Genomic DNA, 52180 nt, shown 5'->3' with positions numbered 1-52180 from the left:
CGAGCCGGTTGTCACCGAGCCGGTTGTCACCGAGCCGGTTGTCACCGAGCCGGTTGTCACCGAGCCGGTTGTCACCGAGCCGGTTGTCACCGAGCCGGTTGTCACCGAGCCCGTTGTCACCGAGCCCGTTGTGGCTGAGCCGGTGGCCTCGGGAGCGCCTGACGTCGTGGTAACCGAACCGGTCGCGGAAGCGGTGGTTCGTGAGGCCGACGCACCACCGGCCGTCGACGCTGCAGCCGAGCCGGTGCGGGCGACCCGGAAGTCGCGGCGTCCACCGGCGGGTTCGCTGGTCGCCGGATACGACGCACTGCTGTTGGACCTCGACGGTACGGTCTTCGCCGGGCACAGTCCGGTGCCGAATGCCGCCGCGACCCTCGAGCGGCTGGACCTGCCGACGTTCTTCGTCACCAACAACGCGAGCCGCCGGCCCGATGCCGTCGCCGACCACCTCACCGAAATGGGCTTCACCGCCACACCCGAGCAGGTCGTCACCAGTGCGCAGAGCGGGGCCCGGTTGCTCGCCGAACACCTCGAACCCGGTTCGCGCGCATTGGTTCTCGGTTCTGAGGGTCTGGTCCAGGAAGTCCGCGAGGTGGGGATCGCGGTGACCCGCAGCGCCGACGACCGTCCCGCCGCGGTGATCCAGGGGTATTCCCCGGATACCGGATGGGCCGAATTGTCGGAGGCCGCTCTCGCCATCCGAGCAGGGGCGTTGTGGATCGCCACCAATGTCGACGCCACCCTCCCGTCGGAGCGCGGTCTGCTCGTCGGCAACGGTTCGCTGGTCGCCGCGGTCGCCAATGCGACCGGGCAGGAACCGTTGGTCGCAGGCAAGCCCGCCGCACCACTGATGGCCGATGCGATCGCCCGCAGCGGTGCCGACGCCCCGCTCGTGATCGGTGATCGCCTCGACACCGACATCCAGGGTGCGCATTCGGTGGGCCTCGACAGCCTCCTGGTGCTCACCGGGGTCAGCACGGCCTCGGATCTGCTCAACGCCCCGCCCGAGCAACGACCCACATTCGTGACCGCCGATCTGGCCGGGTTGCTGACTCCTGCCGAGTCCGCGCGGATCGCGCCGAACGCCGACTGGGCGGTTCGCGCCGAGAAGAACACCATCACCGTCGAAGCCGCCGGACCGAAGGCCGACCCGACGTCGATGCTGCCCGCCCTCGCCGCCGGGGTGTGGGCGCTCGCCGACGCCCGTGCGGTGGATCTGACCGAGCTGGTCGTCGTCGGAGCAGACGAGTCGACCGGCGCCGCGCTGCACGCGCTCGGCGTGGTGTCCGAACGCTGACGTCAGGGAGGACCGCATGACCACTCCGCACCGTCCGAGCCCGCAGATGATGCCGGGCTCACGGCCGACCGGTCCGGGTGTGCACCAGATCGACCCCGAGCTGGCCACCACGGTGACCGCCCGGGTGCGGGAATTGCTCGACCAGGTCGACCGGATCCGAACGGAACAGGACGAGTCGGGGTCCGGTGAGGGCTTCGACCTCGTCGCCCTGGCGCGACAGACCACCCTTCTCGAGGAGGCCCACGAGGTGCTGACCTCGACCCTGTCCGAACTGGACCGTCGATGAGGAGTATCTGAGTGGCGGCGCGAGCCCGGCTGGACGCCGAACTGGTCCGACGCGGACTGGCGCGCTCTCGCGAACAGGCACGCGAACTGGTCGACGGCGGCATGGTCAAGGTCAACGGGGTGGTGGCGGCCAAACCCGCGACCAACGTCGGCAAGGACACCCCGATCGTCCTGATCGACGACGCGGCAAAGGACGACTGGGCATCTCGGGGTGCCCACAAGTTGCTCGGTGCGCTCGAGGCGTTCGAACCACAGGGGCTGACCGTCGGCGGCCGACGCTGCCTCGACGCCGGCGCATCCACCGGTGGGTTCACCGACGTCCTGCTGCGCCGCGATGCACGCGAAGTGGTCGCGGTCGACGTCGGATACGGCCAGCTGATCTGGCGGCTGCAGAACGACCCTCGTGTCGACGTGCACGATCGCACCAACGTCCGGCACCTGAACGCCGCCGACATCGGCGGTCCGGTCGATCTGGTGGTCGCCGACCTGTCGTTCATCTCGCTGTCGTTGGTGCTTCCCGCCTTCGTCGCCTGCGTGCGGCCCGGCGCCGACCTCGTGCCCATGGTCAAGCCGCAGTTCGAGGTCGGCAAGGATCGCGTCGGTGCCGGCGGGGTGGTGCGCGACCCGCAACTGCGGGTCGCCGCGGTCGCCAAGGTCGTGGCCGAGGCGCAACGACTCGACCTGCAGCTGCGGGGAGTCACCGCCAGCCCGCTGCCGGGACCGTCGGGCAATGTGGAGTACTTCCTCTGGTTGCGACGGCCGGACGGCGAACTGTCGGAATCGGGGACTATCGTCAGTACCGATCTCGGGGACGGCGACGGCGATCAGCTCGATCCGGATGCGCCCGACACCGCTCGGATCGACACGGCGGTGGATGCGGAGACGGTGGATTCGGAGACACTTGCGATGATCCGGCAGGCCGTCGCCGATGGCCCCGCCTGACCCGGGGACGATCGCCTACGACGAAGGGAAGTCTGTGGACAACGCATCGGTAGCGGAGGCCCGATCGGCATCCGGCACCGACCACCGGGAGTTTCTCGTGGTTGCCCACACCGGTCGGGAAGTCGTGACCGAGACCATCGCGTCCATTGCCCGGCACTGCGCCACGGCGGGGGTGACCCTGCGGGTGGTCGACCACGACATCCAGTCCGATCCCGATCCGGAGAGCGAGGCCCGTGCGTATCCGCAGTCCGCGGGACTGTCGGGGGCGCCCGTGCGGCAGACCCGCAACCCGGTCGACCCGGATCAGCTGCGCCGGATCGGCGTCGACGTCGAGGTCACCGAAGGTGACGCCGAGTCGGCCGAGGGCTGCGAGATCGTCATCGTGCTCGGCGGCGACGGCACATTCCTGCGTGCCGCCGAACTCGCCTATCCGGCCGGGGTGCCGGTCCTCGGGATCAATCTCGGCCACATCGGCTTCCTGGCCGAGGCCGAGGCATACCGTGTCGACGAGGTGATGCGCCGGCTGATCGATCGCGACTACCGCGTCGAGCACCGGATGACCCTCGATGTCACCGTCATCGATCCCGCCTGTCCCGGGCGTGAGCAACTGCGCAGTTGGGCGCTCAACGAGGTCGCCGTCCTCAACCGCACCAACACGGGCGTGCTCGAATTGGTCACCGAGGTGGACGGGCGCCCCGTATCGGCCTTCGGCGCCGACGGCGTGCTGGTGTCCACCCCGACCGGATCGACCGCGTACGCGTTCTCCGCGGGAGGCCCGGTGATGTGGCCCGATCTCGAGGCCATCCTGGTGGTGCCGAGCAATGCCCACGCCTTGTTCGCCCGCCCGATGGTGACCAGCCCCCGATCCCGCATCGCCGTCGAGGTGGACAAACTCGGGCGTGCGGCGGTGGCGCTGTGTGACGGTCGTCGACGACTCGACGTCCCGGCCGGGGCACGGGTCGAGGTGGTCCGCAGCGACCGCTCGGTGCAGTGGGTGCGGATCGATTCCGATCCGTTCGCCGATCGTCTGGTACGCAAATTCGATCTGCCGGTGACCGGCTGGCGGGGGAGGCAGACCTAGCGTGCTCGAAGAACTGTCGATCGCTGGACTCGGCGTCATCGACTCCGCGTCCGCGTCGTTCCCGACCGGGTTCACCGCGCTGACCGGTGAGACCGGTGCAGGCAAGACGATGATCGTGACCAGCCTGCGGCTGCTCTCGGGTGGGCGTGCCGACGCCGGCCGGGTGCGGTCGGGCAGTCCCAAGGCAACCGTCGAAGGACGCTTCCGGGTGGTCGGCGCCGACGGCGAGTTGTCGGCCGACATCGCCGAACTCGTCGAATCCAGCGGTGCCGAGCTCGACGAGGACGGAACGATCATCGCGATCCGCACGGTGGGGGCCGACGGTCGATCCCGAGCCCATCTGGGTGGACGGTCGGTGCCCGTCGGCGTGCTGGGCAAGCTGGTCAGCTCGGTGCTCACCGTCCACGGGCAGAACGACCAGCTGCGCCTGCTGCGTCCGGAACGTCAGCGCGCCGCCCTCGACACCTTTGCCGGCAGTCGCGCCCAGAACGCGCTGACCGCCTATCGCAAGGCCCGCGAACAGTGGGTGACCATCCTCGACGAGCTCGACGCCCTGCGCGCCAACTCGCGCGATCTCGCACAGGAAGCCGACCGGCTACGGTTCGGCATCGACGAGATCAACGCCGTGAACCCGCAGCAGGGGGAGGACGAGGAACTCGCCGACACCATCCGGCGGCTGAGCGACCTCGAATCGATCCGGTCCGCCGCGGCCGGCTCGCAGGACGTCATCGCCGGCGACTCCGGATCGGTGATCGAGGGACTCGGTCAGGTGCGTTCCCTGCTGGACGGTGCCACCGACGCCGAACTACAGCGGCTGGCCGGTCGCGTCGGCGAGGCACTGACCGTCGTCACCGACATCGGCGCCGAGCTCACCGACTTCCTGTCCGGGCTTCCGGGCGACGCCGACGCACTCGACCAGCTGTTGAGCAGGCAGGGCGAACTCAAGTCGCTGGTGCGCAAGTACGCCCCCGACATCGACGGCGTGATCGCCTGGCGTGACGAGTCCACCGAGCGGCTGGCGCAGATCGACGACCCGCAGGCGAGTATCGACGAGCTCGAGCGCAGGTCGGGGATCGCGCGCACCGCCGTCGCCGAGGCCGCAGGCAAGCTCCACTCCGTCCGGGCCAAGGCGGCGTCGTCGATGGCATCCAAGGTGTCCAAGGAGCTGGCCGGCCTGGCGATGGGGGATGCGGCCCTCGCCGTCGACGTCTCCCTCGAGGCGCCGGGCGCCGACGACCGGTTGGCGATCACCGTGGGTGACAAGCCCGCGCATGCGGGCGCCGACGGCGCCGACCGGATCGAGTTCGCCCTGGTCCCGCACAAGGGCGCCCGGTCGCTGCCGATCGCCACCTCGGCCTCCGGCGGTGAGCTCTCCCGCGTGATGCTGGCGTTGGAAGTGGTTCTGGCCGAACCGACTTCGGGCTCGGCGATGGTCTTCGACGAGGTCGACGCGGGTGTCGGCGGTCGCGCGGCGGTCGAGATCGGACGACGCCTGGCCCGGCTGGCCCGTGCCCACCAGGTGATCGTGGTGACGCACCTGCCGCAGGTGGCGGCCTTCGCCGACAACCATCTCGTGATCGGCAAACACTCCGGCAAGGGTGCAGCGCAGACCAGTACGGTGCGCGCGCTCGACCGCGATGAACGGATCGCCGAGTTGGCCCGGATGCTCGCCGGCCTGGGCGAATCAGACACCGGCAAGGCCCACGCCGAAGAACTGCTGAGCACCGCTGAGGGAGAAAAGGACTCCTGAGACTGGAGTTCCCTATGGGATCTCTGTGACAAAAGTTGCGGATGGTACGGCGCGCCTCCTGGGTTTGCCGTCGTGATGCGCTGATCATTGCGGGCATGAAGATGCCTGCATTGCTCGCGCGGAACACCGAAGAACTGCCTGGCGTCATCGGAGTCGCCAGAATCGACAAGAACACCAAACGTCTGCTCGAACGGGTCGGACCCGGGGACATCGCGATCCTCGACGAGGTCGACCTCGACCGGGTGACCGCCGACGCGCTGGTGGAGTCCAACGTGGTCGCCGTGGTCAACGTGTCGTCGTCGATCAGCGGGCGCTACCCCAACCTCGGCCCGGAGGTGCTGGTGGCGTCGGGCATCGTGCTGCTCGACGAGGTCGGGCCCGAGGTGTTCAAACGCGTCAAGGACGGTGCCAAGGTCCGTCTGCACGACGACCGCATCTTCGTCGGCGAGCGGCGCCTGGCCAAGGGCATCACCCTCGACGAACCCGATATCGCGAGCATGATGATCGACGCCAAGACCGGCCTCGTCGATCACTTGGAGGCGTTCTCCGGCAACACGATCGAGTTCATCCGTAGCGAATCGCCGCTGCTGGTCGACGGTGTCGGCGTCCCCGACATCGACGTCTCGCTCGTCGGCAAGCATGTCGTGGTGGTCGCCGACGGACCCGATCATGCCGCCGACCTCAAGTCGCTCAAGCCGTTCATCAAGGAGTACGCACCGGTGCTCGTGGGCGTCGGCGCCGGTGCGGACACCCTGGTCAAGGCCGGCTACAAGCCCGCGGTGATCGTCGGCGACCCCGACGACATGAAGGCCGCGACCCTCAAGTGCGGGGCGCAGGTGGTGCTGCCGGCCGACACCGACGGCCACGCCCCCGGCCTCGAGCGCATCCAGGATCTCGGTATCGGCGCCACCACCTTCCCGGCCGCCGGCTCGGCCGGTGACCTCGCGCTGTTGCTCGCCGACTTCCACGGCGCCGATCTGATCGTGTCCGTCGGCTACGGCGGCAGTCTCGACGACTTCTTCGACCGGTCCCGGCGGGAGAGTGCGCCGTCGACCTTCCTCACCCGACTCAAGGTCGGCCCCAAACTGGTGGATGCGAAGGCCGTGGCGACGCTGTACCGCAGCCGGGTCTCCGGCGCGGCGATCGCCTGTGTCGTGCTGGCCGCACTGGTCGCCGTGATCGCCGCGGTGATGTTGTCGAGTGCGGGTGCCGATGTCGCCGATTGGGTTGTCGCGCAATGGAACCAGCTCGTCGAGTGGGTTCGGGGAGTCTGGAACAGGTAACGCATGATCACGATTCGCCAGCACGTCATCTCACTGGTGGCGGTGTTCCTGGCACTGGCCCTGGGGCTGTTCCTGGGGTCGGGTTTCGTCGGTGACCGGATGAACTCCCTGACCGGGACCAGTCGTGACCGGATCGGGGACCTCGAGCGCGAGCGCGACGCCCTCAACGATCAGGTCAATGCCGCGGGCAGCTTCGACGCCGCGATCGCCCCCCGGGTGATGGCGGGTCAGCTGCGTGGCCAGACGGTCCTGGTGGTCACCACGCCGAACGCCGCCGACTCCGACATCACCGCGGTCAAGGAGTCGATCTCGACCGCCGGTGGGGCCTTCGGTGGGCAGATCGGTCTGACCGACGCCCTGGTCCGCGACGAGAAATCCGAACAGTTGCGTACCATCGTCGACCAGACCATCCCGGCCGGCGCCACGCTGCGCACCGAACTCGTGGACTCCGGTGGTCGGGTCGGTGATCTGCTCGGGACGGTGCTGCTGCACCGTGCGGGCCAACCGGCGGCCGTGCCGACCGACCGCTCCACCGCGCTGCAGACCCTGCGCGAGGGCGGATTCATCAGCTACGTCGACAACGCGATCAAGCCGGCCGATCTGGTGGTGTTCGTCTCGGGCGACGCGCTCCCGAGCGACTCCGGCGCCCAGGGGCAGGTGACGGCCCGGCTCGCCGCGGCGATGACCGCCCGCGCCCAGGGCGGGGCCGTCGTCGGACGGACTGGCTCGGCGGGCGGCGGCTCACCGATCGCGGTGATCCGTGCCGACCCCGCGTTGCGTAATGCGGTGTCGACCGTCGACGATGTCGATCAGCAGACCGGACTGATCACCACGGTGCTGGTGCTGAACCAGGAAAGCGACGGCAAGAGTGGGGCGTACGGCACCGGGGCCGGTGCCACCGCGATCACCGTCGGAGCCTGATCGGCCTCACCCGCCGACCCGGAGAGTGGCGCACCCCACGTAACCGATGACGCCGATCTCGGTGTGGTGGCAAGGGAACCGGGTCGGTGGTGTTAGGCTGGAGTCCCGTAGGTGAGCAGGCTTTCAGGACCTGATCCGGCCGACGGGAGACTTTCTTTTGCGACCTCTTCGCCATGTCAACACTGACACGAAGCACATTTTCGTCACGGGCGGTGTGGCCTCGTCACTGGGCAAGGGGCTGACCGCCTCCAGCCTGGGGCAGCTACTGACCGCACGTGGCCTCCGCGTGACGATGCAGAAACTCGATCCGTATCTGAACGTCGATCCCGGGACGATGAATCCGTTCCAGCACGGCGAGGTGTTCGTCACCGAGGACGGTGCCGAGACCGACCTCGACGTCGGACACTATGAGCGGTTCCTCGACCGCAACCTGTCGCAGTCGGCGAATGTGACCACCGGACAGGTGTATTCGACCGTCATCGCGAAGGAGCGTCGCGGCGAGTACCTCGGTGAGACCGTGCAGGTGATCCCGCACATCACCGACGAACTCAAGTCGCGGGTCCTCGCGATGCGCGAGCCCGATGCCGACGGCCACGCCCCGGACGTGGTGATCACCGAGATCGGTGGCACCGTCGGTGACATCGAGTCGCTGCCGTTCATCGAGGCCGCCCGCCAGATCCGGCATGACGTCGGCCGCGACAACATCTTCTTCCTGCACGTGTCGCTGGTGCCCTACCTCGCGCCGTCGGGGGAGCTGAAGACCAAACCCACCCAGCACTCGGTGGCCGCGCTGCGCAACGTCGGCATCCAGCCCGACGCGCTGATCCTGCGGTGTGACCGCGACGTGCCGGAGGGGTTGAAGAAGAAGATCGCGCTGATGTGCGACGTCGACGTCGAGGGCGTGATCTCCACCCCGGACGCGCCGTCGATCTACGACATCCCCAAGGTGCTGCACAGCGAGCAGCTCGACGCCTACGTCGTGCGCAAGCTGGGTCTGCCGTTCCGCGACGTCGACTGGACCGAGTGGGGTGAGTTGCTCCACCGCGTGCACGATCCGCGGGAGACGGTGCGGATCGCGCTCGTCGGCAAGTACGTCGACCTGCCCGACGCGTACCTGTCGGTGACCGAGGCGATTCGTGCCGGCGGGTTCGCCTGGCGTGCGCGTGCCGAGATCAAGTGGGTCCCGTCCGACGAGTGTGCCACCGAGGCGGGCGCGCAGGCCGCACTGTCCGACGTGGACGGCATCCTGGTGCCGGGCGGTTTCGGTATCCGTGGCATCGAGGGCAAGCTCGGGGCCATCTCTTACGCCCGCCGCCGCGGCATCCCGTTGCTGGGGCTGTGCCTGGGACTGCAGTGCATCGTGATCGAGGCGGCGCGATCGGTGGGTCTCACCGATGCGAGCTCCGACGAGTTCGACCCGGACACCCCGCATCCGGTGATCTCGACCATGGCCGATCAGCAGGATGCCGTCTCCGGTGAGGCCGATCTCGGTGGCACCATGCGACTGGGCGCCTACCCGGCGAAGCTCGCCGAGGGATCGCTGGTGGCCAAGGCCTACGGCACCACCGACGTCTCCGAGCGCCACCGCCACCGCTACGAGGTCAACAACGCCTACCGCGACAAGATCGCCGAGTCGGGTCTGCAGTTCTCCGGCACCTCGCCGGACGGACATCTGGTGGAGTTCGTCGAGTACCCCACCTCGGTGCATCCGTTCCTGGTGGGCACGCAGGCCCATCCGGAGCTCAAGAGCCGGCCCACCCGCCCGCACCCACTGTTCCGTGACTTCATCGACGCGTCGCTGAAATACAAGGCAGCCGAGCGTCTTCCGGTCGACCTCGGTGAGTTCGATCCGTCGGATGCCACTTCCGCTGCCGACGTCGAGGTGGCTGCGGTGGTCGCCGCCGAGGAGGGCGAACAGGGTTGACCGACGCACCGTCCGGCCCCGGCACGCACGGGTTCGAGGTCCACGGCTCGCGCACGGTGTACACCGGCGCGATCCTCGCGCTGCGCATCGACGACGTCGAGATGCCCGGCGGCCGGGTCGCCGAGCGGGAAGTGGTCGAACACTATGGTGCGGTGGCCGTCGTCGCTCGTGACGCGCAGGGACGGATCGCGATGGTCCGTCAGTACCGCCACCCGGTGGGGCGTCGTCTGCTGGAGCTGCCCGCCGGACTGCTCGACCAGTCCGGCGGCGAGTCGCCGGTGGATGCGGCCCGCCGCGAACTGGCCGAAGAGACCGATCTCGAAGCCGGGGAGTGGCAGGTGCTGGTGGACCTGGCACTCTCACCCGGATTCACCGACGAGGCGCTGCGCCTGTACCTCGCGACCGATCTGACGTCGCTGGCCGCCGCCGAACGCACCGACGAAGAGGCCGACATGGCCGTGGAGTGGGTGCACCTCGACGACGCGGTGGCCAAGGTGTTCGCCGGAGAGATCGTCAACGCGACGGCCGTCGCCGGGGTGCTGGCGGCCGCGGCCGCCGAGCGTGACGCCGTACCGCTGCGCGAGGTCGCCGCACCCTGGCCGGACGAGCCGAGCGCGCTGCGGGCCAGAAAGGCTCGCGAGGGCTCGGAACCGACCGGCAGGTGAGGGGAGTGTCCACGGGTGCGCGCGTGAGCATCGACGATGCCCTCGCGCGCTATCTGGACCATCTCACCGTCGAACGGGGCGTCGCCGCGAACACCCTGGCGTCCTACGGGCGCGACCTCGAACGGTACCGGGGCTACCTCGCCGACCGTCGGATCGACGGGCTCGACGAGGTGTCCGAGGCCGATGTCCGCGGGTTTCTCGTGGCCTTGCGTCGCGGCGACCCGGACGCCGGTCACGATCCCCTCGCCGACAGTTCGGTGGCGCGAACATTGGTGGCCACCAGGGGTTTTCACAAGTTCGCCGCCGCCGAGGGGATCGTCGTCGACGATGTCGCGCACGGTGTGCGGCCCCCGGTGCCGGCCCGACGCCTGCCCAAGGCGTTGACGGTGGCCGATGTCGTCCGCATCCTGGAGACCGCCGGTGCCGGGGATCATCCACGCGCGCTGCGGGATCGGGCACTGCTCGAACTGCTCTACAGCAGCGGCGCGCGGATCTCCGAGGCCACGGGACTCGACGTCGACGACATCGACACCGAGCTGCGTGCGGTCCGATTGCGCGGCAAGGGCGGCAAGGAACGGCTGGTCCCGATCGGCGGTCCGGCGGTGGACGCACTCGACGCCTACCTGGTGCGGGGGCGGCCCACGCTGATCTCCCGCTCGACGCCCGCGATGTTCCTCAATGCCCGCGGTGGCCGGCTCACCCGGCAGGGTGCCTGGCAGGTGCTCGCCGGTGCGGCCGAGCGCGCCGGACTCGAACAGAGCGTCTCCCCGCACACCCTGCGGCACAGCTTCGCCACCCACCTGCTCGACGGCGGCGCCGATGTCCGGGTGGTGCAGGAACTGCTCGGGCACGCATCGGTGACCACCACGCAGGTTTACACCCTGGTCACCGTCAACACCATGCGTGAGGTCTATGCCACTGCCCATCCCCGTGCGCGGTGAACGGCGATGCTCCGCCGGTTCCCGGCACCAACGCACTAGGCTGACACAAGGGTTCGAGACGAGTCGTCGACAACCGGCAGAGAAAGGGGCGTCGCACCTGTGAGCATTCCGACCACACGGCAGGACGGCGTCTCCGGCGACGATCAGTACCGTCTCGATGATCAGTATCGCCTGGAGGTGCCCACGAACACCGGTGTCGACGAGACCGAAAACGCTGGTCAGGCAACCCCGAAGGCCGAGATCGGGCCGACCGGGCGGCCGTACCGGCCGGTGCCGGTGCCCGCGCCCCTCGAGCGGCACGGCCCCGCCACCGTGATCGCGGTGTGCAACCAGAAAGGCGGCGTCGGCAAGACGACGTCGACGATCAACCTCGGCGCAGCGCTCGCCGAGTACGGCCGCCGCGTGCTGCTGGTCGACCTCGATCCGCAGGGCGCGCTGTCGGCAGGACTGGGTGTTCCGCATCACGAGCTGGACGAGACCGTCTACAACCTGCTGGTGCCGCCCCATGCGGCCACCGACGACGTGCTCATGCGGACCCGGGTGGACGGGCTCGACCTGCTGCCGAGCAACATCGACCTGTCGGCGGCGGAGATCCAGCTGGTCACCGAGGTGGGCCGCGAGCAGGCCCTCGGGCGGGCCTTGCATCCGGTACTCGACCGTTATGACGTGGTGCTGATCGACTGCCAACCCTCGCTGGGGTTGCTCACCGTCAACGCCCTGGCCTGCTCGGACACCGTGCTGATCCCGATGGAGTGCGAGTACTTCAGCCTGCGTGGGTTGGCACTGCTCAACGACACCATCGAAAAGGTGCACGATCGTCTCAATCCGCGACTCGACGTCGGCGGCATCCTGGTCACCATGTTCGACGCCCGCACCCTGCACTCGCGTGAGGTGATGGCCCGGGTGGTCGAGGTGTTCGGCGAGAAGGTCTACGACACCGTCGTCTCCCGGACCGTCCGTTTCCCGGAGACGAGCGTCGCCGGTGAGCCGATCACGTCGTGGGCGCCCAAGTCCGCCGGCGCCGAGGCATACCGCGCCCTGGCGCGTGAGGTGATCGCGCGCAACGTCAAGCAGGCATGACCGAACCGGCCACCGACGATGCTGCCGACGTCCCGGCCGAGATCCCGGCGGACGGTGCAGACCCTGGGGCCACAGCGCCGTCGGACGGTACCCCGACCGCTGCGGGCGTCCGGACCCCGACGGCAACCGCAGACGGTCAGCCCGCCGACTCGGACACCGAGGCAACCGGGTTCCGGGTCAAGCTCAAGAACTTCGAGGGGCCGTTCGACCTGTTGCTGAACCTGATCAGCCAGCACCGGCTGGACGTCACCGAGGTGGCGTTGCACGAGGTCACCGACGACTTCATCGCCTACACCAAACAGATGGGTCCGGAGCTCGGGCTCGAGCAGACCACCGAGTTCCTGGTGGTCGCGGCGACCCTGCTCGATCTCAAGGCGGCGCGGCTGCTGCCGTCCGGTGAGGTCGACGACCCCGAGGACCTGGCCCTGCTCGAGGCCCGCGACCTGCTGTTCGCGCGGTTGCTGCAGTACCGCGCCTACAAGCAGGTCGCGGCGCTGTTCGGCGAGCTCGAGGCCGCCGCCCTGCAGCGTTACCCGCGGTCGGTGTCGTTGGAGGATCGCTACGCCGATCTGCTGCCAGAGGTGCAGCTCGGCGTCGACGCCGACGGATTCGCCCAGGTCGCAGCGGCGGCGATGCGGCCACGACCGGTCCCGACCGTGGGTCTCGATCACCTGCACGACGTGCACCAGGTGTCGGTGCCGGGGCAGGCCCGCCGGATGGCCGCGCTGCTCAGCGCATCACCCGATGACTGGCTGACCTTCCGGCAACTCACCGCCGACTGTGCCACCGGGCTCGAGGTGGTCGGTAGCTTCCTGGGCCTGCTGGAGTTGTTCCGGGAGCGGGCGATCACCTTCGACCAACCCGAGGCGTTGGGGAATCTGCGCGTGAGCTGGTCCGGGGAACGCGCCCCCGGCGATCTGAGTTTCGAGCGGGCCGAGGAGGACTACGAGTGAGCCAGACCGACGAGGTCCCCGAGATGGACGGCCCGGAATCGACCGCCGACGACGTGGCAGCCGGCGAGCCGTCCACTACCGAGCCGTCCACTACCGAGCCGTCCACTACCGAGCCGTCCACTGCCGAGCCGACCACTGCCGAGCCGACCACTGCCGAGCCGGCGGGCGTCGACGCGGTCGATTCCGCAGAAGCCGCCGAGTCCGAGGTGCCGGCGGGGTCCGGTGTGGCCTCCGAATCCGAGGCGCCCGTCGTTCCCGTGGTTCTCGAGGTTCCCGTCGTCCTGGAGGACGCCACGGTACTCGACGAGCCGGGGGAGGCCGCCGAGATGGCGCTCGACGACGCGTCACTGCGGGCGGCGTTGGAGGCGGTGCTGCTCGTCGTCGACACCCCGGCCACCTCCGACGAGCTCTCGAGCGCCGTCGGCACCGACAGGCGCCGGGTGACCGACATGCTCAACCGGATGTCGTCGGAGCTCACCGAACGGGGCAGTGGCATCGACCTGCGTTACGCCGGCGACGGCTGGCGGTTCTATACGCGTACCGACTACGCCCCGTATGTCGAACGTCTCCTTCTCGACGGTGCACGGTCCAAGCTCACCCGCGCCGCGCTCGAGACGCTCGCGGTGGTGGCCTACCGCCAGCCGGTCACCCGGGCCCGGGTGAGTGCGATCCGCGGCGTCAACGTCGACGGCGTGATCCGCACACTGGTGGCCCGTGGCCTGATCAACGAGGTGGGCACCGAGCCGCAGACCACCGCCACCACGTATGGCACCACCGACCTGTTCCTCGAGCGACTCGGGCTGGCGTCACTGGCCGAACTGCCGGATCTGGCACCTCTGTTGCCCGATGTGGACCTCATCGACGACCTCGACGAGGAGCTCCTCGCCGATCCCCGATTCGCCAAACTCGCGGGCAAAGCGTCAGACTCGGAGGGGGCATCGGACGACGGATCGTCGTCCGGGGCCCGATCAGATACCCCCGACACACAGGACTGAACAATGGCAACCGCTGGCCGAGATGGCACACCGGGACCTCGCAAGCGAGGCAAACCCACCGCGAAGAGCGGGGCGGGTCAGCCCAAACGCACCGGCAAGAAGCCCCCGCATCGAGGCGCCGCCGGCGTCGGTGGGGCCGACCCCCGGGGCAAGAAGAGGCATCGCAAGGGCAGTTCACAGCCTGATGTGAACGCCGGACGCATCCGGCTCAACAATGCGAAGCCGGCCCGGCATCAGACCGTGTCCGGCGGCACCGACGACGGCGGCGCGACCTACGTCGCCGACGGCGTGCGGTTGCAGAAGGTCCTCGCCCAGGCCGGTGTGGCCTCGCGGCGTGGTGCCGAGGAGATGATCGCCGCCGGCCGCGTCGAGGTGGACGGTGAGATCGTCACCGAGCAGGGTCTGCGAATCGACCCCGACACCGCGGTGATCCGCGTCGACGGCGCCCGCGTCATCGTCGACGAGACCCGCCAGTACCTCGCCCTGAACAAGCCCAAGGGCTGGCAGTCGACCATGGCCGACGACCAGGGCCGGCCCTGCGTCGGTGACATCGTCGCCGAGCGGGTGATGGCGGGGCAGCGACTGTTCCACGTCGGACGCCTCGACGCCGACACCGAGGGCCTGCTGTTGCTGACCAACGACGGCGAGCTGGCACACCGGCTGATGCACCCGTCCTACGAGGTGCCCAAGACCTACATCGCGACCGTGCGCGGTGAGGTGCAGCGCAACCTGGGCCGCACCCTGCGTGACGGCGTGGAACTCGAGGACGGCCCGGTCTCGGTGGACAGCTTCACCGTGCTGGCCGTGTACGAGGGACAGTCGCAGGTCCGGATCACCCTGCACGAGGGCCGCAACCGGATCGTGCGCCGCCTGATGGAGGCCGTCGGGCATCCGGTGCAGGCACTGGTACGCACGCACATCGGTACCGTCGCACTCGGCGAGCAACGGCCGGGCAGCCTGCGTGTGCTCGGCCGCGACGAGGTGGGTGCGCTGTACAAGGCGGTCGGTCTGTGAGCGCCGGTGTGGTCGCCATCGACGGTCCCGCCGGGACCGGCAAGTCGACCGTCTCGAAACTGTTGGGCGACAAGGTCGGTGCCCACTACCTCGACACCGGGGCGATGTACCGTGCGGCGACCCTCGCGGTGTTGCGGGCCGGTGTGCCGGCCGACGACGCCGACGCGGTGACCGCCGTGGTGGATGCCGCCGACATCGTCCTGCAGTCCACCGGGACCGGTGCGTCGCGGGTGCTGCTCGACGGCGAGGACGTGTCCGGGCCCATCCGCACCGACGAGGTGACCGCGAATGTGTCTGCGGTGTCGGCGATTCCGGCGGTCCGTACGAAACTCGTGGCGCTGCAACGCCGCCAGGCCGAGGATGATCTGCTGGTGGTGGAGGGGCGTGACATCGGGACTGTGGTGTTCCCCGATGCGCTGGTGAAGATCTTCCTCACCGCCACCCCGGAGGCACGCGCGCAGCGTCGTCATCGCCAGAATCTGGCCGCCGGCCGGCCCAGTGATCTCGACGAGGTGCTCGCCGCGGTGAACCGCCGTGACCATCTCGATTCCACCCGTGCGGTGTCGCCGCTGCGTCCGGCCGACGACGCGATCATGGTGGACACCAGTGACATGACCCTGGAGCAGGTGCTCGACCATCTGGTCGGCCTGGTCCGCGCGAGGATCGGAGTTGCGTCGTGACCGACATCGGCGATCAGCAGTCCAGCGACATCACCGCACTGCCCGGAGACGGCACCTGGTCGGACGAATCCGACTGGGAACTCGGTGATCTCGATGCTCTCGACGAGTTCGGAGACTTCGAGCGGGTCTCCGAGGTGGCCATCGTCGGCCGGCCGAATGTGGGCAAGTCGACGTTGGTGAACCGCATCCTCGGCCGACGCGAGGCCGTCGTCGAGGACATCCCGGGTGTCACCCGCGACCGCGTGTCGTATGCGGCGTCGTGGTCGGGCCGGCGGTTCAGCGTCGTCGACACCGGCGGATGGGAACCCGATGCGAAGGGGCTGCAGCAGGCCGTCGCGGCGCAGGCCGAGCGAGCGATGAGCACCGCCGATGTGATCGTCGTCGTGGTGGATGCCACCGTGGGTGCCACCGCCACCGACGAGGCCGTGGCACGCGTGCTGCGGCGGTCCAAGGCCCCGGTGATCCTGGTGGCCAACAAGGTCGACAGCGAGCGTCTCGAGGCCGAGACCGCGTCGCTGTGGTCGTTGGGTCTCGGTGAGCCGTACCCGGTGTCGGCGGCGCACGGTCGCGGTGCGGGTGATCTGCTCGACGTGATCCTGGCGAAGCTGCCGACCACCCCGCGTGAGGCCCCGGCGCAGCTCGGCGGACCGCGCCGTGTGGCGCTGGTCGGCAAGCCGAACGTCGGCAAGAGTTCGCTGCTCAACAAGCTGGCCGGTTCCGAGCGTTCGGTGGTCGACAATGTCGCGGGTACCACCGTCGACCCCGTCGACGAGCTCATCGAACTCGGCGGCAGTACCTGGCAGTTCGTCGACACGGCCGGTTTGCGCCGCAAGGTGCGTACCGCCAGCGGCCACGAGTACTACGCATCACTGCGGACACGCGCGGCGATCGACGCCGCGGAGATCGCGATCCTGCTGATCGACGCGTCGCAGCCGATCACCGAGCAGGACCTGCGGGTGCTGTCGATGGTGATCGAATCCGGTCGCGCCCTGGTGATCGCGTTCAACAAGTGGGATCTGGTCGACGAGGATCGTCGCTATCAGCTCGACAAGGAGATCGATCGCGAACTCGCCCGCGTCCCGTGGGCGCGTCGGGTGAACATCTCGGCGATGACCGGCCGTGCGGTGCAGAAGCTGGTTCCGGCGCTCGAGTCGTCGTTGGAGTCGTGGGACAAGCGCGTGTCCACCGGCCCGCTGAACAACTGGCTCAAAGAGGTCATCGCCGCCAACCCGCCGCCGCTCCGTGGTGGACGGCAGCCGCGCGTGCTGTTCGCCACCCAGGCGTCGGTGCGTCCGCCGACCTTCGTGCTGTTCACGACCGGATTCCTCGAGGCCGGCTACCGTCGCTTCCTGGAACGTCGTCTGCGCGAGCAGTTCGACTTCGACGGCTCGCCGGTACGCATCAACGTGCGTGTGCGTGACAAGCGGGACCGGCGCAAGCGCTGACCGCGGCCTTGCGATGACCTCATCGGCCATCACCCGGTCGACGACGCTCCCTCGGGCCGGTGCATCAGGCACCGGATCGGGGGAGCGTTGCGATCGGATCACCCTGCGCCAACCCCGAACGCAGGCCCTCGCGGCTGTGTGATACTGCCCACATGATCCTCATCGGCATCATCGTCTTCGGAATCCTCGTGGGTGTTCTCGCCCAGCTCATCATGGGTCGCAAGCGCGCCAGCCTGGACTGGGGCCTCGCGTGCGCCACGGGCCTGGCCGGCGCATTCCTCGGTGGGGTCTTCGCGAGTGTCGTCACCGGCCACGGGATGGGGTGGAGCTGGCCGGGATTGATCGGTGCGGTGGCGGGTTCTGTGATCTTGACCGCACTCTGGCAGTGGTACCAGCAGACCTCCGAACAGGAGTGAGTGTCCGAAACTGCCGCTGACCAGCCGATTGGTCCCGGACGGGGGTGGTCGGCTAATGTCATCTAGGCCTTCTTCGGAAGGCGACGGGCTGTGGCGCAGTTTGGTAGCGCACTTGACTGGGGGTCAAGTGGTCGCAGGTTCAAATCCTGTCAGCCCGACAACCGCATTTACCAGCTCAGGGGCCGTTTCGGGAGTATCCGAAACGGCCCTGATCTGTATTCAGGCGACATCGCTGTATTCAGGCGACATCCTGCCGAGAACCCGGCACGAGGTCGCTGACGGCGGTCCAGCGGAACTCCGGTGTGCGCCTGATTGCCGGAGGGGTCCGAGGTGGACCACGTTGTGGTCAGTGCCAGCTGGGTGGGGTCAGACCCTTGTGTGCGTGCGGGGCCACGTCCGAGACGTCAGGTGTTTCGGATAGGGACAAGCCCTGGCGCGGTCTACGCGTCACTGCAGCAGCATGCGGGGGTGCGGTCAGGCGACGTGGTCGTCGAGGAAGTCGAAGAACCGTGTCGCGGCCAGCCCTCGCGCCATCGGCTCGCAGTGCCCGGCGGCGCCGTCGGCTGCGGTGAAGTGCACGATCTCCTTGTCGCCGGGAATCATCTCGTACAGTTCGGCGGGCTGGCCGGCGAAGTAGCCCTCGTCGTCCGGGTTCGCGATCAGCACCGGGGTGGTGATCCGCCCGGCGAGCTCGGGGGTGATCCGATACTGCAGGACGGCCTCGTAGGCCTCGCGCACGTTGGGCTTGCCGTAGGGCTTGGTCCGCCACGCGATCATGCGCCTGGCTGCCGGTGGGAGGTTCTCGATGTCTGTGGTGAGGCGCTGGTCGTCGCCGTCCTCGACCATCGTCATCCGGTCGGGGCCGAGTAGGCCCCGCCACGCGACGGAGACGTCGGTGACGCCGCCGTCGATCACGGCCGCCTGGAAGCGGTGTTCGAAGGCGAGGGTCCGGGGCGCCCAGAAGCCGCCCTGGCTGACGGCATAGAGGACGATGCGGTCCCGGTCGACCTCGGGGCGGGTGAGAGCGTAGTCGAGCACCGGGCCAAGAACGTTCTCCCAGTCGTGCCGGAACGGCACGCCACGCTCGAACAACATGCGCTGCTGACCGGGGCCGTCGAACAGGATCACGTTGTACCCGCGAGTGGCAGCCTCCAGACCGTATCCCGGGTAGAGATAGCTGGTCGCACCGTCCGCACCGTTGGCCAGGATGATGGTCTTGGCCGGTCCCGAGCTGCTCGATGCGAAGAACCAGCCCGGCATCGTGGACTCACCATAGGGGATCTCGATGGCCTCGGGCGGATTGTCCAGGAGGCTGAGGTACTGCTCCCAGCAGCGGCGGTAGGCGGAGAAAGTGCGTTTCAGGACCGTGTCGGGGTTGTCGAGCCCGTCGACCATGAGGATCACCGGGGTGTAGTAGGTCGCGGCGCGCAGGAAGGTGTTCCGCGCGCTGACGCGATGTCCACCCTGGAGACTCGATTCGGCGAGCGCGGCGATCCGGTCGGCGAGAGCCTCCCATTCCGCAACCCACGAGGCGACATCCCCGTCGACGATCCGGTCGATCGTGGCGAGGGTCTCGCCGGTGTCGGCGGCGCCGACGTAGACGCGGCCGAGCATCGCTGAGGTCATGGAGTTCATCGCCCCATCGGCGAAGAACGTCGATCGTGCCCCGACTCCGGGCGGCACTGCAGTTGCCACGGTTCTTTCCTCCATCGTTCGTATGGTCGTGCTGCCGGGCGGCGACGTGGACCAACCGGAGCCCGGCGGAGCGGACATCACTCGGCAGCGAGGTAGAAAGCAATCACTATCTACGACAGTAGGCGACATTGTCAAGAAAGGAAAAACTTTCTACGATGGGCGGATGGTCGTTCCGACAACGTCCCCCGCCCCCCGTCGGCGATACGGTGACGAGCTTCAAGCCGCGATCCTGGAAGCCTGCTGGGACGAGTTGGTCACCACCGGCTATGCGAACCTGACGATGGACTCGGTCGCTCGCCGCGCCGGCACGAGCGAGCCGGTGCTGTACCGCCGCTGGGCCAACAAGGACGAACTGGTGTTGGCGTCGCTGCAGCACTACCGCACGGAGCACACCGTCGATCTGCCCGACACGGGGTCGTTGCGTGGTGACCTGATCGCTGCCTTGACCGGTATGGGGGCCACCGGCGGTGCACTCTTCGCAGTGGCTGCCGCGACCGCCTTCGGCGGTCTCGCGTCGCGGATGGGGTTGACACCAGAAGAGGTGCGTGACCGGATCTTCGGAGATCAGCGCACCGTGCGGATGCAGCTCATCTACGCCCGCGCCGCACAACGGGGCGAGATCGACCTCGACGAGACCGACCCGGCCGTACTCGCGCTGCCCTTCGATCTCGTACGCCACGATCTGCTGATGGACCCCGCACCGATCCCCCCGACACGGATCGTCACGATCGTCGACACATTGTTCCTGCCGCTCGTCGTGTCTCGTTCCGCCGCGACCGGCGGCGAGTGAGATGCCCGCCACCGACCGCTGCCTTATCGGCGCCGACGAGTCCGGCGGACGCGACGGCGGCGACGTCGCATCCGTGGGTCAGGGCAGCGGCAGCGTCTGGTTCGGCGCACCGCACCTCCACGCACCGGGCGTGGCTTCTGGTGTCCGGCACCGGCCGCCTCGGGCAGAGATCACAGCTGCCAGTGGTCGAGCTTCTCCGGGGCGCTGACGACCCAGATCGACGAGATCGCACTGTCGTGGATCTCGACGGCGATCACGGCGACAACGGAGTCGCCGTGTACGAGGACGATTCCCGGCGCGCCGTTGACCGACGCCACCGCGGGCAGCACCCCGGGCGTCATCAGTGCGCGGAGGCCGGTGAGCGCCGCGGTCCTGCCCGACGCCGACGTCGAGCGTTCACGATGTCCGCCGTCGACGATCAAGGTCGCGTCGTCCTCGACGATGTCGTCGGTCGCGCCGGACGGCCCCGAGGACAGGACGGCGACGAGTCGGTCGACGGCGACCGACGCGGAGTCGATCGAGTGCGGCGAACCGCCACGATGCCGGAACCGCACGCGCCTCATACCGAGACCGAGGTGACGTGGCCGAGCTTGTCGGGGCTCATCACCCAGAGGAGTTGCCGGATGCCATCTTTCGAGGTCGTCACGACGACCACGGTGGTCACGGTCCCGTCTTCGGAGAGCGCTGCCGCGGGCTGGCCGTTGACCTGGACCCAGTCGATGTGTTTACCCGTCCAGAAGTGATGGGCGAAGGCGGCGACGAACTTCGCGACCCGTGTCCGCCCGACGACGGGGATGCGTGCGGCGAGCTTGACGCCGTTGCCGTCGGAATAGCTGACGACGTCGTCGGCGAAGAGCTCTTCGAGGTCCTGGGCATCGCCCTTCTGCGCGGCGGTGAGGAATGCCCGGAGAAGCCTGCGCTGATGCCTGGGCTCGACGTCTGCGTGTCGGGCCGATGCGAGGTGCGAGCGGGCTCGGCTGACGAGCTGCCGCGCGTTCACGACCGTCGTGGAGAGGATGTCGGCGATGCGGGGATAGGGGTAGTCGAAGGCTTCACGCAGGATGTAGGCGGCGCGCTCGGCGGGGGTCAGCTTCTCGAGGGTCAGGAGGATCGCGAACTGCAGGGCCTCGGCCCGCTCGGCGCCGAGAGCGGGGTCGTCGTCGGTGTTGACCGGCTCGGGCAGCCACGGGCCGATGTAGGTCTCCCTGCGGGACCGCGCCGACTGCAGCACGTTGATCGACAGGCGTGTGGTGATCGTCGTCAGAAACGCCGCCGGGTCGGTGACGCGGCTGCGATCCGTTCCCTGCCAGCGGATCCACGTCTCCTGCACGATGTCCTCGGCATCTGACACGGTGCCCAGCATCCGATAGGCGATGCCGAACAAGCGCCGACGCTGCCCGGCGAACACCTGGACGGCGTCATCCAGATCGTGAACGCTCATGTCTTCATCCTCTCTCGACCCACGACGCCTGCGCTGCACAGGGCACTCCCGAGCAGGCAGCGGAGCACCACAAGTCGAGACCGGTGCGCACATCGATCTGTGACGGCCACCGGCGGTCGGCGATGTGGTGTCACACCCGAGGTGTGGTTTCGGTCCTCACTGTCGACGCCGCACGGCGTACTCGAGTGGAAGGTATGAAAAATGGCAAAGATCGTCGTCATCGGCGGAACCGGGCTCGTCGGCTCGAAGGTCGTGAAGAAACTCGATGCTCACGGTCACGAGGCTGTCGCCGCGTCGCCGAACACCGGCGTCAACTCGGTCACCGGTGAGGGACTCGCCGACGCTCTCCGCGGCGCCGACACCGTGGTCGACGTGAGCAACTCGCCGTCGTTCGCGCCGGACGACGTGATGGAGTTCTTCACCACGTCCACGCACAACCTGCTGGTGGCCGAGAAAGACGCGGGGGTGCGACATCACGTCGCCCTCACCATCGTCGGCACGAACCGCCCACAGAACATTCCCTACTTCGCGGCGAAGAGCGCGCAGGAGGAGATCATCCGCGAGTCCGGTCTTGGATACTCGCTGGTGCACGCAACCCAGTTCCTGGAGTTCGGCGGCAGCATCGCCGACATCTCGACGGAGGGCGACACCGTGCGCCTCCCCGGCGCGCTCATCCAGCCGATCGCCGCAGAAGACGTCTCGACCGCCGTGGCGCGCGCCGCGGCCGGCGAGCCCGTCGGCGACATCGAGATCGCCGGCCCCGAGGTCTTCGGCATGGACGGCTTCGTGCGCCGCACCCTTGCCTTCCGCAAGGATCCGCGGACGGTCGTGCGCGACGACACCGCCCCGTACTACGGGGCGGTGATCGAGGAGCGCACGCTCATTCCTGTGGAGGGCGCGCAGATCTTCTCGACCCGGCTCGACGAGTGGCTGCCCGCCAACCCACCGCGCACGTAGCGGCAACCCGGTGCCGGATGCGACGATGGAGGCGCGTCCGGCATCACCCCGCTCTGTCCTGAGCGGTCGCAATCATGTGGCGACAGGCCGCTTTTCGACACCGGTCCGCTACGCCGGAACCCGCATCCGCTGTGTCGCGCGCACGGCTCCGGCGATGATCAGCCCCTGCCCGAGGGCGTAGGTCGCCATCACCGCCGGCGAGAACCAGCCGGGCGCGATGTCGGGAAGGAACAGTCGGACACCGAGCAGCGAATCGCTGGTGAGGAAGAAGGCGCCACCGGCGGCGATCAGCGTCGCACAGCGGGTCGAGGTGGCGGCGGTTCCGGCGAGCACGATGCCGTAGAACAGCACCGGGATCAGCATGGCGCCCGCGTGTGGTCCGATCACCGCGACCATTGCGATCCACCACGCCGCATAGACCCAGGCCCAGCGCGGGAATCCGTGGATCGACAGCTGTCGGGTGAAGGCGGCGATGTACGCCAGATGTGCGAGGCCGAAGGCGCCGAGCATCACCGGGAGCACTGCGTCGCCGGACAGCACCACTCCGACGCCGTCGCCCACCCAGGACAGCGTCAGGGCGGCGAGCAGCAGCATCGTCAGCGTCGACGAGAGTTGGCCTGCGGCAGCGAGAACCGGCACGGCGAGCAGCGGCATCAGTAGCAGTTTGGTCGGCGGCGCGAGCGGGCTCTCGACCGCGACGGCGACGACGTGGATCACCGACACCAGCGCATAGGGGAGCCACCGGAAGGTCGGGCGTGACGAGCTCATTCCGGTCACCGTAGTACCCAGTGCGCCCGGGGCAGGTCTTCCCATGATGTGGCGGTGTCGAACGACAAGCCCTGGCCGGGCAATCCGGAAGCCGTCTGGGCCGCCGCCGTTCCCACTCCGGCACCGAACGCCGCGCCCCGCCCGACATCGAGGACTTCCGGCGACCTTCCGGGACCGGCGACAGTGCGGCGGTCGGTGCTGCCGAACACGATTGCCGGTGTTTTCTTCGGGGCGTGGGGATCGTCGCGGGGTTCCTCTTCCCCCCGCTTCCGATCGCCGACGACGTGTAGCGGCGCCACCACGCGTCGTTCGCGATCGACGAAAGTGCGGCGGACCCGCTGTGGAGTCGCGGATAATCCGGTCAGATCAGCCAATCGGATGGTCTGACCCGAATCGCGGTGCACATGAGCGCAACGTCCGACGACGCAGCGGCGCCGGAAGTGGCCGAGTCGGCCACACCAAACGACGTGGAGTGGGTTGCGTGGCGCGTGGCGCCCCACTCGGGTTTCGAGGTCGCGGTTCCGCGGGGGCACCCGGGGTACGCCGAGGTCGTCGGCCCGCCCCGGGTGACCGGCGTCGGGATCGTGCAGATCGACGAGAAGCGGTTCATCGTGCTGAGTGCCTTCCGGTACTCCGACGAGGCCGTCGAGCACGACCTCGTCGCCAACCTCATCGCGAAGGGCCGATCAGCCGCCGACGCCCGACGACGGGTCGACGATGCACGGACCTTCACCCCGCGCACGGACAACCCGACCGACCTCGCGTCGATCCCACAGTTCCTGCGTTGGTTCGAGAATCCCTATGGTCTGCATTCGCTCGCGGCACTGATCCACGACGAACTGATCACCCACGACATGGATGCGGGTGCGCTCGGCAGCGATACCCTGTCCGATCGGTTCCTCCGCGAGATGATGCGAACCTCCGGTGTCCCGTGGTTGAAACGGTGGATCATGTGGGCAGCCGTCGCACTGCGCACCAGATTCGATGCGGGAGGCCTGCGCCGGTGGTCGATCATCACGTGGCTCACTCTCAGTGTGCTGGGGATCGCGAGCGCGTTGGTGGGCGTGGCCGCGATCTGGTGGCACCCGTCCTGCCCGGTCGTGACCCCGGTCGTGTTGCCGCTGTCGCTCGTCCTGATCTTTGTCGCCGCAGGACTGTGGGGTCGGCAGTGGGGTGCGGGCGTGGTCGCGGCGGCGGTGGCGTTTTGGCTCGTCCCGGCGGCGATCGTGGCCGGATCCGCGTTGGCCGCATATCTGCTGTCCGAGAAGTCCGTCGGTGTCTTCCGGCGCGGGGCGAACTGAGCTCGGAACAAGGTCGCAGACCCTGCGCGATCGTGAGTTGCCGTGCGATGCCGCCTCAGTCGAGGACGGCTGTCGCCTCGATCTCCACGAGCACACCCGGCTCGAACAGGGTCTGGACACCGATCAGGGATGCAGGTGGCATCGGTGCGGGGATCGCGAGTTCGGCTCTGACGGTGTCGACCCCGCGGAGGAATTCATCCATCTGCGTGGGTTCCCATCCGGTCACGTAGAAGGTGAGGCGAGCCACGTCGGTGAACGTCGCCCCGGCGCCGGCGAGCGCGATGGCGACGTTGCGCAGAGCGTCGGCGACCTGGGCCCCGAGATCGCCCGGCCCGGGGACGCGGGGGCCGATGCTGCCGCCCACCTGCCCGGCGACCGAGACGATCCTCGAACCGGTCCCGACCGCGACATGGTGGTAGGGCACATGCTCGGCGAGTCCGGCCGGGGACAGCAGACGAACGCTCATTTGTGGTCTCCTTCAGATAGTAGGTATACGATTGCTACCACCTGACTCCAGGGCACTTCAACGAAACCAGGTATCGGCATGGAAACCCCCACAGCGCATTCAGGACTCGGCATCGACGATCGACATCGTGAGCTCGTCACCCAGATCCTGGATACGTGGTCGGTCGTCGTCTTGGAGCGGCTCTGCGAACAGCCGATGCGCTTCAACGAACTTCGACGCGCGATACCGACTGTCACGCAGAAGTCACTCACCACGACCCTGCGGCGCCTCGAGCGCAACGGCATCGTCGATCGCGTCGTCCTCGATTCCCGTCCGATCGCGATCGAGTATCGGATCACTCCGCTCGGCAAGACCCTGCGCGAACCCATCGACGCGTTACTCGACTGGGTCACAGGTCATTCCGGGGAGGTCGGTCGGGCTCGGGTACGGTACGACGAGCAAGTCGACCGCTGAATTCACTGCATCGACGGTCATCTGAACGAGGGAAATGTCGGTCGCGGTTGTGGGATGTGGTCCGCGGGAACATACGCTTCAGACGTCGATCGATGTGGACCGGGCCGGAAGGTGTTCTCAGCATGCGTAACCCCTCGAAGAACTTCGTCGTCGCCGGCCTGGCGGCAGGCCTGATGGTCACCGGAGCAGCAGTGGTGGCCGCGCCTGCACAGGCGACCACGACGTATGCGAACTGCAAGGCCCTCAACGCCGACTACCCGCACGGGGTGGGCAAGGCGGGAGCTGTCGATTCCACCTCGGGCACCCCGGTCACCGACTTCACCGTCGACGACGATCTCTACAACGCGAACACCAAGCGAGATCGCGACGGCGACGGCATCGCCTGCGAGAAGCACTGAGCGATCGTCCTCTGCGCGTGACGGTCATGGTCCGGGCGCGCGCTGCCCGAGTCTCCGCGAGTGACGCGGTGACCGTCGAGTAGCGTGTCCGTTCGTGCGTCGTCAGGAGAAAGTCGAGCGGATCGGGGCCCTGCTCGACGAGCTGTATCCCACTCAGCCCATCCCGCTGGATCACACCGATCCGTACACGTTGCTCGTCGCTGTCGCGTTGTCGGCGCAGACCACGGACAAGAAGGTCAACCAGGTCACCCCGGCACTGTTCGCCGTGGCCGACACCCCGGAGAAGATGGCGGCGCTGGGCCCCGATCGCATCCTCGAGCTCATCCGTGAGATCGGGCTGGCACCCACCAAGGCGCGCAACCTCTGGACCGCGGCCGGGCAGGTCATCGAGGCCGGCGGAGAGATCATCCCCGACTACGCCTTCCTCGAATCCCTGGCCGGGGTCGGGCACAAGACCGCCAGCGTGGTGATGTCCCAGGCGTTCGGCATTCCGGCGTTCGCGGTGGACACCCATATCCATCGTCTTGCCCGACGGTGGGGCTTGTCCGACGGCAGCTCGGTCGAACGCACCGAGGCCGACCTCAAGAAGGCGTTCCCGGAAGACGAATGGAACCGCCGTCACCTACAGATCATCTACTTCGGACGTGAGTACTGTCCGGCGCTGCGTCACGATTTCGCCGTGTGTCCCATCTGTTCGTGGGCGGCGACCAAGAAGCAGGCCCTTGCCGAGCGTCGCGCGACCCGCGGCTCGCGCTGACGGCGGCGTCGACCGCGCGCAGCGTGCGTGCGAAGGCGGACCTCCATTCGTAGGCCCACTTCCGTGTGTGGGCGGACTTCGCGGTCACCGAGCTGTGAGACCGCCGAGGTAGGCTGCCAGGTTGCCCAGGGTCTGTTCGCCGCCCTCGATCGCGTGGTACTTCTGCACGGCCTCGTCGCGGGATTCCTTGGTGGGGAACACAGTTCGCATCTCGATCCGGGTTCCCGCCGGCTCGGCGGTGTCGGGGGTGAAGGTGATGGTGGACTCGAAGGCGTTCGGGTCGTCGCGACGTTCCCCGTGCACGAGACCGATCAGCTCCGGCGGGACGATCTCGGTCCAGCGAATCCACTCCCGGTAGTCGGTCCCGTCGGGACCGTGCATCACAAAGTCCCACTCGCCGTCGGTGCGGAAATCGAATGACGTTGTGGTGGTGGTGAATCCGTTCGGACCCCACCACTGCGACAGATGCCGCACCTCGATGAACGCGTCGAACACCACTTCCCTCGGGGCGTCGATGATCCGGGTGATCACGATCTCCCGGTCGGCGGTGGTCGTGGTTGTCGGCATGGTGTTGCTCATGATTCTGGCCTTTCGCTACTGCTGCGGGTGGTGTGGCCGCCCTGCGTGGCGCGCCCGTCTTCCGGGGTGGCGTCGGCCTCCTCGAGGTCGCGGACGTAGGCGTCGAGTCGGTCGAAGCTCTCGTTCCAGAACTGCTCGAAACCGCCGGTCCACTCGTGGACGGGTCGGAGGCCGCGGGCGTCGAGTCCGTAGACGCGTTGTCTGCCTTCCCGGCGGTCGTCGACCAACCCGACCTCGCGCAGGACCCGGAGGTGTTTGGATGCCCCGGGCTGGGACAGTCCGAGCTCTCGCGCGACCTCGGTGACCGGACGCGCACCCGATCGCAAGAGGGTCAGGATCTCGCGTCGCTGCGGTTCTGCGATCGCGTTGAACACATCTGACGTGGTTGCTGCCCGTGCCACGTTCCCATCATATTCCGATATGGGAATGCGTCAAGAGGGCTGGAATATGTGGCCCGCCGGGCCGGTTGGCCCAACCATGAGTGCGAATGCAGAGCTGAGTCCTGAGGGTTGGGTTCGAGGTCAGACCGAGAAGATCCTCGAGCAGGGCACCACCGACGGTGTCGAGATCCAGGGACGCCCGGTGGTCCTGTTCACCACCACCGGCGCCAAGTCGGGCAAGCGGCGTTATGTGCCGCTGATGCGCGTGGAGGAGAACGGCAAGTACGCGATGGTGGCCTCCAAGGGCGGCGCCCCGAGCCACCCGACCTGGTACTTCAACGTCAAGGCCAACCCCTCGATCACCGTGCAGGACGGCACCACCATCTCCGAACTGACCGCCCGTGAGGTCGACGGCGACGAGCGGGCCCACTGGTGGGAACTGGCCGTCGCCGCGTTTCCGTCCTACGCCGAGTACCAGACCAAGACCGACCGCCAGATCCCGGTCTTCGTCCTCGAGTAGGCCCACCCCTAGCGTCACGATCTCACGATGGTGTACGCCGGATCCGGCATCATGGGAATATGTCGGACCTGAGTTACGCCGATTTCGGTCGTCGGTTCTTCGAGATCGCGGTCACCGAGGACCGCGTCCGCTCGGCGTTCTCCTCGGTGGTCGGCGACTCCTTCGAGGTCGGGCCGATCGCCTCGGGGCCGGCGAACATCGCCAAGGTGACCGCGCGGGTCGAGATCCGCGAGCCGCGGGTATCACGGCGGATCGGTGAGCCCATCACCTTCGGGGTGCAGCTACCGCTGCGGATCGGGCTTCTCGTGGATCTGCGGGTCGACCGCGTCCGCTACCGTGTCGACGGCGTGGTCGACCTGAAGATGGCCGCGCGCGCCCGCGAACCGCTGGAACTGCACATCGAGGTGACCCCGCCGCGGGTCGGTGACGTGCGGATCGGTGTGTCGTCCAAGACGATCCGCGGTGAGATCATCCGCGTGGTCGGCCGCGTCGACGACGAGATCAAACGCTTCATCGCCGCCTACGTCGCCGAGGAGATCGACCGCCCGGAGATCCGCAAAGCCCGGATCATCGACGTCGCCACCGAACTCGGCCGGGCCTTCGAATCGATGTCGGAGCCGGCGGGTGCCGGCGCCTGAGGGCCCACGAGAACCCGTTTCACGCAGAAGGGCCGCAGTCGCGGTGTGCAACTGCGGCCCTTCTGCGTGTTCTGGCTGTTTGCAGGATGGACCCGGACGGGTCGGACTCAGGCGAACCGAATCGTCATGGTCGCCAGGCCGAAGATCTTGCGTCCGCCGGACTTGGCCACCACGATCACCACTCCGGTGCGGGTCTCGGGATCGAGCGACTTGACCCGGCCGCTGTACTCGATGTCGCCGCCCGCGACCGACACGATCGCCGGTTGGGACAGGCGGACCGCGTAGCGGGTGACCGCACCCGGATCGCCCGACCATGCCGACACGAATCCGGCGCCGAGTCCCATGGTGAGCATGCCGTGCGCGATCACGTCGGGCAGTCCGGCCAGACGGGCGATCTGCTCGTCCCAGTGGATCGGGTTGGCGTCCCCGGCGACACCCGCGTAGTTCACCAGGTCGCCGCGCGACAGCCGTGCGTGGTGCAGCGGGATCTCGTCGCCCACCGACAGCTCGTCAAAGGAGCGTGCGCCGGTGGTCGGACGGGCGTCGGCACCGAAGCGCACCTCATCGGCCGGGCGCACCGACTTGATGTAGGCCTCGTCGGAGTCGGCCTGGCTGAGGATGTTGACGTCGTGCATCATCGCCGTGCGGACCGACTCGGTGATCGCCGGATCGACCTCGTCGGCGGTCACTCCGACCACGGTGGTGTGCATGGTGTGCACCCGCTCACCCGCGGCGTCGGTGAAGGTGTTGGTGACCGTGATCAGGTCCTTACCGGCGATCCGACGGACATTGGTCAGCTCGACATCGGTGATCAGTTGGTCGCCGGCCACGATCGGGCGATGCTGCTCGAAGACCTGCTCGGTCTGCACATACGTGTCGTATCCGACGATCACCGACTCGAACAGCGCGCGGTTGGCCGCCATCGCCGGAATCGAGGTGAAGGTCAGGGGGGCGACGACACCGGAGTAGCCCAGAGCTGCGGCAGCCACCGGATCCCAGTGGATCGGGTGGTAGTCCTGAACCGCGCGGGCGTACTCACGCACCTTCTCGCGGCCCACTTCATAGGTACCGTCGGCAGCGTAGTAATGGCCGACCCGAGCGTCGAGGCCTGCTGATTCGTCGGTGGTCACAGTGATGGTCACCCGTACCACGGTATGGGTGTGCAGAGTGCATATCCAATTACGTGGCACCCATCACGTTTCGTGTCGCGCTGATCGGACGGTACCGCGGACGCAGTTCTGGGGTGTGGGATCGCTCGGTTGGGAGCGAAAATCGACGGCGTGGCCGCGCTTCTGCTCGCTCTGCGTCTGTTCTCTCCGCATGGTCGCCTGACTGCCGGCGCCGGGGGTGTTTGCGGACACGTGCATCTCACCGGGTTTCGACGGCCGGTCGGCCTCGCTTCGCGAGGACGACCTGCTCAACCACCATGCGGTGGGCGCGGGTCTTTGTCGTCGGGCTCGGTCCCGGCTCGATCGTCCTGGGTGGTTGTGTGTGGTCCACGCTGGTTGAGCCGATGAGGAGCGTAGCGACGAGGCGTGTCGAAACCTCCGGTGGCCGGGTTCGGGTGGTGACCACTTGGGGGGTGGGTGCGGGTCACGGGGTCTGGACGCGGGTTCGGTCTTCGGGCGCGGCCCGACCATCGGTGGGCGCGTCCTGCACAACCACCCGGGGTGCACGCCTGCTGTTACCGCTCAGTCGAACAGGCGGCGGAACACGTTGGTCTCGGCGAGGTCGACCAGTTCGTCGCCACGGCCCGACATCACTGTTCGTAGGGCGTAGAGGGTGAAACCCTTGGCCTGTGCAGCGGTGATGGTGGGCGGGATGGACAGCTCCTGACGGGCGGTGGTCACGTCGAGCAGCGCCGGGCCGTCGTGGGCCAGGACCTCGGCGACCGCGGACTCGAGCCCGTCGGCCGACTCGACCTTGCGGCCCAGGATGCCGACGGATTCGGCCAGCCGTGCGAAGTCCGGGTTGACCAGATCGGTGCCGTAGTTGACGAAGCCGGCGGCCTTCATCTCCACCTCGACGAAGTTCAGCGACGAGTTGTTGAACACGATGATCTTGACCGGCAGCTTGTTCTGGACGATGGTCAGCAGCTCGCCGAGCAGCATGGCCAGGCCACCGTCGCCGGCCAGCGCGATCACCTGGCGACCGGGGAACGCTGCCTGCGCACCGATCGCCTGTGACACCGCATTCGACATCGATCCGTGGGAGAACGAACCGATCAGCCGTCGGGACCCGTTCATCGTCAGATACCGGGCTGCCCACACCACCGGCGAACCCACGTCGGGGATGAAAACGGCATTGCCCGAGGCGTTCTCGCTGACGAGGCGGGCCAGGTACTGCGGGTGGATGGGGGAGCGGTTGCGGTCGTTGTCGGCGAGCTCGTCGAGGCGCCGGCGGGCTTTGCGATAGTGCTCGCGCGACGACGTCAGATGCGCGGAATCGCGGTTGCGGTCGATCAGCGGGAGCAGTGCCTCCACGGTGTCGGAGACGGCGCCCACCAACGGGACGTCAACCGGCGTGCGTCGGCCGATCTGCTCGCCTCGGATGTCGACCTGGATGATCGTCGCCTTGGACGGATAGAACTGCTGATACGGGAAATCGGTGCCGAGCATCAACAGTGTGTCGCACTTCTCGATGGCACGGTACCCCGACGAGAAGCCCAGCAGCCCGGTCATACCCACGTCGTAGGGATTGTCGTACTCGATGAACTCCTTGCCGCGCAGGGCATGCACGATCGGCGCCTGCAACGCACTCGCCAGCTCGACGACGGTGTCGTGGGCTCCCTGGACCCCGGCGCCGGCGAGGATCGTCACCTTCTCGGCATCGTTCACCAGTGCGGCGGCACGACGGATCTCGACGTCGGTGGGTCGGGATATCCGAGGTATGGCCCGGATCGGTGCTCCCGCACGACGTTTGGGCGAGAGCTTGAGGAAGATCTCCCCGGGGACGACGAGGACGGCCACATCGCGCTTCTCGACCGCGGTGCGTAGGGCGACGTCGAGAAGTCGTGGCATCTGGTCCGGGGTGCTCACCATCTCGCAGAATGCGCTGCACTCGCGGAACAACTGCTCGGGATGGGTTTCCTGGAAGTATCCGCTGCCGATCTCGGGGGCGGGGATGTGCGCGGCGATCGCGAGGACCGGGACCCGGCTGCGGTGGGCGTCGAACAAGCCGTTGATCAGGTGTAGGTTTCCGGGGCCGCAGCTGGCGGCGCAGACCGCGAGCTCGCCGGTCAGGGTCGCCTCTGCGGTGGCGGCGAAGGCTGCGGCCTCCTCATGTCGGACATGGGTCCACGCGATGGTGCCGTCGAGGCGCAGGGCATCGGTGAAACCGTTGAGCGAATCCCCCGGGATTCCGTAGACCCGTTGTACACCAGCGCGTTTGATCTGTTCGACGATGACTTCGGCGACGGTGTCGGCCATGCGGAGTCCACTTCCTTCGGTCGGTCCAGCCCACCATAGCCCCGATCCGGTGCGCTCGTCAGTAGCGTGCCAGCACCTGGGTGGCGTACAGCTTCCCGTCCGTGGCCACCGCCACCCCGACACCGAGATCGGTGTACGACGGGTTCAGGATGTTGTCCCGATGGCCGGGTGAGCCCGCCCACTGCGCGAGGAGATCGTCGGCGTTCGCGGTTCGCCATGACTGCAGGATGTTCTCGGCGGTACTCGTCCACCCGGGTGGGATCTGCTCGGCACCCCAGGGATTGTGGGCGAGGGCGTTGTGGTCGGCCATCTGCAATGTCCACGTCTGGGCCACCGTCTGCAGCCGCGGATTCTCGATCAGTGGAGTGAACCCCATGGATGCGCGATAGCGGTTGGTGGCCTCGGCGACATCGTGCGGCGTCACGATCCCGTCCGGGACCATCCGCCCGATGTCACCATGACCCCGGTCGAATCCGAACGTCGTGTGCTCGAAATGCTCCACGAACGGGAACGGATCGTAGAAGTGGTGCAACAACTCCCGCCACCGGCCGTAGTCGGGCGATCCGCGGAACCCCTCGGTGTGGTCCTCGATCCGATCCCACTCGACCAGCAACAGGAACACCTCGGGACGTTCGATCGACCGGGAGAGCCGTAGCGTCCGAACCCCGCGCTGCGCGGCCATGATCGGCTCGGCTGCCGCGAACGCGGTGAGGAAGTCGTCGGCGCTACCGGGACGCACGTACAGGACGGCATGTTCGAGGATCACGTGCTGATGGTCCCAGATCGCCGTTGTGATGCACGGCTACACCGTGTTCACTGACGGGGTGATCTCGAGTCGGTTCAAGATGGTGATTTCCGTAACGGCAACGGCCTTGCTCGGTGCGACCGTGGGCGCCACGGTCCTCGCGGCACCGGCCACCGCGTCTCCCGCCCCGACGACACCGCCGGGTCTCGGCACGCCCACCGGCGCGTGCGTGATCGCCCCCGACAACACCGCGGTCACCGTGCAGTCGCTGCGTCACGGATGCTCGAGTGAGCAGATCATGGACCTGTACCTGCGGGCATCCGCCGGCGATGCGCCCGCCGGCAAGAAGTCCATCGTGTTGCTCCCGGTCTTCGAGGTTCGCGGAAAGCCGATCTCCTACGGTGCCGCCAAGACGCTCACCACGGCCCAGAACCTGCTGGGGGACTCGCTGACGTTCACCGCCGGGACGAACGACATCCCGTGGGTGTACAAGAACTACGTGTGGGGCCGCGACGTCGGCGGTGAACTGGTGTTCGGCGACTCGCGGATCGACGGCAAGCCGACGTGGTCGGCCGATTTCTCGCGCGATTTCGGCGGTCGCCCGATCAGCCTGCACGAATACCGGAAGCTGACCGATGGCGTGTGGATCGGTCGCGACATCGGCGGCGGTCAGAGCGCCGACGGGCACACCGGTGGGGCGTTCGCGCTGTACTGAGCGAGGCTCCGACCCGGCACGGCTCAGCCGAGTCGTGTCGCCCGGACGACGACGTCGTGCAGCGGTGGCGCGTCGGCGCGGACGGTCCGCTCGTGTTCCTCGGCGACGTCGATGCGCCATACTGCGGGATCCAGGACCCCGGTGATGCCGGCGACGGTGGCGGTCGCCTTCTCCGGTGGCTGGTCTTCATGTGAGTGTGGGTGCGAGTCCGGATGTGCAGCGGTATGCGCGTGGTGGTGCGACGCCTTCGGGTCGTGGCGGTGGCCGACGATGAGCAGCACCCCGTCCGGGGCCACCCAGTCACCGATGCGGCGGTAGAAGTCGACCTGCGGGATGGCCGGATGTGCGTAGTTGGTCATCACCAGATCCCACCGGTCGACCGGCTCCCACGTCGACACATCTGTCTCGACCCAGGTGATCGGTTCGATACCCGTTGTCGCATCAGCACGTTGCGCCGCGGCGGCCAACGCGCGGCCGGAGATGTCGGCGCCGGTCACCTGCCAGCCACGAGTGGCAAGCCAGATGGCCTCGCCCCCCGCACCGCATCCCGCGTCCAGGGCACGTCCCGGAGTCAGGCCACGAACCGCCTCGGCGACATAGGGATTCGAGTGTGCATCGGAAGAAGCGGAACCCCAATGGGTTTCCCAGTAGTCCTTGTCGAACGCATGCGTCATCGGTGACCTCCGTCGTGTGTCCGACCCCCAGCGTGCTGCGGACTGTACGTTTCGGCAAACCGGTTTGCCGTTGGCGCAAGAATCGCTCTCGGAAGGGGTGCGGGGGTCGTCGGGGTGGACGGCGGCGGCCGTGGCGTTGAGGCGGGTGTTGACGAGTTCGGCGTCGAGTTCGGGGAGGTGGGCGGTGAGCCGGGATTGGCCGGGACGAAGCGGTCGGGGGTGATGGTGACCTTGCGTTCGGCTGTGGCGTGGGCGCGGCGTCGGTGGAGGGCGGGGTCGGTGGAGGCGACGATGGCGTCGAGCATGGCGGTGAAGCGGGTGGTGGACATGGTGTCGCGGCCGAAGATCTGTTCGGCGATGCGGGAGTCGACGTGGGGTATGAGTTCGGGGGTGACGAGGGTGGTGCGGGTGAGCATGATGTGGAAGCGGTGTTCGTCGATGCGGCCTTGGGCGAGGGTGCCGCCGGTCCAGGGGAGGCGGTAGCGCAGGGCGTTGCCGGCGAGGATGAGTTCGCGGGCCTTGCGGGGTGGGACCGACAGGACGGCACCGATCTGGGCGATGGCTTGTTCGAGGCCGTCGGGTCCGTGGTGGTGGGGGGTGGCGCCGGTGTGGTGGTCGGTGAGGGCGTCGGGGTCGGTGGCGATGAGGTCGGTCCAGTGGGGATCGCCCTGGGCGTCGTCGGCAGGGTCTGCCGGTGGCGGTGGTGGGGGCGTCTCGGTGGACAGTGTTCGAACATACAGACGGGGTCCGACAAAAAGCGTCGACGCACGATCGTGGTCGCCTACGGTGGACGCGTGTCACTGGATCTGGACCCCCGGCCGGCGGTCAACCGTGGGCTGATCGGCGTGGAGTCGGACTGGGATGTCATCCGCACCTGGACCGACGACAAGTACATGCGGTTCGACGCGCACCCGATCGGGCGGGGTATCGCACCGGCGTCGTCGATGTTCTCGGTGCCGATCGGCGAGATCACCATGACGCGGTTCAGCTACGGCGTCGGCGTGGACCTGGCGAACTTCGATGCCGATTCAGGAAATGTCTTGGTGCTCACCACTCTTCGTGGCTGGACCCACCATGCGGCCGGGACTCGGTTCGGAGCGGAGCTCACAGTGGGTCAGACCTATGTCGCCGACTGTAGCCGCGTGGATTACAGCCTGGTCGCCGACCCGGATCACCTGCAACTCAACCTCACCATCCCGCACCGCCTGCTCGCCGACCTCGCCCTGCGCTGGTGGGGGTACGTTCCCGACGACCGCCTGTGGACGCACCGGTGCGTGGTCGGCGGACCGGACAGCGCCTGGCTGGCGTTGCTCGGATACGCGGCCCGGACCGCCGCAGTCGCCCCAGATCAGGTCGCCTCGGGGCGGATCGGGGCCAACCTGCAGGAGATGATCGCCGCCCACCTGCTCGACGAATGGGCGCAGCGGGCCGGGATCGACCTCTCCCGCGCACCGATGGTCGCCGCCCCCGGCTACGTCCGCTCGGCGGTGCGCTACATCGACGAGCATGCCCGGGATCTGCCGACGGTGACCGATGTCGCTGCGGTCGCCGGTGTCAGTGTGCGGGGCCTCGGCGGCGGATTCAGCCGATACCTCGGCATGTCGCCGCGCGCCTACCTGGTGGAACAACGCCTGCAGGGCGTCTACCGCGAGCTGTCGGCGGGTGCGCCGTCGGTGGCGGTGGTGGCCCGCAGCTGGGGCTACGTGAACATGAGTGTGTTCGCCGCGGCCTACCGGCGCCGATTCGGGGAGAATCCGTCGGCCACGCTGGCGCGTGGGTCGTCGGGCTGACCTCGGCGGGGGTCGGACGGTACGGGGTGCCGATCAGGATCAGCATGCGCCGATCACAGGTATGACCGGCCCTGCCGGACCACTAACTTTCTGTGCTGTACCTCACACAGCACCGAAAGGATGGCCATGACCACCGTGAATCGATCGACGCTGGGCCCGGCACTCGACGAGGTCCTCACCGACGTCACCTCTGCCACCGGCGCGGCCCGCGTACCCGGCGTCGTCGCGTCGGTGACCCGCTCGGCGGGCACCGTCTACGAGGGCGCCGCCGGTGTGCGTTCACTCGCCGCCGACCCCCCGATGACCACCGACTCGGTGTTCGCGATCTTCTCCACCACCAAGGCGATCACCGGCACCACCGTGTTGCAGTGCGTCGAGGAGGGGCTGCTCGACCTCGATGCCCCGGCGTCGGAGTACGTCCCCGACATCGGCGAACTCGGGGTGCTCGACGGCTTCGCCGACGACGGCTCACCCGTCCTGCGCGCGCCGAAGACCCCGATCACCACCCGCATGCTCCTGCTGCACACCGCAGGTTTCGCCTACTCGTTCTTCGACGAGGCGTACTCGCGGCTCACCGCCGACGGTCGTCAGCCGAGCGTCATCACCGGAACCCGCGCAGCGCTGACCACCCCGCTGATCTTCGACCCGGGCACCCGCTGGAACTACGGCAGCAACATCGACTGGGCCGGGCTGATCGTCGAGGCGATCCGCGGCAAGCGACTCGGTGAGGTCATGGCGAAGCGGGTGTTCGCCCCACTCGGCATGTCCGACACCGCCTTCTCGATGACCGACTCGATGAGCGGGCGTCTCACCGAGATCCACCAGCGCACCGCCGACGGCACCCTGGTGCCGACCGGGCTGGTGCTGCCACAGGATCCCGAGGTGCACATGGGCGGGCACGGTCTGTACTCCACGGTGCCCGACTACACACGCTTCCTCCGGATGTGGCTCAACGACGGCGAGGGCGAGTACGGCCGCGTGCTGCGACCGGAGACGGTCGAGGCGGCCGCCCGCAACGGACTCGGGGAGCTGCAGGTCACCATGCTGCCCGGCGTCGAGCCGGATCTGTCGCATGACGCCGAGTTCTTCCCCGGTCAGCGCAAGACCTGGGCGTACACGTTCATGATCAACGAGGAGCAGGCACCCACCGGCCGCACCGCCGGTTCGTTGGGTTGGGCGGGCCTGGCGAACCTCTACTACTGGATCGATCGCAGCGCCGATGTCGCCGGTCTGTGGGCCACCCAGATCCTGCCGTTCGCCGACCCCGCGTCGATCGGCGGATTCCTGGACTTCGAGACGCGGGTCTACGCGTCACTGCGCTGACGCTGTCGTCAACGTCCGCGACGTGCGGCGCGCTCGGCGAATGCGTCGAGCGCGCCGGTCACCTCGATGGCCTGCCACATCCGGTTTCGGTCGAATCCCGTGACCTCGTCCAGGATTCCGGCATCGAGCAGTGGCGTGATCACCCGGTGTGCATTCTTCGGGTCGATCCCCAGCTCGTGGGCCACCACGTTGCTGTCGACGACGGGCCGGCAGAGGAGGACGTCGGGTAGGTCTCCGGGCCCGGAGACCCTCGTCGGGCGCGCAGCGTCGAGTCCCACTGTGTCCGAATGGCATGGAGGTCGGTCACAGGCGACCACCGTTCTCGACCGCCGACAGGGCGGCGTGTGACAGGGTGTCGATGATCGGGGAACACATCCCCTGATCTGTATGCCTCCACTGCGGCGAAGTGGCGGCCATATCGGTCACGAGTCCGGCCGAGACCGGGACCGTGACGTCGTGGGTGAGTCCGGTCGCGCGCAGCATTGCCTGCATCAGTGCGCGGCCGGTTCGGCGGTTCCCCTCCGGGAAAGGGTGGATGGTCTCGAACCGGGCATGGGCGATGGCAGCCAGACGAGCGGTGGGACGTCGTCGCGACCGGTGAACTCGATCAGATCATCCATCAGCTCGGCAACGCGGTCGGCCGCTGGTGCAACGTGATCCGAACCGTGTGGACCGGTGCGTTGCCCCCGATCCACACCTGATCGGTCCGCCGGCGTCCGACGATGTCGGCGCCGTGTTCGGTCAGGAGTGCGCGGTGCATCTCCAGCACTCGAGTCGGTGTCTGTGCGGTCGGAGAGTGCGATGGCTGCGCGCATCGCTGCGACGTTGGCGACGATCGCGCTCGCGTTTCGTCTGTCACGACTCCCATTTCGGCGAGCGCCATCTACTCGGCGCCGGATGTGAGGATGTCGATCTGCGAGGACGATGCAGACTCGGAACACAACAGGATCGACGCGAAAGGTGCAACCTCGGTACCGAACTCGGCGTCGAACCGTGTGATGACGATACTCGTCTCGTGCGCCGGTGATCTGTCCGTGATGTGCGGAACGACTGCGGCGTCGAACGGTCCACGGAACCGGTCGCATTGTGCGCGCGTCATCGGGTCCGCCGTGATCGACGGCCTCCACTCGAGGGGGGTCGGATGAGATCGGCGGCCATGGCAGACGGGTCTGGACCAACGGACGGATCTGGACCGCGTCGTTGGTGGGTGGAAGTGACGACACATCCCGACCGTGACCTCGCATGGTGAATCGGCGAGGTTGCAGATCGTGGGTCGACCCGGTTCTCTGCGGTGTCAGGCGTGGATCGATTCCGCCCACGCGTCGACATCGTCCCAGTCGCGGGCGTCGCCGTAGTGACCACCCATGACCCGGAACACCACTCGCCCCGCGCCGGGCCAGTCGCCCGGTTCGATCGCCCCCGCGAAGCGGTGCGCGTCCTGGACATGCCCGGTATGACGCAGGGTCGCAACGGCTTTCGGTTCACTCATGCGCGGTCGTAGTGCCTTTGTGCGCTTGTCGCCGAAGAAGGAGGTGGTGTCTCCGATCGAACCGACCGAGAACGCCCACAGCGGTTTGTCGCCCCACTGGGAGGCGAGGCGATCGACGGCGTGGGTCGCCTCGGGTAACCACTGCCCGTTGTGGATCGCGCTGCCCACGATCACACCGTCGTAGTCGTCGAGGTGGGAGGTCTCCCGCAGGCGGGCAACGGTGACCTCGTCACCATGTCGCGTGCGGTCGGCGGCGAGCCGCTCCGCGATACCCGTGGTGGAACCGTGGTCGGTGGCGTACAGGATGAGTAGTCGCATGGTGGTCCTCCCGTCGAACCGCTGACGTCGGGTGTCTTTCCAGTGTGCACCCGATCGCCGGTCCGGCACGAGGGCCACAGGTCACCTGCTGTGTGCGAGGACCCGAGCCGCGGTGACCTCCGTGATCCGGGTGGCGGACGCCTCGTCGAGTAGCTGCCGCGCTGGCGCGAATTGCCAGATCGGGTGCAGGCGATCACGGAAATCCTCTGCGGCGGAGACAGAATCGAAGTCGAGGTCGATCGTCACGCGATTGGGCTCGCGGATGCCGCGAGTGACACGATAGGCGAGGACCCTCCCTCGGTCCGGAGTTCCTCGCGTGCGGTGAAGACGCGGTAACCGGCGTCGTGGTTCTAGTCGTAGTCGTGGACGGGGTGTTCGATGTGCAGGGAGATCATGACGGCCTCCTGGTCGATCCGTGTGGTCGGTACATGTCCAGCACACCGCAGGTCGGGGTGCGTCGACCATCCCCGATCCTGGGGATTCCGCAATCCGGGGAATCCGCGGAGTCGGCGTGATTCGGGGTCGTGGTCACCGATGCCGGAACAGGCCGGCGGGCGGGTTCGACGCCCACGTGTTCCCGCTGACCGACCCGGTCACCCGGTGATGACCGCCCCGCATGCGGTCGTGCCGATGGTGCCGCGCGCTCGGATCCCCGAGCTCATCCGGTGGGTGAGCCCTGGTCCTGCGTCCATCGTGGGGACGGGTACTGGGTGACGGTCCGTGCGTCGCGTCTCGGCGATGACGTCGCGGTGACGATCGAGACGGCTCCGGCCGGCGAACGAATCGATCTGTGGGCCAGGGCCTCGACACCGGATGGCCGTGAGACGGAGGTGTTGTCGCTGCTGGTCGGGGGAATGGCGACCTGCGACATCGCCGCCGCCCTCGTCGTTCCGAACACACCGTCAACGACCCCGTGAATGCGATTCTGGCGAAGACACGTTCACGGAACCGGTAGGCGCTGCTCGCCGGTGTACGGTGACGGCCATGAGCGGTCTACCGGTCGGTCGTCTGGCCGCCGCCGACGACGCACCGATGATCGCCATCCTGCTCGATGCGTTCAATCGCGAATACGACACCCCGACACCGGGACCGGAGGTCCTCGTCGAGCACCTCCGCGAACTGCTGGGCACACCGACCTTTTTCGCCGTCATCGCCGGATCACCGGTCCGTGCGGTCGGACTCGTCACCCTACGGACCAATGTGTGGGTTCCCGGTGGCGTCGCCCTGCTCGACGAGCTGTACACCGTGCCCGATCACCGCGGCGAAGGCCTGGGCTCGGTGGTGCTGGAGCTCGCCGTCGTCGAGGCCACACGGCGCGGTGCCGGCGAGTTCGAGATCGAGGTCGACGAACCCGACGTGGACGCACACCGGTTCTATGAGCGCCACGGCTTCCCGACACGCGATCCGGTCAGCGGTGATCGGGCGTTTGTGCTCCGCAGGGAACTGCGTCCTCCGACACCGGGATCTCGGTGAGCACCGGCCGCGATGCAGGGTCGGTCCGTCGCGTCGCGCGGTACTCCCGCCAGACCATCGTCGCCCCGACCAACCAGAACGGGATCTGCCATGCCATCGCCACCCGGAACGACGCCAGGTCGTAGGCCTCGGCGCCGGTGTGCCCGCCGGACATGACACCCAGGGTGAGTCCGATCAGCAGGATCACCAGCACGCTGGCGAAGAAGCCGCCCGCGTTGACCACACCCGTGGCGGTGCTCAGCCGATAGACCGGGTTGTGGTCGCGTGCGAGGTCGAAGGCGATGACCGAGGCGGGCCCACCTGCGCCGATCGCGATCGCCAGGACGTACAGCAACCAGGTGGGTGCGGGGCCGGTCAACGCGAGCACCACCGACCACACGATCAACTGACAGGCCACCAGGACCAGGACGAGGTGGACACGGTACGGCGCGAATCGGGCCGAGAACAGCCCGACCATCGGCCCGGCGGCGACGCCGATGATCACCGAGGTGATCAGCACCATCTGGGCGGTGCCGGACGCGAGGTTCTCGGCGGTGACCAGAAACGGGAATCCCCACAGGACACCGAACACGTTGGTGGAGAACGGCGAGACGGCATGCGTCCAGAACGCCAGCCGGGTACCCGGTTCGGCGATCGATTCGCGGAGCCGCGCGAGGATGCCGGGCTCGTCGCCGGCGGCGCGTCCGGCGGGCGCCGAGTGCCCGTCGCTCACGAGGATCAGCGCCAACACGGCCATCAGGATGCAGGTCGCCGCGAGCAGCAGAAAGCCCGGCTGCCAACCGAGAGAGTGGACCAGACGGGTGAACGGGATGATGCTGATGATCTGTCCTGCCTGGCCGATCATGGCTGTGACCTGGACGATCATCGGCGCGACGCGGCGCGGGAACCGGATGCCGATGATTCGCAGCACGCACGGGAACACGGCCGCATCGCCGGCGCCGAGAAGCACACGCGCGGCGATCGCTATCCACACGCTCGGAGCGAGCGCCAGGGCGATCTGGGACAGCGCCATCAGGCCCAGGCCGACGGTCAGGACGGCTTTCGACCCGTAGCGGTCCAGGGCCATACCGACCGGTATCTGGGTGGCCCCGTAGACACCGAGCTGGATGACCGCGAACAACGAGAGTGTTGCCGGGTCGATCGAGAAATGATGTGCGGTATCGATTCCCAGAGCGGACAGCGAGGTTCGGTTGGTGATCGCGACCAGATACGCAACGGCGCCGACAACCCACGTCACGGCTACCGCGAGTGCCGAACGCGAGATCCCGGCCCCGCGTGACGGCTGCGACGGCGATGTCGACGGCATGGGGCCCTTCCCGGCGCAGGCCGGAGATGTGGAGTGGGGGTGGATTTGCGAATCATGATGCTACGCCGGGAATATCGGCCTCCGGAATCCGAACCGGGTCGCCGTCGCGTAAGTGAAAACCCAACGAGGCCAGGTCATCTCGGGTGAGTGACGCCAACGATCGGCGAGTGTCCGGTGGGATATCTCACCGCGTGGCATCGCTCACACCGCCCGGGTCGGGTGCATTCTGGAGAGCGTCGTCGTGCCACCGCGGTGCGCCGCACACCCACACACAAGCCCGACAGGAGAACGCGATGCCTCGCGAAGGTCGACCGCTGCGCTCACTCGGTTTCCTCACGATCGGCTCCTTCGATCCCGCCGATCCCCGACGTGGCCACCTCGACACCCTCGAGATGATCCAGCGGGCCGAGGACCTCGGCTTCGACACCGTCTGGCTGCGCAACCGGCACCTGCAGTACGGGATCACCTCGCCGGTCGCGGTGATGGCCGCCGCCGCGACGCGCACCAGTCGGATCGCCCTGGGTACCGCCGTCGTCCCGCTCGGTTGGGAGAACCCGCTGCGGCTGGCCGAGGATCTGGCCACCGTGGACCTGCTGTCCGGTGGCCGGATCAATCCGGGGGTCTCGGTGGGGACGCCGATGCGCTACGACGACGTCAAGACCTCGCTGTACCCGCAGACCCACGACGTCGAGGACTTCTCCAAGGAACGCGTCCTGCGACTGCTGCGGTGTCTGCGTGGAGAACCGGTCAGCGACTTCGAGGGCACGGTCGGTATCGAGACCTTCACCCGAAGCGTTCAGCCTCAGTCGCCGGGTCTCGCCGATCGGGTCTGGTATGGCGGAATGCTCGACTCCGCGATCTGGGCAGGACGCCAGGGACTGAACTATCTGACGTCCTCGGTCGTCACCGCCGACGACGCAGACACCGTTGCCCACGCCGGTGCTCCGGATTTCGCGACCATCCAGGCCCGGCACATCGACGCCTATCTCGCCCATCACCCGGACCCGCCGAACGCACGCGTCTCGCAGGGGCTCGTGGTGATCCCCACCGACACCGCCACTGCCGACCAGGTCGAGCGCTACCGCGCCTACGCGGCGGCGCGGTACGAGCGGACCCTGGCTCCGCAGGGGCCCAGGCGTCTGGTGTTCTCGCCGGATCTGGTCGGTCCGTCCGACGAGCTCGCCGAGCGTCTCTATGCCCACGCCGGCTTCCGCCGCGCCGACGAGGTGGCGTTCGCGTTGCCGTTCACCTTTGCCCCGGCCGACTACGTCCAGATCGTCACCGACATGGCGCAGCGGCTGGGTCCGCTACTCGGATGGTCGCCCGTGTGAGCCGTGCAGACGGCACCGATGCTCGACACACCCACGGGCGGCGTCGGTGTGTCGGTGGGCTTCGGTAGGGTGCACCGGGTGAGTTCGAGCGCACCAGCTGCAGCATCCAATCCGACGCCCGGGGCACTGAAGTCCGTCAATGCGCGGATCGCCGAGGAGTTATCGGTCGGCGAGAACCAGGTGGCCGCCGCGGTGCGGCTGCTCGATGAGGGGTCGACGGTCCCGTTCATCGCCCGGTACCGCAAGGAGGTCACCGGCAGCCTCGACGACGCGCAGTTGCGCACCCTCGACGAGCGTCTGCGCTACTTGCGCGAACTCGACGAGCGCCGTGCCGCGGTGATCGCCTCGATCGAGGAACAGGGCAAGCTGACCGGCGAGCTGCGTGCCACGCTGCTCGCCGCCGACACCAAGTCCCGCGTCGAGGACATCTACCTGCCGTACAAGCCCAAGCGGCGGACCAAGGCGCAGATCGCCCGCGAGAACGGTCTCGAGCCGCTGGCCGACCGTCTGCTCGCCGATCCGTCCCTTGTGCCCGACGAGGTGGCCGCTGAGTTCACCACCGATGCCGTCGCCGATGCGCAGGCCGCGCTCGACGGTGCCCGCTACATCCTGATCGAGCGGGCGTCGGAGGATGCCGAGCTCGTCGGTTCGGTGCGTGAGAAGTTCTGGGCCGACGGCGCACTGCGCACCACCCCGCGTTCGGAGGAGGTCGCCAAGAGCCCCGCCGGACAGAAGTTCCGCGACTACTTCGAGTTCTCCGAACCGCTCGAGAAGATGCCGTCGCATCGCGTGCTCGCGGTGCTGCGTGGCGAGAAGGAAGAGGTCCTCTCGCTCGACTTCGACGGCGGCGAGGACGAGGCGTACCAGGCGATGGTCGCCGCGACGCTCGGAGTGGACGGTGCGAATCCGGGGGCGGGCACCCCGTGGCTGCTGCAGACGGTGCGGTGGGCGTGGCGCACCAAGCTGATGGTGTCGGCCGCGGTGGACGCGCGTCTGCGCCTGCGCCAGCGTGCCGAGGAGGACGCGGTGACGGTGTTCGCCACCAACCTCAAGGATCTGCTGCTGGCCGCCCCGGCCGGTGCTCGCACCACCCTCGGCCTCGACCCGGGCTTCCGTACCGGAGTCAAGGTGGCCGTCGTCGACGCCACCGGCAAGGTCCTCGACACCTGCGCCGTCTACCCGCATCAGCCGCAGAAGCAGTGGGACCAGTCCAAGGCCACGCTGGCCGCGCTGGTCGCGCGCCACGACGTCGACCTGATCGCCATCGGCAACGGCACCGCCTCCCGCGAGACCGATGCCCTGGCCACCGAACTCGTCGCCGACATCAAGAAGGCCGGCGCCACCGCGCCGGTCAAGGCGATGGTCAGCGAGGCGGGCGCATCGGTGTACTCGGCCTCGGAGTACGCCTCGCGGGAACTGCCGCAGCTCGATGTCTCGTTGCGCGGCGCGGTGTCGATCGCCCGCCGTCTGCAGGACCCGCTCGCCGAGCTGGTGAAGATCGAACCCAAGTCGATCGGTGTCGGCCAGTATCAGCACGACGTCACCCCGGGCACCCTGGCCCGCAGCCTCGACGCGGTGGTCGAGGACGCGGTGAACGCCGTCGGCGTCGACCTCAACACCGCGTCGGTGCCGCTGCTCGCCCGCGTGTCGGGTGTCACCCCCACGCTGGCCGAGGCCATCGTCACCCATCGGGACACCACCGGACCGTTCCGCAGCCGCAAGTCACTGCTCGACGTCCCGCGCCTGGGTCCCAAGGCATTCGAGCAGTGTGCGGGCTTCCTGCGGATCCGTGAGGGCGACGACCCGCTCGACGCGTCGGGCGTGCACCCCGAGTCGTACCCGGTGGTCCGCAAGATCCTCGACCGCTCCGGCGTTGCGCTCGCCGAGCTCATCGGCAACGAGCGCACCCTGCGCACCCTGAAGCCGGCGGAGTTCGCCGACGAACGGTTCGGTGTCCCGACCGTCACCGACATCCTCACCGAGCTGGAGAAGCCCGGCCGCGACCCGCGTCCGGCGTTCACCACCGCCACCTTCGCCGACGGCGTGGAGAAGGTCGCCGACCTCAAGCCCGGGATGGTGCTGGAGGGGGTGGTGACAAACGTCGCGGCCTTCGGCGCATTCGTCGACGTGGGCGTGCACCAGGACGGGCTGGTCCATGTGTCGGCCATGTCCGACCGATTCGTCTCCGACCCACACGAGGTGGTGCGCTCCGGTCAGGTGGTCAAGGTCAAGGTGCTCGAGGTCGACGTCGAGCGTCAGCGCATCGGCCTGACCCTGCGCCTCCGCGACGAGGTGGGTGGCGACCGCCGGGGTGGCGGGCAGCAGCGCGGCGGCGATCAGCCCCGGGGAAACCAGGGCGGCGCCGATCAGCGTGGCCGTGGCAACAACCGCGGTGGACCTGGCGACCGTGATGGCAACCAGCGTGACGCCAACTCTCGCGGTGGCAGCAAGGGCGGAAGCAACAAGGGCGGCAGCAACAAGGGCGGAAGCAACAAGAGCAACGGAAATCAGCGGGGCGGCAACAACAATCGCCGCCGCGAGTCCGCCCCCAACGGGTCGATGGCGCAGGCCCTGCGCGACGCCGGTTTCGGTCGCTGACCCGGGACGCCTGAGGCGATGTCGATGACCGACAAGGTGATTCGCGTCAGCGCCGTCGTGTTCTGTACCGACGACGGCGACTTGCTGACCGTTCGCAAGAACGGCAGCACGCGATTCATGCTGCCCGGCGGCAAACCCGAACCGGGGGAGTCGCCGCGGCAGACCGCCGCTCGTGAATGTGCCGAGGAGATCGGGGTGGCCCTCGGGCCCGACGATCTCACCGAACTCGGGGTGTTCCGGGCACCGGCGGCCAACGAGGCCGGTCACGTCGTCGAGGCCGTCGTGTTCGAGCATCACGTGCTGCCGGTGGACCGGCCGACCGCCGAGATCGCCGAACTGCGCTGGATGCGGATCGATCGTCTCGATCCGCAGGTCTCGCTCGCGCCGCTGCTGGCCGAACGGGTGATCCCGCTGCTCCTGTCTCGGCGCTGAGACCCGATACCGGGCGGGGCCGGTGGTGCCGGGCCCCGCACGCCGCGCCCCGATCGGGTCGGCCCAGAAAAGGACGACCCAGATCAGGCCAGGGTGTCGGCGGCGAGGACCGGAGCAGGCCAGCGCGGCGTGACACCGTCACCCGACGACGTCCCACGCACCCGTCGCATCAGCCACGGACCGAGGAAGGTCCGCGCCCAGCGCAGATCGTCGCGGCGGCGTTCGTCACGGGTCGGCTCGGCGGCGGTGGGCAGCGGATCGAGGGTGATGGCGTGCTCCACGCCGAGCCGGTCGAGGACCTCCGCCGCCATACGGGTATGACCAGACGACGACATGTGCAGACGGTCGGTGTCCCACATCCGGTAGTCGTCGTAACCGCGCAGACGCCAGAAGTCGAGAACGGTGATGTCGAGCCGGTCGGCGACCTCGCGAACCAGCTCGTTGTAGACCGCGGCGCGTCCGCGGGTGAGTCGGAAGACCGGCGCCCACCCGGCGTCGTAGGCGGTGAACACCACCACCGTCGCGCCCGTGTCGACCAGCCGCGACAGGGCTTGTTCGTAGCGGCCCACGAGTCCGTCGATGTCGATCGACGGTCGCATCATGTCGTTGCCGCCGGCATAGACGGTCACCAGGTCGGGGCGCAGCGCCACCGCCGCGTCGATCTGCTCGTCGATCACCTGGTCGAGCAGTTTGCCGCGGATCGCGAGGTTGGCGTATTCGAACGACGGCGAGTGTCTGCCGAGTTCCTCGGCCACACGATCGGCCCAACCGCGCAGCCCGTTGGGGCGCGTCGGATCGGCGTCGCCGACTCCTTCTGTGAACGAATCACCCAGTGCGACATACCTGTTGAAATTCACACTCACCTCGCTGCGTATCGACTCCGTCAAGCAGGCTACGTCGGTCGTCATAGTTCGGCAAAGGCGGGTGTCCGCCGTCACGCGGTAACCTGATCGCCGTGCCGATTCTGAACAAAGACATGACCCTGTGCATCTCCCTGGCCGGCCGACCGTCGAACATCGGTACCCGATTCCACAACCACCTGTACGACGAACTCGGCCTGAACTTCATCTACAAAGCGTTCTCCACCGATGACATCGTCGGTGCGATCGCCGGGGTCCGGGCCCTCGGCATCCGTGGATGCTCGGTGTCGATGCCGTTCAAGGAAGCCGTCATCCCGCTCGTCGACGTCGTCGAGAGCTCGGCGGAGGCGATCGGCGCGGTCAACACCATCGTGAACGACGACGGTCGGCTGATCGCCTCCAACACCGATGTGGAGGCGGTCGCGTCACTGATCGCGAGCAACGGCCTCGACACCACGCAGCCGGTGGCTGTGCAGGGGTCGGGTGGGATGGCCAAGGCAGTGGTCGCAGCCTTCCGATCGGCCGGATTCGGCGACCTGACCGTCGTCGCACGCAACATCGTCGCCGGGCCGGCGCTCGCCGAGCAGTACGGGTACCGGCATGTCACCGCCGCCGAGCCGGGGGCCTCGATCATCGTCAACGTCACCCCGCTCGGGATGCGCGGTGCCGACGCCGACGTCCAGGCCTTCGACGATGCGGTCATCGAGACCGCGACGGTGGTGTTCGACGTGGTCGCGTTCCCGGCGGAGACACCGCTGATCACCGCTGCCCGTGCGGCGGGCAAGACGGTGATCACCGGGGCCGAGGTGATCGCACTGCAGGCGGCCGCACAGTTCGAGAAGTACACCGGTGTGCCGGTCACCGCCGAGCAGGTGGCCCGCGCGTCGGAGTTCTCCCGCGCGGAATGACCGGCCGGGCTTCGGTCGCGGCGTTCTCAGGTGATTCCAAGCCGTGATCGGTTTGTGACCGGGATCGACATGGTTCGTCATCCACGACTGCTCAAATAGTCACTTGAGTATCACTGGTCACATCTGTCACACTCCGCAGTGTGATCGAGCCCAGGTGCTCGTGACCACCACCGCCGGATGAGAGTGACGCCTGATGAGACTGCGCACCGCCCGCTCGTTGATAGGTGCCGTCGTCGTCGCGGCGGGTGTGCTCGGCACCGGTTGGATGGGTACCGGTGACGCCGCTGCGGCGCCGTGCGGCAACAGCAGCAGCGGATCGTCCGGATCCCTCGAGCTGGGGTCGTTCGGTTCGCTGGGCTCGGGGTCGGGGTCGGGCTCGAACGGGCCCTCCGGTCCCGGTGCCGGCCCGCAGGGCCCGCTGCCGATCTTCATCGGATCCAACACCCGCACCGTCTCGTGGGTGACCGGCCCGTGGAGCCCCAACAGCACCTACAACCGGTTCGGCATCTCCGGCACGGACCTCGGTATCAGCTGGGACAACGGCAGTGGACAGACGCTGATGGCCTTCGGCGACACCTTCGGCAACTGCCGGGTCAGCGGCCAGCAATGGCGGCACAACGTCCTGCTGCGATCCGACGACGCCGACCTCTCCAACGGCATCACCGTGCCCGACGCGGTCGCCGGCGACGTCCGATCCGGCAGTGTGGTGGCCGCCGACAACCCGCGGTTCGCCCTTCAGCTGATCCCCGCCCTGGGCCTGAACTACGTGGAGGTCACCACCATCCCGACCGCCGCGATCTCCCTGCCCAGACCGGGCGGCGGCTTCCGGCAGTACATCAACTACATGTCGGTCCGGTCATGGGGCAGCGCAGGCCACTGGGTGACCAACTTCTCCGGTATCGCCTACTCCGACGACAACGGACAGACGTGGACCTCGGACCCCGACACCCTGCTGATCAACGCCCCGGTGACCCTCGCCCTGCCCGGAGAGCTCCAGGCCGTCGACCCCAACAACGGCAAGTTCCAGCAGAGCGCCTACGTCCGCGGCCACGGCGCCGAGGACGACCACGTCTACCAGTTCGGCACACCCAACGGTCGTTTCGGTGCGGCCTTCCTGGCGCGCTTCGAGCCCGACGACATCCTCGATCTGACCGAGTACCAGTATTGGGCCGGGCAGGCACTCGGTTGGGTCGACAGTATCTCCCAGATCCCCGACGACGGGTCGGCGGTCGTCGTCGGGCAACCGGTCACCGAACTGTCGGTGTACTGGAGTCCCTACCTGAACAAGTACCTGATGCTCGACGGCGACAACGCGATCCGCGCCCGAACCGCCGACAGACCGGAAGGGCCGTGGAGCTCGCCCACGACCCTGGTGCCGTCGGGTGCCATCGTGCTCTACGGCCCGATGATCCAGCCGCAGTCGCCGGCGATCCTCGGTACCGGCAAGGACCTCTACTTCAACGCATCCCGCTGGAGCGACTACAACGTGATGATGCTGCGCAGCGACATGAGCAAGGTGCCGCACTGAGCGCGGCGTGCGGACGGTCAGGCGAGCGGGTAGCGCAGGCCCGCCACGGCGACCCCGTTCCACAGTGAGTGGGTGATCTCCATGTCGCGCACCGCCTTGACCTCGCCGCCGTGGTCGAGGACCGACACCACGATCGCCGACAACAGGTCGTAGCCGTCGTCGGCGCGGGTCAGTGCCCCGGTGGTGGGGTCCATGGTGCCGAAGATGTCGACGGTGAACTCGTACAGCAGTGTGGACACGGCGCCGGCGACAGCGGCCCGGGCGATGCCCTCGAGCTCGGTGGCGACCAGCCCGGCCGACACGCCGTCGGCGATCCTGTCCATCCGTGCAGAGCTGCGTTCGGCGTTGATCGCGGGGATCTCCTTGCGGATCGCGGCGTCGATCTCGTCGGCCCGGAGATTGTCGGGGGCGCCGTGCACCGGGATGACGCGGCGCACCGAGTCGGCATTGCGGTACAGATCGAGCAGGGGATCGGCCGCGAACAGGAACAGCGGCTGGGTGGCGTTCGGATCAGGATGTGCCAGTTCGGTCTTCACGGCCTCGGCGACACGATGCGCATACTGATCGAGCAGTACCTTCTTGCCCTCGTCGCCGACGAGGCGCCGCACGTGCCCGCGGTCGCGGATGGTCGCACGGTTGGTGGCATCCGCGGCATCGGTCCCGTATTCGCCGCTCAGCTCGAGTTCGGTGGCCACCGTGGTGGCCGTCGCCGACCACAGATTCCAGCCGTTCGCCGACAACGTCAGTGCGTAGGCGGCCTGCGACGACGACACCGCGCGCACCAGCTGACCGAGGTCGAAGTAGCCGCCGACCTGCATCTGGTTCTCCAGTTTGTTGGGCAGCACGAAGATCTCGGAGAAGACCGGGGTGAGGAAGATCGCCACCGACCGCGACAACCGCGACCAGGCCTCGTCGTTGCGGATCTTCTCCCACTGATCGCGCAGCGCGGTCTCGGTGGCGTGCCGGATTCCGGACTCACGCAAGGTTCGGATTGCGCGGTCGAAGGCACTCTTGGCGGTGAGTGCACTGCCCTCGCGCTCATCGGGTGCGGGTGAGGTCTCGGCGTAGATCGTGATCGCGTTCTCGTGCGGTCGGCCGAGGTCACGCAAGGTGTCGAGGGTCGGGAGTTCGAAACGTGCCATGGTCACGTCCGTCCTTTCCTGGTGGTGGGTTCGGCGCCCCGTCCCCCACTGTAGACACGACCATATGCGGGGTGGGGCGATTTTCACCCCCGCAGTGTCGAGGGACCGAGCACCTGTGCACCGAGAACTTCTACCCGCCTGCGCAATTCCCGATCCGCGGTGACGACGGTGATCGTCCGTGTATCCGTCGCGGTCGGGGTGTCGGCGTCGGGCAGGTTCGCCCGCACCGCGTCGACGATCGCGTCGTCGCCGGAACCGGGTGCATCGACCACCTCGACCCCGTCGACGGGCGTCACCCCGCGGGCACGCCCCTCCACGACCAGCACGAGCCGGATCGGACCGCGTAGCCCAACCGTGCCGGACGACGCGAGCGGCGCGAGACGGTCCCGGAGTCGTTCGGCCGCACCTTTGCGGTCACGCCACCAGCCGTCGGGGACCGACCCGACGACGTTGGCCGCATCGACGATCAGAACCGGCCGCGGGTCGGTGGCGTTCTCGGGACGGGGTTTCTCGTCGGAATCTCCCATCACCCCATCCACCCATACCGGGATGCACGACGGCAAGTACCGTGCACCGTGTGCGCTTCACCCGCGACGAACTCGACGCCTTCCGTGACACCGAGATCGACGACCTGCTCGGACCCGGCTGCCGACTGCTGTTCGTCGGCATCAATCCGGGACTGTGGAGCGCGGCGACCGGTGCGCATTTCGCCCGGCGCGGAAACCGCTTCTACCCGGCGCTGGCGGAGGCGGGCATCGTCGACCACGTGATCGACGCGTCGTCGGGGATGCGTCCCGAGGACACCGAGCAGCTGATCGCCCGCGGCGTCGGCATCACCAATGTCGTCGCCCGTGCGACGGCGACCGCCGCCGAACTGTCGAAAGACGAATTCCTCTCCGGCGGTGAACGATTGCGCGAGGTGGTGGCTCAGGTCCGCCCGCACGTGGTCGCGATCCTCGGGATCACCGCCTACCGCACGGCATTCGGCGAGCCGAAGGCCCACGCCGGCCGGCAACCGACGGACTGGGACGGTGTGCAGGTGTGGGTGGTGCCCAATCCCAGCGGGCTCAATGCACACGAGACCGTCGCATCGTTGGCCGCCGCATACCGCGAGGTGGCCGTCGCGGCCGGAGTGCTCGACGTGATCCAGTAAGAATCGAAGCCCAGGGCGCCCACCACGCAACCACATTCGATGGTCGAGCCGGGGCCGAGCCCCTGGGGCGAGGACCCGTGTCGAGGCCTGGTGAGATTGCAGTGTCGGTGACCAACCTCAGGGGTGGTCAGTTGTCGACGTCGGCCAACCGA

At 68.1% G+C, this 52180-nt stretch carries 55 protein-coding genes, 1 tRNA gene and 2 pseudogenes; 36 read left to right on the top strand and 22 right to left on the bottom strand.

The window, feature by feature from the left end:
- From ACWDUA_RS18390 to ACWDUA_RS18305, 18 genes are all read left to right on the top strand, one after another.
- Positions 1-1297 (top strand): HAD-IIA family hydrolase (locus ACWDUA_RS18390; RefSeq protein ID WP_449752433.1); only part of this gene is annotated, 1297 nt, incomplete at its 5' end.
- Between the two features lie 16 nt (positions 1298-1313).
- Positions 1314-1583 carry a hypothetical protein gene (locus ACWDUA_RS18385; RefSeq protein WP_449752432.1) on the top strand — a complete coding sequence of 90 codons (270 nt, stop codon included), beginning with the start codon at positions 1314-1316 and terminating at the stop codon, positions 1581-1583.
- A gap of 11 nt (positions 1584-1594) precedes the next feature.
- Positions 1595-2524, top strand: coding sequence for a TlyA family RNA methyltransferase (locus ACWDUA_RS18380; protein ID WP_449752431.1), 930 nt, complete (start codon positions 1595-1597; stop codon positions 2522-2524).
- A complete protein-coding gene (locus ACWDUA_RS18375; protein WP_449752430.1) occupies positions 2511-3605 on the top strand; it encodes an NAD kinase in 1095 nt (364 codons plus the stop codon). The genes ACWDUA_RS18380 and ACWDUA_RS18375 overlap by 14 nt, the downstream gene beginning before the upstream one ends.
- A 1-nt stretch (position 3606) precedes the next feature.
- Positions 3607-5355 (top strand): DNA repair protein RecN, encoded by a 1749-nt coding sequence (gene recN, locus ACWDUA_RS18370; protein WP_449752429.1) that lies wholly within the window; start codon positions 3607-3609, stop codon positions 5353-5355.
- Between the two features lie 101 nt (positions 5356-5456).
- Positions 5457-6638: a putative cytokinetic ring protein SteA gene (gene steA / locus ACWDUA_RS18365; protein ID WP_449752447.1), complete on the top strand. Its 1182-nt coding sequence runs from the start codon at positions 5457-5459 to the stop codon at positions 6636-6638.
- A 3-nt stretch (positions 6639-6641) separates the two neighbouring features.
- Complete coding sequence (locus ACWDUA_RS18360; protein ID WP_449752428.1) at positions 6642-7559, top strand: copper transporter; 918 nt, start codon at positions 6642-6644, stop codon at positions 7557-7559.
- A 157-nt stretch (positions 7560-7716) separates the two neighbouring features.
- The gene (locus tag ACWDUA_RS18355) at positions 7717-9483 is read left to right on the top strand and encodes a CTP synthase (protein WP_449752427.1); all 1767 of its coding nucleotides are present in this window, start codon (positions 7717-7719) and stop codon (positions 9481-9483) included.
- Positions 9480-10148, top strand: a complete 669-nt coding sequence (locus tag ACWDUA_RS18350; RefSeq protein ID WP_449752426.1) for an NUDIX domain-containing protein — start codon at positions 9480-9482, stop codon at positions 10146-10148. Before ACWDUA_RS18355 ends, ACWDUA_RS18350 begins: the two co-directional genes overlap by 4 nt.
- A gap of 23 nt (positions 10149-10171) precedes the next feature.
- Complete coding sequence (gene xerD / locus ACWDUA_RS18345; RefSeq protein ID WP_449752425.1) at positions 10172-11089, top strand: site-specific tyrosine recombinase XerD; 918 nt, start codon at positions 10172-10174, stop codon at positions 11087-11089.
- Between the two features lie 177 nt (positions 11090-11266).
- Positions 11267-12169: a ParA family protein gene (locus ACWDUA_RS18340; RefSeq protein ID WP_449752446.1), complete on the top strand. Its 903-nt coding sequence runs from the start codon at positions 11267-11269 to the stop codon at positions 12167-12169.
- Positions 12166-13122, top strand: coding sequence for a segregation and condensation protein A (locus tag ACWDUA_RS18335; RefSeq protein WP_449752424.1), 957 nt, complete (start codon positions 12166-12168; stop codon positions 13120-13122). The genes ACWDUA_RS18340 and ACWDUA_RS18335 overlap by 4 nt, the downstream gene beginning before the upstream one ends.
- A 326-nt stretch (positions 13123-13448) precedes the next feature.
- Positions 13449-14117: an SMC-Scp complex subunit ScpB gene (gene scpB / locus ACWDUA_RS18330; protein ID WP_449752445.1), complete on the top strand. Its 669-nt coding sequence runs from the start codon at positions 13449-13451 to the stop codon at positions 14115-14117.
- Between the two features lie 3 nt (positions 14118-14120).
- The gene (locus ACWDUA_RS18325) at positions 14121-15131 is read left to right on the top strand and encodes a pseudouridine synthase (RefSeq protein WP_449752423.1); all 1011 of its coding nucleotides are present in this window, start codon (positions 14121-14123) and stop codon (positions 15129-15131) included.
- On the top strand, positions 15128-15811 hold the full coding sequence (cmk, locus tag ACWDUA_RS18320; RefSeq protein ID WP_449752422.1) for a (d)CMP kinase: 684 nt from the start codon (positions 15128-15130) through the stop codon (positions 15809-15811). The genes ACWDUA_RS18325 and cmk overlap by 4 nt, the downstream gene beginning before the upstream one ends.
- Positions 15812-15816: 5 nt before the next feature.
- Positions 15817-17256 (top strand): ribosome biogenesis GTPase Der, encoded by a 1440-nt coding sequence (gene der / locus ACWDUA_RS18315; protein WP_449752444.1) that lies wholly within the window; start codon positions 15817-15819, stop codon positions 17254-17256.
- Between the two features lie 152 nt (positions 17257-17408).
- Positions 17409-17672 carry a GlsB/YeaQ/YmgE family stress response membrane protein gene (locus ACWDUA_RS18310; protein WP_449752421.1) on the top strand — a complete coding sequence of 88 codons (264 nt, stop codon included), beginning with the start codon at positions 17409-17411 and terminating at the stop codon, positions 17670-17672.
- A gap of 84 nt (positions 17673-17756) precedes the next feature.
- Positions 17757-17830 (top strand) — tRNA-Pro (locus tag ACWDUA_RS18305).
- 316 nt (positions 17831-18146) lie between these two features.
- Here the strand turns inward: ACWDUA_RS18305 and ACWDUA_RS18300 are convergent.
- Entirely contained in the window at positions 18147-19298 is a 1152-nt protein-coding gene (locus ACWDUA_RS18300; RefSeq protein WP_449752420.1) for an alpha/beta hydrolase family protein, read from the bottom strand.
- On the opposite strand from ACWDUA_RS18300, the gene ACWDUA_RS18295 reads away from it, so the two are divergent.
- A complete protein-coding gene (locus ACWDUA_RS18295; protein WP_449752419.1) occupies positions 19297-20157 on the top strand; it encodes a TetR/AcrR family transcriptional regulator in 861 nt (286 codons plus the stop codon). The genes ACWDUA_RS18300 and ACWDUA_RS18295 overlap by 2 nt on opposite strands.
- Before the next feature lie 170 nt (positions 20158-20327).
- On the opposite strand, the gene ACWDUA_RS18290 is transcribed toward ACWDUA_RS18295, so the two are convergent.
- Together ACWDUA_RS18290 and ACWDUA_RS18285 are read right to left on the bottom strand one after the other, a co-directional pair.
- Positions 20328-20720 (bottom strand): hypothetical protein, encoded by a 393-nt coding sequence (locus tag ACWDUA_RS18290; protein ID WP_449752418.1) that lies wholly within the window; start codon positions 20718-20720, stop codon positions 20328-20330.
- Positions 20717-21598, bottom strand: coding sequence for an RNA polymerase sigma-70 factor (locus tag ACWDUA_RS18285; protein ID WP_449752417.1), 882 nt, complete (start codon positions 21596-21598; stop codon positions 20717-20719). Before ACWDUA_RS18285 ends, ACWDUA_RS18290 begins: the two co-directional genes overlap by 4 nt.
- Positions 21599-21799: 201 nt before the next feature.
- Between ACWDUA_RS18285 and ACWDUA_RS18280 the strand changes: the two genes are divergently transcribed.
- Entirely contained in the window at positions 21800-22555 is a 756-nt protein-coding gene (locus ACWDUA_RS18280; RefSeq protein ID WP_449752416.1) for an SDR family oxidoreductase, read from the top strand.
- Positions 22556-22663: 108 nt separating this feature from the next.
- On the opposite strand, the gene ACWDUA_RS18275 is transcribed toward ACWDUA_RS18280, so the two are convergent.
- Together ACWDUA_RS18275 and ACWDUA_RS18270 are read right to left on the bottom strand one after the other, a co-directional pair.
- Complete coding sequence (locus tag ACWDUA_RS18275) at positions 22664-23323, bottom strand: lysoplasmalogenase family protein (protein ID WP_449752415.1); 660 nt, start codon at positions 23321-23323, stop codon at positions 22664-22666.
- 5 nt (positions 23324-23328) lie between these two features.
- The gene (locus tag ACWDUA_RS18270; RefSeq protein WP_449752414.1) at positions 23329-23622 is read right to left on the bottom strand and encodes a hypothetical protein; all 294 of its coding nucleotides are present in this window, start codon (positions 23620-23622) and stop codon (positions 23329-23331) included.
- A gap of 105 nt (positions 23623-23727) precedes the next feature.
- Between ACWDUA_RS18270 and ACWDUA_RS18265 the strand changes: the two genes are divergently transcribed.
- Positions 23728-24624, top strand: coding sequence for a DUF1353 domain-containing protein (locus ACWDUA_RS18265; RefSeq protein ID WP_449752413.1), 897 nt, complete (start codon positions 23728-23730; stop codon positions 24622-24624).
- A 55-nt stretch (positions 24625-24679) separates the two neighbouring features.
- On the opposite strand, the gene ACWDUA_RS18260 is transcribed toward ACWDUA_RS18265, so the two are convergent.
- The gene (locus tag ACWDUA_RS18260; protein WP_449752412.1) at positions 24680-25090 is read right to left on the bottom strand and encodes a RidA family protein; all 411 of its coding nucleotides are present in this window, start codon (positions 25088-25090) and stop codon (positions 24680-24682) included.
- A gap of 78 nt (positions 25091-25168) precedes the next feature.
- Between ACWDUA_RS18260 and ACWDUA_RS18255 the strand changes: the two genes are divergently transcribed.
- The 3 genes from ACWDUA_RS18255 to ACWDUA_RS18245 all read left to right on the top strand — a co-directional run bounded on the left by ACWDUA_RS18255 (position 25169) and on the right by ACWDUA_RS18245 (position 26698).
- Positions 25169-25543: a winged helix-turn-helix transcriptional regulator gene (locus ACWDUA_RS18255; RefSeq protein WP_449752411.1), complete on the top strand. Its 375-nt coding sequence runs from the start codon at positions 25169-25171 to the stop codon at positions 25541-25543.
- A 173-nt stretch (positions 25544-25716) separates the two neighbouring features.
- A complete protein-coding gene (locus ACWDUA_RS18250) occupies positions 25717-25941 on the top strand; it encodes an excalibur calcium-binding domain-containing protein (RefSeq protein WP_449752443.1) in 225 nt (74 codons plus the stop codon).
- Between the two features lie 94 nt (positions 25942-26035).
- Complete coding sequence (locus ACWDUA_RS18245; RefSeq protein WP_449752410.1) at positions 26036-26698, top strand: endonuclease III domain-containing protein; 663 nt, start codon at positions 26036-26038, stop codon at positions 26696-26698.
- Positions 26699-26782: 84 nt separating this feature from the next.
- Here ACWDUA_RS18245 and ACWDUA_RS18240 read toward each other — a convergent pair whose 3' ends face one another.
- Both ACWDUA_RS18240 and ACWDUA_RS18235 read right to left on the bottom strand, forming a co-directional pair.
- Positions 26783-27277: an SRPBCC family protein gene (locus tag ACWDUA_RS18240; RefSeq protein WP_449752409.1), complete on the bottom strand. Its 495-nt coding sequence runs from the start codon at positions 27275-27277 to the stop codon at positions 26783-26785.
- Positions 27274-27678: an ArsR/SmtB family transcription factor gene (locus ACWDUA_RS18235; protein WP_449752408.1), complete on the bottom strand. Its 405-nt coding sequence runs from the start codon at positions 27676-27678 to the stop codon at positions 27274-27276. The genes ACWDUA_RS18240 and ACWDUA_RS18235 overlap by 4 nt, the downstream gene beginning before the upstream one ends.
- A gap of 76 nt (positions 27679-27754) precedes the next feature.
- Between ACWDUA_RS18235 and ACWDUA_RS18230 the strand changes: the two genes are divergently transcribed.
- Both ACWDUA_RS18230 and ACWDUA_RS18225 read left to right on the top strand, forming a co-directional pair.
- A complete protein-coding gene (locus ACWDUA_RS18230) occupies positions 27755-28177 on the top strand; it encodes a nitroreductase family deazaflavin-dependent oxidoreductase (protein WP_449752407.1) in 423 nt (140 codons plus the stop codon).
- 59 nt (positions 28178-28236) lie between these two features.
- The gene (locus ACWDUA_RS18225) at positions 28237-28815 is read left to right on the top strand and encodes a hypothetical protein (protein ID WP_449752406.1); all 579 of its coding nucleotides are present in this window, start codon (positions 28237-28239) and stop codon (positions 28813-28815) included.
- A gap of 107 nt (positions 28816-28922) precedes the next feature.
- Here the strand turns inward: ACWDUA_RS18225 and ACWDUA_RS18220 are convergent, their stop codons facing one another.
- The 4 genes and pseudogenes from ACWDUA_RS18220 to ACWDUA_RS18205 form a co-directional block, all read right to left on the bottom strand.
- Positions 28923-29957, bottom strand: coding sequence for a fused (3R)-hydroxyacyl-ACP dehydratase subunits HadA/HadB (locus ACWDUA_RS18220; protein WP_449752405.1), 1035 nt, complete (start codon positions 29955-29957; stop codon positions 28923-28925).
- Positions 29958-30506: 549 nt separating this feature from the next.
- Positions 30507-32243, bottom strand: coding sequence for a ubiquinone-dependent pyruvate dehydrogenase (gene poxB / locus ACWDUA_RS18215; RefSeq protein WP_449752404.1), 1737 nt, complete (start codon positions 32241-32243; stop codon positions 30507-30509).
- 58 nt (positions 32244-32301) lie between these two features.
- Positions 32302-32634, bottom strand: a pseudogene (locus ACWDUA_RS18210) (CAP domain-containing protein); the annotation flags it as partial.
- A 99-nt stretch (positions 32635-32733) separates the two neighbouring features.
- A pseudogene (locus ACWDUA_RS18205) lies at positions 32734-33009 on the bottom strand (antibiotic biosynthesis monooxygenase family protein); the annotation flags it as partial.
- A gap of 79 nt (positions 33010-33088) precedes the next feature.
- On the opposite strand from ACWDUA_RS18205, the gene ACWDUA_RS18200 reads away from it, so the two are divergent.
- Entirely contained in the window at positions 33089-33703 is a 615-nt protein-coding gene (locus ACWDUA_RS18200) for a hypothetical protein (RefSeq protein ID WP_449752403.1), read from the top strand.
- A gap of 23 nt (positions 33704-33726) precedes the next feature.
- On the opposite strand, the gene ACWDUA_RS18195 is transcribed toward ACWDUA_RS18200, so the two are convergent.
- Positions 33727-34377: a class I SAM-dependent methyltransferase gene (locus ACWDUA_RS18195; RefSeq protein ID WP_449752402.1), complete on the bottom strand. Its 651-nt coding sequence runs from the start codon at positions 34375-34377 to the stop codon at positions 33727-33729.
- The gene (locus tag ACWDUA_RS18190; RefSeq protein WP_449752442.1) at positions 34374-34916 is read right to left on the bottom strand and encodes a DUF222 domain-containing protein; all 543 of its coding nucleotides are present in this window, start codon (positions 34914-34916) and stop codon (positions 34374-34376) included. Before ACWDUA_RS18190 ends, ACWDUA_RS18195 begins: the two co-directional genes overlap by 4 nt.
- Between ACWDUA_RS18190 and ACWDUA_RS18185 the strand changes: the two genes are divergently transcribed.
- On the top strand, positions 34797-36167 hold the full coding sequence (locus tag ACWDUA_RS18185) for an AraC family transcriptional regulator (RefSeq protein WP_449752441.1): 1371 nt from the start codon (positions 34797-34799) through the stop codon (positions 36165-36167). The genes ACWDUA_RS18190 and ACWDUA_RS18185 overlap by 120 nt on opposite strands.
- A 126-nt stretch (positions 36168-36293) precedes the next feature.
- Complete coding sequence (locus tag ACWDUA_RS18180; RefSeq protein ID WP_449752401.1) at positions 36294-37490, top strand: serine hydrolase domain-containing protein; 1197 nt, start codon at positions 36294-36296, stop codon at positions 37488-37490.
- 8 nt (positions 37491-37498) lie between these two features.
- Here the strand turns inward: ACWDUA_RS18180 and ACWDUA_RS18175 are convergent, their stop codons facing one another.
- The 4 genes from ACWDUA_RS18175 to ACWDUA_RS18160 form a co-directional block, all read right to left on the bottom strand.
- Positions 37499-37768 carry a helix-turn-helix domain-containing protein gene (locus tag ACWDUA_RS18175; protein ID WP_449752400.1) on the bottom strand — a complete coding sequence of 90 codons (270 nt, stop codon included), beginning with the start codon at positions 37766-37768 and terminating at the stop codon, positions 37499-37501.
- A 25-nt stretch (positions 37769-37793) separates the two neighbouring features.
- The gene (locus ACWDUA_RS18170) at positions 37794-37973 is read right to left on the bottom strand and encodes a hypothetical protein (RefSeq protein ID WP_449752399.1); all 180 of its coding nucleotides are present in this window, start codon (positions 37971-37973) and stop codon (positions 37794-37796) included.
- A 136-nt stretch (positions 37974-38109) separates the two neighbouring features.
- Positions 38110-38250 (bottom strand): hypothetical protein, encoded by a 141-nt coding sequence (locus ACWDUA_RS18165; RefSeq protein WP_449752398.1) that lies wholly within the window; start codon positions 38248-38250, stop codon positions 38110-38112.
- Between the two features lie 534 nt (positions 38251-38784).
- Positions 38785-39297 (bottom strand): flavodoxin domain-containing protein, encoded by a 513-nt coding sequence (locus ACWDUA_RS18160; RefSeq protein WP_449752397.1) that lies wholly within the window; start codon positions 39295-39297, stop codon positions 38785-38787.
- Between the two features lie 984 nt (positions 39298-40281).
- On the opposite strand from ACWDUA_RS18160, the gene ACWDUA_RS18155 reads away from it, so the two are divergent.
- Positions 40282-40770 carry a GNAT family N-acetyltransferase gene (locus ACWDUA_RS18155; RefSeq protein WP_449752396.1) on the top strand — a complete coding sequence of 163 codons (489 nt, stop codon included), beginning with the start codon at positions 40282-40284 and terminating at the stop codon, positions 40768-40770.
- Here the strand turns inward: ACWDUA_RS18155 and ACWDUA_RS18150 are convergent.
- Positions 40706-42076 carry an MFS transporter gene (locus tag ACWDUA_RS18150; RefSeq protein ID WP_449752395.1) on the bottom strand — a complete coding sequence of 457 codons (1371 nt, stop codon included), beginning with the start codon at positions 42074-42076 and terminating at the stop codon, positions 40706-40708. The genes ACWDUA_RS18155 and ACWDUA_RS18150 overlap by 65 nt on opposite strands.
- Positions 42077-42369: 293 nt before the next feature.
- Between ACWDUA_RS18150 and ACWDUA_RS18145 the strand changes: the two genes are divergently transcribed.
- The 3 genes from ACWDUA_RS18145 to ACWDUA_RS18135 all read left to right on the top strand — a co-directional run bounded on the left by ACWDUA_RS18145 (position 42370) and on the right by ACWDUA_RS18135 (position 46437).
- Entirely contained in the window at positions 42370-43407 is a 1038-nt protein-coding gene (locus ACWDUA_RS18145; RefSeq protein WP_449752394.1) for an LLM class flavin-dependent oxidoreductase, read from the top strand.
- 69 nt (positions 43408-43476) lie between these two features.
- A complete protein-coding gene (locus ACWDUA_RS18140; RefSeq protein WP_449752440.1) occupies positions 43477-46005 on the top strand; it encodes a Tex family protein in 2529 nt (842 codons plus the stop codon).
- Positions 46006-46023: 18 nt separating this feature from the next.
- Positions 46024-46437 carry an NUDIX hydrolase gene (locus ACWDUA_RS18135; RefSeq protein WP_449752393.1) on the top strand — a complete coding sequence of 138 codons (414 nt, stop codon included), beginning with the start codon at positions 46024-46026 and terminating at the stop codon, positions 46435-46437.
- An 83-nt stretch (positions 46438-46520) separates the two neighbouring features.
- Here ACWDUA_RS18135 and ACWDUA_RS18130 read toward each other — a convergent pair whose 3' ends face one another.
- Positions 46521-47294 carry an SGNH/GDSL hydrolase family protein gene (locus ACWDUA_RS18130; RefSeq protein WP_449752392.1) on the bottom strand — a complete coding sequence of 258 codons (774 nt, stop codon included), beginning with the start codon at positions 47292-47294 and terminating at the stop codon, positions 46521-46523.
- 98 nt (positions 47295-47392) lie between these two features.
- Here ACWDUA_RS18130 and ACWDUA_RS18125 point away from each other — a divergent pair, with 98 nt between their 5' ends.
- Both ACWDUA_RS18125 and ACWDUA_RS18120 read left to right on the top strand, forming a co-directional pair.
- Entirely contained in the window at positions 47393-48205 is an 813-nt protein-coding gene (locus ACWDUA_RS18125; protein WP_449752391.1) for a shikimate 5-dehydrogenase, read from the top strand.
- Positions 48206-48398: 193 nt separating this feature from the next.
- Entirely contained in the window at positions 48399-49733 is a 1335-nt protein-coding gene (locus tag ACWDUA_RS18120) for a DUF4185 domain-containing protein (RefSeq protein WP_449752390.1), read from the top strand.
- Positions 49734-49750: 17 nt separating this feature from the next.
- Here the strand turns inward: ACWDUA_RS18120 and ACWDUA_RS18115 are convergent, their stop codons facing one another.
- Together ACWDUA_RS18115 and ACWDUA_RS18110 are read right to left on the bottom strand one after the other, a co-directional pair.
- The gene (locus ACWDUA_RS18115) at positions 49751-50875 is read right to left on the bottom strand and encodes a baeRF11 domain-containing protein (RefSeq protein ID WP_449752439.1); all 1125 of its coding nucleotides are present in this window, start codon (positions 50873-50875) and stop codon (positions 49751-49753) included.
- Positions 50876-50958: 83 nt separating this feature from the next.
- Positions 50959-51402, bottom strand: coding sequence for a hypothetical protein (locus ACWDUA_RS18110; RefSeq protein ID WP_449752389.1), 444 nt, complete (start codon positions 51400-51402; stop codon positions 50959-50961).
- Positions 51403-51452: 50 nt separating this feature from the next.
- Here ACWDUA_RS18110 and ACWDUA_RS18105 point away from each other — a divergent pair, with 50 nt between their 5' ends.
- Positions 51453-52028 (top strand): mismatch-specific DNA-glycosylase, encoded by a 576-nt coding sequence (locus ACWDUA_RS18105; RefSeq protein ID WP_449752388.1) that lies wholly within the window; start codon positions 51453-51455, stop codon positions 52026-52028.
- Positions 52029-52180 lie beyond the last annotated feature (152 nt).

The sequence above is a fragment of the Gordonia sp. NPDC003376 genome (assembly GCF_053589235.1).
Note: the sequence above shows the minus strand (reverse complement) of the source record. Positions and strands in the feature narration are given on the sequence as shown.

Bases quoted from the DNA above. Each gene is read 5' to 3' on its own strand.
- ACWDUA_RS18110 (WP_449752389.1), bottom strand. From the start codon at position 51,402: ATGGGAGATTCCGACGAGAAACCCCGTCCCGAGAACGCCACCGACCCG.
- ACWDUA_RS18195 (WP_449752402.1), bottom strand. From the start codon at position 34,377: ATGACGCATGCGTTCGACAAGGACTACTGGGAAACCCATTGGGGTTCC.
- ACWDUA_RS18115 (WP_449752439.1), bottom strand. From the start codon at position 50,875: ATGGCACGTTTCGAACTCCCGACCCTCGACACCTTGCGTGACCTCGGC.
- ACWDUA_RS18285 (WP_449752417.1), bottom strand. From the start codon at position 21,598: ATGAGCGTTCACGATCTGGATGACGCCGTCCAGGTGTTCGCCGGGCAG.
- ACWDUA_RS18170 (WP_449752399.1), bottom strand. From the start codon at position 37,973: ATGCTGCGCGCGACCGGACTCACCCACGACGTCACGGTCCCGGTCTCG.
- ACWDUA_RS18360 (WP_449752428.1), top strand. From the start codon at position 6,642: ATGATCACGATTCGCCAGCACGTCATCTCACTGGTGGCGGTGTTCCTG.
- ACWDUA_RS18295 (WP_449752419.1), top strand. From the start codon at position 19,297: ATGGAGTTCATCGCCCCATCGGCGAAGAACGTCGATCGTGCCCCGACT.
- ACWDUA_RS18265 (WP_449752413.1), top strand. From the start codon at position 23,728: ATGAGCGCAACGTCCGACGACGCAGCGGCGCCGGAAGTGGCCGAGTCG.
- ACWDUA_RS18230 (WP_449752407.1), top strand. From the start codon at position 27,755: ATGAGTGCGAATGCAGAGCTGAGTCCTGAGGGTTGGGTTCGAGGTCAG.
- ACWDUA_RS18155 (WP_449752396.1), top strand. From the start codon at position 40,282: ATGAGCGGTCTACCGGTCGGTCGTCTGGCCGCCGCCGACGACGCACCG.
- ACWDUA_RS18150 (WP_449752395.1), bottom strand. From the start codon at position 42,076: ATGCCGTCGACATCGCCGTCGCAGCCGTCACGCGGGGCCGGGATCTCG.
- ACWDUA_RS18280 (WP_449752416.1), top strand. From the start codon at position 21,800: ATGGCAAAGATCGTCGTCATCGGCGGAACCGGGCTCGTCGGCTCGAAG.
- ACWDUA_RS18275 (WP_449752415.1), bottom strand. From the start codon at position 23,323: ATGAGCTCGTCACGCCCGACCTTCCGGTGGCTCCCCTATGCGCTGGTG.
- steA (WP_449752447.1), top strand. From the start codon at position 5,457: ATGCCTGCATTGCTCGCGCGGAACACCGAAGAACTGCCTGGCGTCATC.
- ACWDUA_RS18180 (WP_449752401.1), top strand. From the start codon at position 36,294: ATGACCACCGTGAATCGATCGACGCTGGGCCCGGCACTCGACGAGGTC.
- ACWDUA_RS18165 (WP_449752398.1), bottom strand. From the start codon at position 38,250: ATGCACCGCGCACTCCTGACCGAACACGGCGCCGACATCGTCGGACGC.
- ACWDUA_RS18335 (WP_449752424.1), top strand. From the start codon at position 12,166: ATGACCGAACCGGCCACCGACGATGCTGCCGACGTCCCGGCCGAGATC.
- ACWDUA_RS18255 (WP_449752411.1), top strand. From the start codon at position 25,169: ATGGAAACCCCCACAGCGCATTCAGGACTCGGCATCGACGATCGACAT.
- ACWDUA_RS18200 (WP_449752403.1), top strand. From the start codon at position 33,089: ATGGTGATTTCCGTAACGGCAACGGCCTTGCTCGGTGCGACCGTGGGC.
- ACWDUA_RS18250 (WP_449752443.1), top strand. From the start codon at position 25,717: ATGGTCACCGGAGCAGCAGTGGTGGCCGCGCCTGCACAGGCGACCACG.
- ACWDUA_RS18385 (WP_449752432.1), top strand. From the start codon at position 1,314: ATGACCACTCCGCACCGTCCGAGCCCGCAGATGATGCCGGGCTCACGG.
- poxB (WP_449752404.1), bottom strand. From the start codon at position 32,243: ATGGCCGACACCGTCGCCGAAGTCATCGTCGAACAGATCAAACGCGCT.
- ACWDUA_RS18160 (WP_449752397.1), bottom strand. From the start codon at position 39,297: ATGCGACTACTCATCCTGTACGCCACCGACCACGGTTCCACCACGGGT.
- ACWDUA_RS18135 (WP_449752393.1), top strand. From the start codon at position 46,024: ATGTCGATGACCGACAAGGTGATTCGCGTCAGCGCCGTCGTGTTCTGT.
- ACWDUA_RS18225 (WP_449752406.1), top strand. From the start codon at position 28,237: ATGTCGGACCTGAGTTACGCCGATTTCGGTCGTCGGTTCTTCGAGATC.
- ACWDUA_RS18120 (WP_449752390.1), top strand. From the start codon at position 48,399: ATGAGACTGCGCACCGCCCGCTCGTTGATAGGTGCCGTCGTCGTCGCG.
- ACWDUA_RS18145 (WP_449752394.1), top strand. From the start codon at position 42,370: ATGCCTCGCGAAGGTCGACCGCTGCGCTCACTCGGTTTCCTCACGATC.
- scpB (WP_449752445.1), top strand. From the start codon at position 13,449: ATGGCGCTCGACGACGCGTCACTGCGGGCGGCGTTGGAGGCGGTGCTG.
- ACWDUA_RS18300 (WP_449752420.1), bottom strand. From the start codon at position 19,298: ATGACCTCAGCGATGCTCGGCCGCGTCTACGTCGGCGCCGCCGACACC.
- ACWDUA_RS18375 (WP_449752430.1), top strand. From the start codon at position 2,511: ATGGCCCCGCCTGACCCGGGGACGATCGCCTACGACGAAGGGAAGTCT.
- ACWDUA_RS18260 (WP_449752412.1), bottom strand. From the start codon at position 25,090: ATGAGCGTTCGTCTGCTGTCCCCGGCCGGACTCGCCGAGCATGTGCCC.
- ACWDUA_RS18310 (WP_449752421.1), top strand. From the start codon at position 17,409: ATGATCCTCATCGGCATCATCGTCTTCGGAATCCTCGTGGGTGTTCTC.
- ACWDUA_RS18290 (WP_449752418.1), bottom strand. From the start codon at position 20,720: ATGAGGCGCGTGCGGTTCCGGCATCGTGGCGGTTCGCCGCACTCGATC.
- ACWDUA_RS18325 (WP_449752423.1), top strand. From the start codon at position 14,121: ATGGCAACCGCTGGCCGAGATGGCACACCGGGACCTCGCAAGCGAGGC.
- ACWDUA_RS18240 (WP_449752409.1), bottom strand. From the start codon at position 27,277: ATGAGCAACACCATGCCGACAACCACGACCACCGCCGACCGGGAGATC.